A 57,671-nucleotide genomic window follows, 5' to 3' on the forward strand; every position below is an offset into this window, starting at 1 on the left:
GGAAGACACCGCGATCCAGTTCGGACTGGATGTAGGGCAGCATGGCGCGCAATACATCGTGGCGCGAGGCATGGGGCGCCGCAGTGCCAAACAGTTCCGGATCCACCTGCGCCAGGAGCCAGGGGTTCTGGTAGGCCTCACGGCCCAGCATGACGCCGTCCACGTGCTGCAGGTGCTCGTGACAGGCGTCCAGGGTCTTGATGCCGCCGTTGATGATGATCTCGAGCTGCGGATAGCGCTGTTTGAGTGCGTAGATCCAGTCGTACTTGAGCGGCGGAATGTCCCGGTTTTCCTTGGGGCTCAGGCCTTCCAGGATGGCGATGCGGGCGTGGGCGATAAACGTCTCACAACCCGCCTCGGCGACGGTCTCGACGAATTCACAGAGTTCATCGAACGATTCGCGGCCATCGATGCCAATCCGGTGTTTGACCGTGACGGGCAGGGACGTGGCTTCGCGCATCGCAGCAACGCCGTCCGCGACAACCTGGGGATGGCCCATCAGGCAGGCGCCGATCATGTTGTTCTGCACCCGGTCGCTGGGGCAGCCGACGTTCAGGTTGACTTCATCGAAGCCGTAATTTTCCGCCAGGCGGGCGCAGGTAGCCAGCTCCCCGGGGTCGCTGCCGCCCAGTTGCAGGGCCAGCGGGTATTCCGCCTCGTCGTGACGCAGGAAACGGGCCGTGTCCCCGTGAATCAGCGCACCCGTGGTCACCATCTCGGTATACAGCAGGGTGTGGCGCGAGATCAGCCGGGCAAAGTAGCGGTAAGCCGCGGTCGTCCAGTCCATCATCGGCGCCACGCTGAAGCGGCGGCTCAGCGGCGCTGGCGTCGTCAGGATGTGGCTGCTTGTGGTCTGGATGGCTGACATGAAATGGACCTGTGCCGGTTCGGTTGCTTCGGGCGCCGGATTATACCGTGTTGACGCGCCAATCTAAATTCCGCCAATCGCTGATGGGCGTTGACCCCATTCTGTACGTCAAACTGGTAAGCTCTGGATTTCAATAGGTTGGGCGCCAGGCTGCCTGGGATAGACAAGGAGCAACGTCGGTGGATGTACTGATTCAGGCCCTGGTGCCGGTGTTTGGTCTGATTCTGTTGGGCCAGTTCCTGCGCCGGATACAGTTCCCGGGCGACGGCTTCTGGCCGATGGCCGAGCGCTTTACCTATTACGTGCTGTTCCCGCCCATGCTGCTGTACAAGCTTGGCAGTGCCCATATTCCGGCGTCGGCCTACGGCGATGTGGCCCTGATCGTCGTGGGCATGGGGCTGTCGATGACGCTGGTCCTGGCGGTGATCCAGTGGTTTACCCGCTGGCCGGGACCGGTCTTCAGCTCGGTCTACCAGGGGGCGATCCGGTTCAACACGTTTGTCGGGTTGGCCTCCGCGGGCCTGTTGATGGGGGACGATGGCCTGTCGCTGTTTGCTGTCGCGGTGGCCATCAACGTGCCCATGCTGAATCTGCTCTGCATCCTGATGTTTTCGGTGGTTGTCGGGCAGGGCCGGCCAAAACTGGCTTCAGTGTTCCGCACGATCGTCACCAATCCGTTGATCATCGGGTCCGTGTCGGGGGCCTTGTGGGGTTACCTGGGGATTGGCTTCCATCCCGTGTTTGCGCGCTTCCTGGAGCCGCTGAGCAGTATGGGGTTGCCGTTGGGGCTGTTGACGGTGGGCGCTGGCCTGCAACTGAAGGGGATGCGCAGTGCGTCCATGCCGTTCCTGGTGTCGACGGCGTTGAAGCTGGTGGCGTTTCCCTTTATGGCCGCCGGTCTGGCCTGGCTGGTCGGCGTGGAAGGCCTGTTGCTGCAGGTCGTGGTGTTGTTGGCGGCGCTGCCGACGGCCTCATCCGCCTATATCCTGGCGCGCCAACTGGGCGGCGATGCCACCCTGATGGCGGGGATCATCAGTGGCCAGACGCTGCTGGCCATCTTCATCATGCCCTTAACGCTGGGCCTACTCGGGTAGACAGGAGAGCACCGAATCGGCCAGCGCCTGCTGGAAGTTCAGGTAGCCGTCCTGTGTCACGGGGACGTCAGAGCCCAGCGGATCCCAGGTGGTGATGGTGACATCCACGTTTTGGGTCAGCCCGTGCCACCAGTTCCGGTTGAATTGGGGCTCGGTAAGCAGGCAGGGGGTGTCCGCGGCCGCCAGTGTTTCCTGAACCTCGCTCAGATGCCGGGCCCCGGGCGTTTGCTCCGGGGTGATGGTCAGGGCTTCTGCGACGTGTAGCCCATAGTGCTCGGCAAAGCGTCGGAAGGCGTCGTGGTAGGTGAACAGGTCCACGCGATCCATGTCCGACAGCTGCGATTTGAGGTCGGCATCTTTCTGCTTTAACGCTTGCTCGAAAGCGCTCAGGCGTTGGTTGATGGTCTCGGCGTCGTCCGGGTCGATCGCGGTCAGACGATCGCGAATGGTTTCGGCCATCGTGGCCGCGATGGTGGGATCGAGCCAGACATGCGGATCGACGCCATCATGGTGGTGGTGGCCGTGCTCGCGGTCATGCTCATGTTCGTCGTGCTTGTCATCCTTTTCGTCGTCTTCGTGCAGGTGCTCGTGAGCGGCTTCGACGATTTTGGGAGGCGTCAGGGCCTGGACCCGGGGCGCGAGGGCCGGGTCGCTCATCAACTTTTCCAGGAAGGTTTCCATCTGCGGTCCGACCCACAGGATCAGATCGGCATTGGCCAGCGCACGACGATCAGAAGGTCGCAGTTGGTAGGTATGCGGGCTGGCGCCGGCCGGAACCAGTGTGGTGATTTCAATGTTGTCCGGAGCAACGGCCCGGGTCAGCAGGCTCAGCGGATGGATGGTGGTGACGACACGCAGCGTATCAGCGGCGTGCGCGACCATTGGCTGAATGGCCAGTCCCAGTGTCAGGGCGCTGGCAAACAGGGTTTTGGAGTGGCGCATGGTGTAGGGCCCATTCGGTGAATTTTGCGCAATGTTATAATGTAACAATTCGACTGTAAACGGCTTTGTCGGTTCGGGACGGTAAGAGCGCGACCTCGCCATGCGTCTGCCGCGACTTGGCGCTATAATGCGCGACCTGAATTCATTCAAGCCGGGCGCTGTTTCCATCAGTGCCTGGCAGGTCCACAGGAACGCCTTTCATGACAGTTCGTACCCGTATTGCTCCTTCTCCCACCGGCGATCCGCACGTCGGTACCGCTTATGTTGCGCTGTTCAACCTGTGCTTCGCCCGTCAACACGGCGGTCAGTTTATCCTGCGCATCGAGGATACCGATCAGGCGCGCAGCACGGCCGAATCCGAGCGCGATATTCTCAACGCACTGCGCTGGTTGGGGTTGGAATGGGACGAAGGGCCGGACGTGGGCGGCCCTCACGGACCTTATCGCCAATCCGAGCGCAGTCAGGATTACCGGGCCTACGCCGAGCAGCTGGTTGAGAAAGGCCATGCGTTCTACTGCTTCCGCACCCCGGAGGAGCTGGACCAGATCCGGGAGGCGCGTAAGGCGGCCGGTCAGAATCCGGGCATCAAGGGTGATCTGGAGCTGCCCGCCGACGAGGTGCGCGCGCGTCTGGACGCCGGCGAGCCCCACGTCATCCGGATGAAGGTGCCTGATGAAGGCGTGTGCGTTATCGATGACATGCTGCGCGGGCAGGTGGAAATCGACTGGGGCCAGGTGGACTGCCAGATCCTGCTCAAGTCCGACGGCATGCCCACCTATCACCTGGCCAACGTGGTGGACGATCACCTGATGGGCATCACCCACGTCCTGCGGGGCGAGGAGTGGATCAACTCGGCACCCAAGCACCAATTGCTGTACGAATACTTTGGCTGGGACATGCCGGTGCTGTGCCACCTGCCGCTGCTGCGTAACCCGGACAAGAGCAAACTGTCCAAGCGCAAGAACCCGACCAGCATCAACTTCTACGAGCGCATGGGTTTCCTGCCGGAAGCGGTGATCAACTACCTCGGCCGCATGGGCTGGTCCATGCCCGATGGCCGGGAGAAGTTCACGCTGCAGGAAATGATCGATCACTTTGACATCAACCGGGTTTCCCTGGGCGGTCCGGTGTTCGATGTGGAGAAGCTGCGCTGGCTGAATGGCCTGTGGCTGCGCGAGGACCTGGACGAAAACGCCTTTATCGAGCGCATGCAGTCATGGTGGTTTAACCGCGAAGCGCTGGAAGCCCTCGTCCCCCATATTCGCGGACGAGCCGAGGTATTCAGTGACGTGGCGCCCATGGCGGCGTTCATGTTCTCCGGCATGCTGAACCTCAAGCCGGAAGACTTTGCCCACAACAAGCTGGAAGAGGGCGATGTGAAGCGCGTCCTGCAGTTTGCGCTGTGGCGTCTCGAAGCCCAGAGGCACTGGAGCAAGGACACCATCTTCGCGGACGTGAAAGGTCTGGCTAAGGCCATGGGGCTGAAGATGGGGGATTTCATGTTCCCGATCTTCGTCGCAATTGCCGGCACCCCCAATTCCTGGTCGGTGATGGATTCCATGGCGCTGCTGGGTCCGGACATGACCCGCTCGCGACTGCGTCACGCGCTTCAGGTGCTGGGTGGTTTCTCCAAGAAAGAAACCAAACGGGTGGAAAAAGAGTACGCCGCCCTGCTGGCCGAGTAGGGGAAAACCGAAGCCGAATCACCCCCTGATCACTTTTTTCAAAGTTCCGATAAAAAAGTTTAAATCAGGGGGTTGACGGCATGAGGGGGCATCACTAGTATACGCATCCGTTGAGGGGCCATAGCTCAGCTGGGAGAGCGCAACACTGGCAGTGTTGAGGTCAGCGGTTCGATCCCGCTTGGCTCCACCAATTTTCTAGTCCCCTTCGTCTAGTGGCCTAGGACTCCGCCCTTTCACGGCGGCAACAGGGGTTCGAACCCCCTAGGGGACGCCACTTGAGAGAGCTGTTCACAAGACGGCTTTCGCCCTCGGTCCAAGCTGGCACACAGCAGCGACCGAGATAAAAAAACCGCCTTTTTGGCGGTTTTTTTATGCCTGTTATTCCGGCATCGTCGGATGGGGCAGGCGGAGCTGCGTCGCCCCGCCCATCGCCGGCTTAACGCAGTGCTATGGCGCCTTTGCCCACCCCTTCGAAGGCCTTGACCTGAATGTCGTCATTGGGAAACTGCTGCTTACAGGCGTCCGCCAGGTAGGCGGCCAGCAGTTCGACTGTGGTGTCCGTATCAATCAGGCAAACCCGGTCGGCAGGCAGGGTGAGGCTGAATTCCCCCTGGTTGGCTTCGTAGGCGAACGTCAGGTAGCTGACGTCGTCTTCCACGAAACGGGCCGTCACGTCCTCTTCGGTGCCGACATAGATGTCCTGCCAGCGTTTGGCCCAGGCCCGTTCCAGAGCCTGGTCACGGGCACCGTTGCGCTGGATCTGGATGCGGGAGCGGTGGCCATGGGCAATGCGCTGACAATTGCCCAGGTGCTTCTTGAGGCCGTGAACGTAGTGGTAGTAGGGGCCTTCGATCACCTCTTCACGCAGGTTGACCTCGATTCCGGTCACGTTTCCTGGCAGAACCGCGCGCAGTTCGTCCTGCAGCAGCTTTGAGACAGCGGAGGGAACCACCCGTTCACCGGGCAGCGGCAGGACAGCTTCGATCGGTGAGCCGTGGGTGATGACGCTGCCATCCGCGACCGGCCACTCCAGCTCGACGCGATCACCATGTTCGCGAAGCTGGGCGCCAGCGCGATCAGCCGGCACCACCAGACGGTGGTCCACGCGCTCATCGATCACCTGCTTGATGGTCCGCTTCACCGAGCCGAAATCAAACACCATGCCCTGTTCGTCCAGCTCACCGGCCAGAACGATATCGACAATCCAGCTTTCACCCACCAGCCCACGGTCGTGGTCCAGGTAGGCGAAATCAATCACGGTGAGGTTGTCGACGAAAAGGTGGTTCATGGAGCGAATAATTCCCGGTTGCGCTTGTAGGTTGGTGCGATTCTAGCAAAAATCCGCCTGTTCCAGTGAGTGTTTAGCCGGCACAGGGCAAAGGGAGAGAGGATGACCAGCGATTCCGGATACGGGGCCATTGTACTGGCTGCGGGGGCGTCCCGGCGTATGGGGCGGCCCAAGGCGGCGTTGATCTACTGCGGAAAGTCCTTACTGTCCCACGCCATTGATCACGCCCGCAGCCTGTCGGGCGGTCCGGTCTACGCGGTGGTTGGCGGCGGCTATCCCCTGGTCCGCTTTCGGTGTGCCTCCCAGCCCGATCGCTGGCTTTTCAATCACGACTGGCCGACGGGAATGGCATCCTCGTTGCGGGCGGGCCTGGATGCCATGCCCGTAATGACCCGCGGCGTTTATGTTCTGCTGGTGGATCAGCCGGAGATCACGCAAGGTTTCTGGGAGGCGTTCAGGGAGACGGTGGTGCGGTCTGCGGGCCGGCGCCCGGTTGCGGCCGATCTGGGTGGGTTTGCCGGCGCTCCGGCCTTTCTGCCGCGCACACTCTGGCCTGAGCTGATGCAGCTATCCGGCGATGCCGGCGCCGGCGCGGTGCTGCGCCGGCGCGAGACCCTGCGGGTTCCCGCTCCCGGCGCCGATCGGGATGTTGACACACCGGCAGACATGCGGCGTTTGCGAGGCGTCCAGACGTCAGAACGATCCAAACAGCCCTGACAGCCAGGCGATACCGACCGTAAAGATGCTCAGGCTCACCGCCAGGCCGATGGTGTAGACCCGCGAGGCAGACGCGCGCTGCTGGCGCACATAGAGGTCGATCGTACGTTGGGCGATATCCTCGGCGGTTTCCCGGGAGATATCGTGCGCCTGCTGGATGGCTTCGGATTGCAGCGTCTGCCAGAACTCGGTGTCGATGGTCTGCACGCTGGTGATGTGATCCTTCAGCTCGGCCATGTGGTCCGCGGTAAAGCCGCCGGACGACTGGATGGACGACTTCAGGTCGGCCAGTTCACGTGCCAGCGACAGGTTGACCTCGGCGACGATCTCCTCCTTCAGCCCTTGGGTGCGGGCGTCGAAATCTTCGCGGAACGCGGTCAACTGTTGGGTCAGGGCGTCGTTCTTGCGGCGCTCGTCATCGTCCAGTACCCGCTTGATGTGATCGTGCTGCTCGTCAAACAGGCTGCTCAGCAGTTCATGCAGGCGGTTGTTGATATGGGTCTTGACTGCAGAACGGGCAATTTGCTCAATCAGATCGCTGGTCAGGGGCACCACTTGCGAGCCGCCGTTCATCTCCCGCGGAGGTGTCTCCGTGGATCCGCTTGTGCTGTCCGTTTCGCCTTTGGGCGCGAGTTCCAGGGAGGCGTTCTCCGGCAGTTCCAATGGCTCGTCGTCGATGTCCAGTACGGTGTCGTCCAGGGCATCGGGCTCGGGCGGTTGGGGCAGGGTGTTGTTGGTGACGTCGCTGGAGAGCTGGTCGAGCAGGGCATTCAGGCCGTCGTGATGGGGTGGCTTGGTCAGGATATTGTAGACGCCGAAGTTACGGGCCTCTTCCATGAAATTGGCCGACTTCTTGGACGTGCACATGATGATGGGGATGTTGGCCGTATCGGGATTGCCCTTGATGGCCTTGGTGGCCTCCACGCCGTTCATGCCCGGCATCAGGTGGTCCATGAAAATTACGTCGGGCCGGTTGTCGCTGTTGAGGAAATCCAGGGCCTCTTCTGCGGAGCCGGCCATGTTGACCTGCATTTCCCGGTTCTCGAGCAGCTTGCTCAGTGCAAAGCGAGCGACCTTTGAGTCATCCACCAGCAGTGCATTCTTGATTGCCATGATACAACCTCAATCTCGCGTCTTGATCCCGGGCCGTGCCGGCGGTCCATGCCGGTGATGCGTAGCCCGTCCGATTACCAGCCTTCGAGCGGCGGACATTGCGTCGCCCGATAACTCTTTTCTCGATAGCAGACCCCGGGCTCGCTGGTCCGGGCGCTGAAAATCTCGCCTTCCGGGGTGGTCAGTTTGGCCTGACCATAGGGCTCTCCGTAGCGGAACGTGCCCTCGATGGCGCTGCCGTTGGGGTTCATCAGCGTGCCTTTGCCATGGAATTCACCTTCCATGTATTGACCGACGTATTTCTTGCCGTCGGCGAAGATCTCATTGCCTTCGCCGTTGAACTCCCCATTGGAGAAGCCGCCCTCGTAGTGATGTCCGTTAGGGTAGGTCAGCGTCCCTTCACCGTGGAACTGGCCGTCCTTGAAGCCGCCAACGTACAGCGTGCCATCCGCGCCGGTCAGCGAGCCATGGCCGTTGAGCTTGCCGTCGCTCCACTGGCCGGTGAGGACGTCCCCATTGGCCCGGGTCAGCGTGCCCTGGCCGTTGAACTGGTCGTCCTCGAAATGACCGGTGTAGGTGGCGCCGTCCGGTGCGCGATAGGTGCCTTCGCCGGCACGTTCGCCTGCTTTCCAGTCACCCTCATAACGGCTGCCGTCCGGATAGAGGGCGACCCCTTCGCCATCGAACTGGCCGTCGACAAAGTGGCCATGATACTGCAGGCCGTCGTTGCCCTCATAGGCCCCGTCGCCGGTGCGCACGCCGCCGACCCATTGACCGTCGTGGTAATTGACCTGGGTGTAGGCCACCAGGTTGCCGCGCAGGGTCAGGTCATCGCCGGCTGCTACCCGGATGGTTTCGGACCAGGGCTTGTAGCCGGGCTTGCTGATGACAACCCGGTAATCGCCAGGATCCAGTTCGAGATCCAGGCGCGTCGAGCCATAGGGTTTGCCGTTGATTTCAACGGCGTCACCCAGCACGTTGGAGCGGAGTGTGAGTTGGGCGGTTGTCGGCTTGGGTGTTGGCTTCGGCGCTGCCGGTTGAGGTTTCGGGTTAGCCGGTTCCGCCATCGCCAGTGGTGTATCTGCCTGGACATCGGATTCCGCGGATGGATCGGCTTCGGTTGCCGGTACCGGACCAATCGTGAACGGTGTGGCTGACGCCGTGTTCTCACCGGAGGGGTCGTCGCTGTCCGTCGGCTTCTGCTCGGCGGTGCTGTCAGCGGTCGTGGCCGCCGGATCCGTGGCGGACGACGTGTCTGCAAAGACGCTCTCGTTAGCCGAAACGGGTTTGGGCGTTTCGGTATCCCGATCCGGTGCTTTTACAGGAGACGGTGCCTGGTGTTCGGATTGCTCGCCAGTCAGTTGCGGCGGCATATGACCTGCATCCTGCTGGATGGAGGCGAAACCGGCGGTCACCAGCAGCATGAGTGCCAGCGCGTTGAGAAACAGCAGCGGCCTGTAATCGACCATGAACTACCTCGATTGGACGCATGATGGATAGTGCCGAAGGCGCACAGGCAGGACGCACCGCTCGAGATGCGACCTGAACGTCCATACTAGCGGTTCGTCAGGTCGCCATGTAACAGAAAGTGACGGGAGTTAACGAGTTTGCCGCACGTTTCACACTTTGCCCGGAATCGCGTCACCCTCTGGGGCGTCTGCGGCCGGAGCTTCAGGCTGGCGCTGCTCCCAGGCGCGCATGTAAACGTCGGCTTCGTACTCGTAGGGGGAGCGGAAGGGCGTCAGGACAAAGTCGAAGATCAGGAAGAAAAAGCCCACCGATAGCCAGGCTACGACGATCGTCTGCGTGGTGTTCGCCTGCATCTCCGGGTTGGCGGCCACAAAAGCCTGCAGATCCGGCAGGATATTGGTCACCATCACCACCGGATTGAAGCTGGCCATCACCAGCGGTACCCAGAACGCGATAAATACCGGAAAGAAGCCAAATGACCAGAGCACCCGGCGCAGGGTGTACATCAACAGGGCGCTCCAGAACCGCTGGCGCAGTTCCGGTACCTTGCGCAGCTGCTTGAGGTAGCGCTTGCGCTCGACCCAGTACGGAGCCAGTTCGGCACTGCCGGGTTCCGGCGGCGTGGCGGGCGATTCGGCGGCCCGGGGCTCTTCCGGCGTCGGTGTCGTTCCGACGGCGGTCGTCCGGGGCTTTTCCGCCTTTTCCTCGTGGATCTGGAGCTGGGTCAATGGGGCTGTCATGCGTTTGTTGATGTCCTGTGGTCACGCCTTGATAGAGAGTAACTAATTCAACCATTAACTGCACCCTGGTTCCTTTACAGGTGCTTCATGAACGATAGTGCGTGTTACCCTACAGGAGATGACTGGTGGGTGCCCGTCAGGCGCCATGGATAGATCGCAGGGTGAGACGCTATGACTGAAAGTATTCGTCGGGTGGCGCTGGTGGCGCATGATAACAAGAAGGTGGACCTGATTGACTGGGTGGGTCGCAACCGTGACCTGCTCGCCCACTGTGAGCTACTCACCACCGGCACCACCGGCAAGCTGGTCTCCGAACGCACCGGCCTGGACGTGGAGCGATTACAGAGTGGCCCGCTTGGTGGTGACCAGCAGATTGGCGCCCGTATTGCCGAGGGGAAAGTGGACTTGCTGATTTTCTTCTGGGACCCCCTGGAACCCATGTCGCACGACCCGGACATCAAGGCGTTGCTGAGGATTGCAACCCTGTGGAATATCCCGATAGCCTGCAACGAAAGTTCGGCGGATTTTATGGTGTCGTCGCCCTGTTTCAAGCAATACACGCGCCGCAAGCCTGATTTCTCGATATACCAGAGCCGGACTGTCGCCGGCACAGATGCCTGATGGCGACCGCAACACATTCTATTCAGGATACTGCAATGACCAAGAACAGAGACCAAGCCGTTCACCCTGCCTTTGAAAGGGTGAGGAAGCATCGGATCGAGACGCTGCATATCGACGTGGAGGAATATCGTCATCGCAAGACCGGGGCGACCCATCTCCACCTGGCTTCGGAGAATGACGAAAACGTCTTTTTCGTGGCGCTGCGGACTTTCCCGATGGATTCCACCGGTGTCGCGCACATCCTGGAACACACCGCCCTGTGCGGCAGTGAGCGTTACCCGGTGCGGGATCCGTTCTTCATGATGATCCGCCGGTCCCTCAACACCTTCATGAACGCGTTCACCAGCAGTGACTGGACCGCTTACCCGTTTGCGACGAAGAACCGCAAGGATTTCGACAACCTGTTGTCGGTTTACCTGGATTCGGTCTTTTTCTCCAAGCTGGACGAGATGGACTTCTCCCAGGAAGGTCACCGACTGGAATTCGAGGAGCCGGACGATCCGTCCACGCCGCTGGTTTATCGCGGCGTGGTCTACAACGAGATGAAGGGCGCCATGAGTGCGCCGACCGCCCAGCTTTGGCAGACCCTGACCAGTCATCTGTTCCCGACCACCACCTACCACTACAACAGCGGTGGTGAGCCGAGCCATATTACCGATCTGCGCTACGACGACTTGCTGCGGTTCTACAAGCATCATTACCACCCGAGCAACGCGATTTTTGCCACCTTCGGCAACATTCCGGCGATCGAACACCACGAACGTTTTGAGAGTCTGGTGCTGTCCCGTTTCGATCACCTCGACGTTGAGCTGCCGGTCCACGACGAGAAGCGCTTCTACGCGCCCAGCCGCGTCGAACAGGCCTACGCCATCAGTGAGGGTGAAGAGCTGTCCCACAAGACCCACATCGTGATGGGCTGGCTGCTGGGACACAGCTTCGAGCTGGAGAAAAATCTCGAAGCGCACCTGCTGGCGAATGTCCTGCTGGAGAACAGCGCCTCGCCGCTCATGCGGGCCCTGGAAACTACCGATATCGGCCATGCGCCGTCGCCCATGCTGGGGCTGGAGGATTCCAACCGCGAGATGACCTTCGTGTGCGGGATCGAGGGCAGTGAGCCCGGTCGCGCGGCTGACCTGGAAAAACTGGTCGAGGACACGCTGGATCAGGTGGCGCGTGAGGGTGTCAGCCAGGATCGTCTGGAGGCCATCCTGCATCAGCTGGAACTGCATCAGCGGGAAATTACCGGTGACCAGTTCCCCTACGGTCTGCAGCTGATCATGTCGTCCATCTCGCCGATGGTGCATGGCGGTGATCCGGTTGAGCTGCTCGATCTCGAACCGGTTCTGGCAAACCTGCGGGAGAAGATCAAGGATCCGGACTACGTGCCGAACCTGGTTCGCCGGCTGCTGCTGGATAACCCGCACCGGGTGACCCTGACCCTGCGTCCGGATGACAAGATGGACCAGCGTGAGCAGGCGGCCGTGGCTGAAGCGCTGGCCGAGCGCAAAGCCCGGCTGTCCGAAGACGAGGCGAAGGCCATCGTGGATCGCGCGGCGGCCCTGGAGGCACGTCAGCAGCGCAAGGATGACGATACCATTCTGCCCAAGGTCGATCTGGGGGATGTGCCGCTGCAACTGCCGGAACCCGAAGCCCGCGAGGTCGAGGACTTCCCGGCTACGCTGTATGGTCAGGGCACCAACGGGCTGGTCTACGAGCAGGTGGTGCTGCCGCTGCCGGCCCTGAGTGACGAGGATTTGCTGCTGTTGCCGTTGTACACCATGTGCCTGACCGAGGTGGGCTGTGGTGAGCTGGATTACCTGGCGATGCAGGATCGCATGTCGGCCGAATCCGGTGGCGTCACGGCGTTCTCCATCGCCAAGGGGCGCATCGATGACGTGCAGGATTTGTCGGGCTACCTGGTGATCAGCGGCAAGGCGCTGGCCCGCAACCGTGACAAGCTGACCCAGCTGCTGCGTGATATTTTTGAAAGCGCGCGCTTTGACGAGAAAGCCCGTATCCGTGAGACCGTTGCCCAGGTTCGCGCGCGCCGAGAACAGTCTGTGACCGGCAGCGGGCATGCGTTGGCCATGGGCGCAGCGGCGCAGGGGTTGAGTCCCGGTGCGCGTCTGGCCTTCCGCCTGGGCGGACTGTCCGCCATCAAGGGCATCAAGGCGCTGGACGACTCCCTGAGCGATGAAAAGGCGTTGGAGAACCTGTGCGATCAGCTGGCAGGTATCCACCAGCGTATTCAGGGGCAGGCCCGCCAGTTCCTGGTGGTGGGCGAGGACGATCAGCTGGATCCGATGCTGGAGACGCTCCGAACCACCTGGCCCAAGGCGACGACCATCGAGACGGAAGGCTGGGAAGTGCCGCCGGTGAACGAGACTGTGCGCCAGGCCTGGCTGACGTCGACGCAGGTGAACTTCTGCGCCAAGGCCTACAGCACCGTGCCCATTGATCATCCCGATGCGGCGCCACTGACGGTCCTTGGTGGTTTCCTGCGGAATGGCTTCCTGCACCGGGCTATCCGGGAGCAGGGTGGTGCCTACGGCGGCGGTGCGACTCAGGACAGCGTCAACGGCACCTTCCGCTTCTTCTCCTACCGGGATCCGCGTCTGTTGGATACGCTGGATGACTTCGACAACGCGCTGTCCTGGTTACAGGAAACTGAACACGATCCCCAGACACTGGAAGAAGCCATCCTGGGTGTCATCGGCCAGATGGACAAGCCGCGCTCACCAGCCGGCGAAGCCAAGCACGCGTTCCAGAACCGCCTGTTCGGCCGCACGCCGGAACAGCAGAAGCGATTCCGCGAACGGGTACTGGCGGTGACTATCGAGGATCTAAAACGGGTCGCGACGGACTGGCTGGTGCCGGAAAAAGCCAGTGCGGCGGTGATCGCCAGCCCGCAGCAGCGAGAGACGCTGGAAGCGGCGGGCCTGGAAATCCACGAACTGTAATTCCGGGTTGGAGAAACGAAAGAGGGTGCTGCGGCACCCTCTTTTTTTGGCAGGCGTGTTCAGGGCGGCCTGTCAGCGCTTTCGCTCGATGCCCGTGGCGACCATGATCCGGGTCGAGATTTCCTCGATCGAATAGGCCGTCGTGTTGAGGTAGGAGATGCGTTCGCGGCGATACATCAGCTCGATTTCCTCTACCTCGTAGCGGCACTGCTTGTCCGAGGAATAGCGGGAGTTGGGGCGCCGCTCATTGCGGATGGTGGCCAGGCGCTCGGGGTCGATCGTCAGTCCGAACAGCTTCTCCCGGTGCGGGCGCAGGGCCGCGGGCAGTCGCTGATCGTGAATGTCGTCCTCCGTGATGGGGTAGTTTGCCGCCTTGATGCCATAGTGCAGCGCCAGGTACAGGCACGTCGGAGTCTTACCGCTGCGGGAGGCGCCGATCAGGATCAGGTCAGCCTCGTCGTAGTAGCGGGTCCGTGCGCCGTCGTCGTTATCCAGCGCGAAGTTCACGGCGTTGATGCGACGCTCGTAGTTGGTCTCATTGGAAATGGAATGTGACCGCCCCACCGAATAGGAGGAGGACGCTTCCAGTTCCTGTTCCAGCGGCTGCAGGAACGTACCGAAAATGTCGACCATAAAGCCGTCGGCCTTGGAGACCTCGGCGCGAATGGCGCTGTCGACAATGGTGTCGAAGATCAGCGGCTTGGCGCCGTCGAGTTCCGCGGCCTTGTCGATGCGTTTAACGACGCTGGCGGCTTTCTCCAGATCGTCGATATAAGGTACTGTGATCCGCTCGAAATGAATCTTTTCGAATTGGGCCAACAGACTGTTGCCAAGGGCTTCGGCTGTAATGCCTGTACCGTCGGAAATAAAGAACGCCGTCCTTCTCATAATGACCTGCTTCGCTCCGTTATTGACTTCATCTCATAAACTTAAGGTTCTCTTAATCCTCCTTCCGACGCGCGACACAGGCGGGCAGAGGGCCGATTCGGGGACGTCTGTACGTGTTGTTCCCTAGGTAATCAAGGCAGGTTACAGTATGATACGCCCGATATTCGATAGGCTACCCGCCAAATGGGCTCACAGATTTAAGGGAGATGCGCTTTGGAAGATTACATCATCTGGTTTGAAAACCTGGGTATGTCGGATGTTGACCGGGTCGGTGGCAAGAACTCGTCTCTGGGCGAAATGATCAGCAATCTTGCCAACGCCGGCGTCACCGTCCCTGGCGGGTTTGCGACCACAGCCCACGCGTATCGTGAATTTCTCGCCAAGGACGGTCTCAAGGATCGTATCGATGAAGCGCTGGAAGCCCTGGACATCAATGATGTCAACGAACTGGCCCGGGTCGGTGCCCAGATTCGTCAATGGGTGACCGACACACCGTTCCCCAAAGCGCTGGAAGATGCGCTGGAACAGGCGTACACCTCGCTGCAGGCGGGTAACACCAACATGGCCGTAGCCGTTCGTTCCTCTGCAACGGCCGAAGACTTGCCGGACGCCTCCTTCGCCGGTCAGCAGGAAACGTTCCTGAACATCGTGGGCCTGGACCACGTCAAGCACGCCGTACGTGAAGTCTTCGCTTCGCTGTTTAACGACCGTGCCATTTCCTACCGCGTTCATCATGGCTTCGACCACAAGCTGGTCGCACTGTCTGCCGGTATCCAGAAAATGGTCCGCAGCGAAACGGCGGCCAGTGGCGTTATGTTCAGCCTGGACACCGAGTCCGGCTTCCAGGATGTGGTCTTCATTACCGCCTCCTACGGTCTGGGCGAAACCGTGGTCCAGGGTGCCGTGAACCCGGACGAGTTCTACGTTCACAAGCCGACCCTGGAAGCCGGTCGTCCCTCCGTCCTGCGCCGCAACCTGGGCAGCAAGGCGATCAAGATGGTCTACGGCAACAGCGCCGAGGCCGGCAAGTCGGTCGACACCGTCAAGGTGGACGAAGCCGACCGTAACCGCTTCTGTATTACCGACGAAGAGGTGGAGAATCTGGCTCGTCAGGCGGTGATTATCGAAAAACACTACGGACGCCCGATGGACATCGAATGGGCGAAGGATGGCGACGACGGTCGCATCTACATCGTTCAGGCGCGTCCGGAAACCGTGAAGAGCCGTGTTGCGGCCAACGTCATGGAGCGTTACCTGCTGAAAGAGCAGGGCAACGTCATCGTTGAGGGGCGCAGCATTGGCCATCGAATTGGTAAGGGGCCGGTGCGCGTCGTCACCAGTATCCAGGAGATGGATCGCGTCCAGCCGGGCGACGTCCTGGTCACCGACATGACCGACCCGGACTGGGAGCCGGTCATGAAACGCTCTTCCGCAATCGTGACCGACCGTGGCGGTCGGACCTGTCATGCGGCAATTATTGCCCGTGAGCTGGGGATTCCCGCCGTCGTTGGTTGTGGCGATGCCACCGACGTCCTCAAGGAAGGTCAGGAAGTGACCGTGTCCTGTGCCGAAGGCGACACCGGTCTGGTCTATGAAGGCAGTCTGGATTTCGAACTGCGTGAAAACACCGTCGAATCCATGCCGGACATTCCGTTCAAGATCATGATGAACGTGGGTAACCCGGATCGCGCCTTCGACTTCCAGTCCCTGCCGAACGAAGGTGTGGGTCTGGCCCGTCTGGAGTTCATCATCAACCGCATGATCGGCGTGCACCCCAAGGCGCTGCTTAACTTTGAAGGTTTGCCCCGCGACATCAAGCAGACCGTCGAGAAACGCATTTCCGGTTACACCTCGCCGGTGGATTTCTACGTGGACAAGCTGGTTGAAGGCATCTCCACGCTGGCAGCGGCGTTCGCGGACAAGAAAGTGATCGTGCGTCTGTCGGACTTCAAGTCCAACGAATACGCCAACCTGATTGGCGGTACCCTGTACGAGCCGGACGAAGAAAACCCGATGCTGGGCTTCCGGGGGGCGTCACGCTATATCTCCGAAACCTTCCGCGACTGCTTCGAGCTGGAATGCCGCGCCCTGAAGAAAGTCCGTGACGAAATGGGCTTCACCAACGTGGAAATCATGGTGCCGTTCGTGCGCACCCTGGGCGAAGCGCGTCAGGTGGTGGATCTGCTCGCTGAAAACGGCCTGAAGCGTGGCGACAACGGCCTGCGCGTCATCATGATGTGCGAGTTGCCGGCCAACGCACTACTGGCGGACGAATTCCTCGAGTACTTTGACGGTTTCTCCATCGGCTCCAACGATCTGACCCAGCTGACACTGGGCCTGGACCGCGATTCCGGCATCATTGCCCACCTGTTTGACGAGCGGAACGAGGCGGTCAAGAAACTGCTGTCCAACGCGATCCAGGCGTGCAAGAAGGCCGGCAAGTACGTCGGCATCTGCGGCCAGGGGCCGTCGGACCATCCGGATCTGGCCAAGTGGCTGATGGATCAGGGGATCGACAGCGTCTCCCTGAACCCGGATTCAGTACTGGATACCTGGTTCTTCCTGGCTGACGAGAAGCTGGACTGAGAATCACAACGACAGAAAAGCCGGTGCCAATGCGCCGGCTTTTCTTTGTCTGACACAGAACACCCATTGTCCTCAGAAGGAGAAAACCGTGAATATCGTGACGCCTGATCTGTGCGACGAATTTCCGGAAGTTAAAGTCGTTGAACCCGGTTTCAACAACTACGGTGCGATCAAGGCATTCGGCGGCGAAATGGTGACCGTGAAATGCTTTGAAGACAACTCAGTGGTGAAAGAGCAGGTCGGGCTGCCCGGCGAAGGCCGTGTGATGGTGGTCGACGGTGGCGGTTCCAAACGAGCGGCACTGCTGGGCGACATGCTGGCTGAGAAGGCGGCCGACAATGGCTGGGCCGGCATCATCATCTACGGCTGTATCCGGGATGTTGACGTGATCGGTGAGACCCAACTGGGCGTTCAGGCCCTGGACACCGTACCGCGTAAAACGGAAAAGCGGGGCATCGGTGACCTGAACGTGCCCGTGACCTTCCACGGTACGACCTTCGTGCCGGGCCAGTACGTTTATGCCGACAATAATGGCATTATCGTGTCAGAGAAACCCTTGTCTCTGCCTGAGTGATCGTAAGGCCTAGCCGGGACGCCGTTCCATCTCCGGAAGGCACGGCGACCCGATTCCGCAACAGGGCAGTCCCGCTGGCTATCGTTTGACCTGCTTGATCGACGCGCCCATTAAATAGCCATCGCCATCCGGCTCGCAGCGTAATATCTCGATGACCGTCTCAAAAGGTGGAAACTTCTCATTGGTGGATGGCAGCAGGGTCTGCAGCTCGGTCCCTACAGGCATGTCGGTGTCCATATAGAGTTGCATGCCGGTACCGCTGAGATCCTTGCACACGCCTTTGTACTGCTTGCCATCGGTGTCGGTGAGCATCACTTCCGAATTCACCTGCATCCGATGGAAATCGCGTTTTTCCGAATAATCGCGCATCGTCGTTGCCATGCCTCTACCTCTTCGGCCGTGTTTTACCTTATATAAGATGACAAAAGCCGCACGTCAAAGAACGATCCGTCATAAGGCGGCATTCTGACCTGATATTTAGTGTATGGAATGAATGTTTGGCACAAGATGTGGGGTGGTGCACGCCTCGGGAGGGCGTGCACCGGAAAGCGGGTGTGTCACGCCCAGTTGTCGGTTTTGCGGGTGGGTTTGAGCCATGGCAGGACGATGGCGATCAGTACACCCAGGCCAACCAGGCCGGCGCCCAACAGCATGAAATCCGACTCCTTCTTGGCTTCCAGGCGCTCATTTTCGGCGGTAAGGACTTCCACTTCCTTCTTGAGCTGCTGGTTGCTCTCCTGCAATTCGCGATTGCGGCGGTCCAGGTTCAGGGCATTCGAGGACACCTCTTTCACCCGGTCCAGTTCGGCGCTGAGTTTACTCGCGCGGCTCTGCAGGGAATCTTCCGAAGAAGCCAGCTGATTGCGTTCGGACTGGAGGGCTTCCAGCTTTTTCTGGGCTTCGCTGAGCGCTGCTTCCGTGCGTTCAAGCTTGTTCTGCGCGGCCGCCAGGCGATCGCGGGCGATCGGCTGGGAGGACAGGTAACGGGTGAGTACCCAACCTTCCTGGCCATCCTGGGTGCGGACCTTGCTGTAGCCCGACTCGTCTCCCTCCTGGAGGACTTCCAGGCGCGTCCCGGACTTGAGGCTGTCGAGTATGCGGAATTGATTGCCCTCGCCGCTGCGGAGCATGATCAGCAACTCGTCGTCCACGTATTTGGTCTGGGCGAAGGCGGGGAGGCACAGCGCTGTCAGTAGGGCAGCGGCCAATAGTTTCGTCAATGTGAAGGGCTTGTGAATCACAATGAATCGTTCCTGCTTGTTTTTTCTGGGGCGTTCCGGGTACGGGAGGTCCTGAGTGAGACCTTCTTGTCTTCGACCGGTGGGCGGGTCATGGCGTCCCCGACGCTGTATAAGGCGACTTTTCAGAGGCCGTTCAAACCGGGAATTCTGTCATAGTTCCCGCCGCGATCAAGCGCCCGGTTATTACGATCTGTCAATGAGCGCGCCTACGGCAATACGGGCTTGAACGGTTTCACCGTCACGTTGGCGTAGACGCCCGCTGCCACATAGGGATCGGCATCTGCCCAGGTTTTAGCCGCCTCAAGCGAGTCGAATTCGGCGATGACGACGCTGCCGGTAAAGCCGGCTTCACCCGGGTCCGGGCTGTCGATCGCGGGGCAAGGGCCGGCCAGCAGCAGGCGGCCTTCGGATTTCAGCTGTTCCAGGCGTTCCAGATGAGCGCCGCGCGCCGGGGTGCGCAGCGGCAGGCTGTTCTCGACATCCTGGCTGATAATAGCGTAGTACATGAAGTCTCTCCGTCAGTCGGCTGGCCGCTGGAGGGCCGTGAGCGTATCCTGTGACGTACATTAAAGGGTTCCGCCACATATGACCATATCCGCAACACAATCTGCCCGCATTGACCTGCATTGTCACAGCAACGTGTCCGATGGCGCTCTGTCGCCAACCGATCTGGTGCAACGGGCGTCTGCCAACGGCGTGACGCACCTGGCGCTGACCGATCATGATACGACGGGCGGCCTTGCCGAGGCGGCGCGGGCGGCCGAAGCGTGCGGCATGACCCTGATTAACGGCATTGAACTTTCCTGTCAGTGGCGCTCCCTGACGATTCACATCGTGGGGCTCGGGTTCGATAACGACGATCCGCGATGGCAGGCGGCGCTGGCGGAGCAGGCCGATAATCGATGGCGGCGTGCGCGTCAGATTACCGAGCGTCTGCGGCGCCTGAACGTCGATCAGCTTCTGGAGAAGGCCACGGAGGCTGCCGGCGGTGACGTGCCCGGGCGGCCGCATTTTGCCCGGGTCCTGGTTGACGAGTCGGTGGTGCGCGACAGCGGGCAGGCGTTCAAGCGCTATCTGGGCGCCGGCAAGCCGGGCGACGTGAAAGCCTGTTGGCCGTCACTGGAGACGGTCACCCGATGGATCACCGATGCGGGCGGCGTGGCGGTCGTGGCGCATCCCCGCAAGTACAAGATGACGGCCACCCGTTTGCGGGAGCTGATGAAGGATTTTACCGCCTGTGGCGGGCTGGGAATGGAGGTGCTGACCTCTGGCCAGTCCAGTGGCGATCTGGGTTTTCTGGTCGAGCTGTGCCGGCGTGAAGGCTACCTGGCATCCCAAGGCAGTGATTTTCACTTTCCGGGAGCGCCGTGGTGTGAGCTGGGGCGATTGCCTGGTGCGCTGCCTGACGGGCTGGAGCCCATCTGGCAGCGTCTCGGCGTCAGTGTGGGCTGACGCCGATCTGCAGGTCTGAGTGCCTGCAGGAGCGTTTCAGGCCGGAACGTGAAACAGTAGGTATAGATCCGTAAGGGAGTCGGGGATGGCGTCCGCCATGTCCTGGCTCAGCTTGTCGCTGCTGCGCACCCGCTCGAAATCCTCGTCTTCAAACAGGCCGGAAAGTGCCAGCATCGGCACCAGCAGGTCGGCCGTCTCTTTCTCATTGGCTTCCAGCCATTCATCCTCATGCTGCAGGAAGGTGTCGACGAAGCCGGCGCACCAGTTCTCGAGCGCGTTCATCGGGTCGCCGTCTTCCGGTTCCGGCAGTTCCAGGGCTTCGCCACGGTCGAGGGAAGCGGCCATGCTGGCGCTCAGTTTGTCGACCGCATGGGAAAATGCCTGGGGAACGCCGGCGGAGGGCAGTTCATCCAGCCCGGTTGCAATCAGGAACATGGCCTTGGCATCCAGTTCGTGCGGGCCAACAACACTGGCACTGACCACACCGTGCAGTCCGAAAAAGTCCAGGGCATCGTCACCCCAGGGATCGGCAAACAGGATGTCTTCAACCGCTTCGATTTCTTGGGGAGACAGCATAAGGAAATACTCCTGTTGGAACACCCGCCAGTATAGCGGCTCTCGCCGAAAGACTGTATGTCATTGTGTTAACGGGTGATGATAGCGCGTCGTTGATGACAAAAAAGCGGGCCCCGATGATCGGGGCCCGCTTTGGTATCGGCGTTATCGGCGCTTCATGGGGAAGCGCCTGGCCATGTGGCTGCCGTTTCAGCCTTCTTGAGACGGCTTGTCGTCTGAGGCTGCGGTTTCGGCGGCCGGCTTGTCGTCATTGTTTTTGTTGGCGGCCTCTTTCTTGGCGGCCAACTGACGCTTACGGACTTCGCGCGGATCGTTGTACGCACGGCCGGACGGGGCTAACGCGGGTTCTCCCTTGTCGCCGGACGCGGCTGGCGCTGCTTTTTCCGGTTCGGGCTGGGCCTTCTGAGTTGCCTTTTCGGCAGACTCGGGCGAAGCCTTCGCGGAGTCAGAGCGATCAGCGCCGGACGGTTTCTCCTGCGCCGGTTCAGCCTTTTCCGCGGCTTCCTTCTTCGGCGCGGTCTTCTCGGCCGGTTCCGGTTTTGCTTCGGCCTTTTCAGCCGGGGCGTCTGCCTTCGGCTTTTCCGGCGCCTTTTGGGGCTCAGTCTTCAGGGCTACCGATTCGGCTGGCTTGTTGCCGTCTTTAGCGGGCCGTTCGGCCGGCTCAGTCTTGGCTTCCGGTGCCTTCTCGGCGGCCGGCTTGGCCGGTGCGTTTGGCTTGTCACCCTGGGCGGCTTCCGGTTTTGCGGCCGGCTTGGGCTTATCAGTCTTGTCTTCAGCCTTTTCGCCCTTGGTCTCAGCCGGTTTGGTTTCGGCTTTATTGTCGGCCGCAGGCTGGCTCTGATCCTTTTTCGCTTCAGGCCGTTCGGACTTCTTGTCCTGAGCTGCCTCAGGCTTGCTGGCGTCCGCCGGGGCAGGGCTGCTCTTTTCGTCCTGCTTGGCCGGCTTGCTTTCAGCCTTCGGCGCACTCTCAGTCGGTTTACCGGCTGTCTCGGCGCTCGATGGGGCATCGGCCTTAGGCTGCTCTGCCGCTTGCGGTTGGGCGTCCGGTTTACGTTGCTCCGGTGCCTTACCCTGATCGGTGGCTTTGGGCTGTTCGGCGCCCTTGTCGTTGCCCTGTTGGGCTTGAGTCGGTTTGTCGGCAGCTGGCTTGTCCGCGGCCTGCGGTTTATTGGCTTTGCGCTCTTCGCTCTGGCGCTTGTCCTGCTCTACCGGTGAGCCGTCGCGGTTGCGTGGACGGCGTGGCCGACGGCGTTTCTCGTCACCACTCCGTGACGATTGCTGCTGCTTACCGCCCTGGGCGCTGCGATCCTGTTCCTTCTGGTCTTTCTGATCCTTTTGCTCCTTCTGGGGAGCCTGATCCTTCTGACCACGCTTATCGTCCTGACGATTGTCCTTGCGCTTGTTGTTTCCGCCGGACTTGTTGCCACCCTGGTTTTGCTGCTGTCCTTTGTTGGACGGCTGCTGATCGGAGTTGCGACGGCCCTTGCTGCGGCGATTGCCGCCGCCGTCGTCCTGATTCTGGCGACGGTTGGATTCGCCCTGACGACGATTACCGGCATTGCGGTTGTCATCGCGATTGCCATTGTCGTCACGAGCCACGCGCGCCTTACGACGGTCCTGGCGACCACCGCCGTCACGACGCTGCGACGGGGTGCGCTGCTCGTTCTTGTCGCGACTTTCGGTCTGCTCAACCGGCTCGTCGCTGAAGAACGCGGACAGCTTGCGGGACAGGCGCTTGAACAGACCTTCGTCCTGCTCGCTGGTCGGTTGTGCCTCGGCGGCTTTCGGGGCCGGGGCGGCGGCCGGACGGATACCCTTGACGGCGGCTTCTTCGCGCGCCGGCTGCTCGCGGGCAACCTGGGTTTCCTGAGTTTCGTCTTCTTTATACTCTTCAGCAATCTGGTAGCTGGTGCCACGCTCGACCGCGCTGATTTCGTCTTCGCGGACACGCAGGATTTCGAAGTGCGGCGTATCCAGGTGCGGGTTGGGGACGACCAGGACGTTCACGTCCTCCCGTGCCTCGATATCGGCCAGCTGCTTGCGCTTTTCGTTCAGCAGGAAGGTGGCCACCGGTACCGGCACAATGGCGCGTACTTCGCCGGTCTTGTCCTTGGCCGCCTCTTCAAAGATCAGGCGCATGATGCTCAGTGCGAGGGACTCGATACCGCGGATCGTGCCCTGACCGTCACAGCGCGGGCAGACCTCGCTGCGGGTCTCGCCCAGGGACGGACGCAGACGCTGACGGGACATTTCCAGCAGGCCGAAGCGCGAGATCTTGCCCACCTGGACGCGGGCGCGATCGAGTTCCAGCGCCTCGCGGACTTTCTGTTCCACTTCACGCTGGTGCTTGGCCGGCGTCATGTCGATGAAGTCGATGACGATCAGGCCGCCGATGTCGCGCAGGCGCAACTGGCGAGCGATCTCTTCGGCCGCTTCCAGGTTGGTCTGCAGGGCCGTCTCTTCGATGTCGTGGCCCTTGGTGGCGCGAGAGGAGTTGATGTCGATGGACACCAGGGCCTCAGTCGGATCGATAACGATGGAGCCGCCGGAGGGCAGTTTCACTTCGCGCTGGAACGCGGTTTCGATCTGGCCTTCGATCTGATAGCGGCTGAACAGCGGAATCTCGTCCTTGTACAGCTTGATCTTGTTCTCGAACGACGGCATGACCGCCTGCACGAAACTCAGGACGTCTTCGTAAACCACCTCGGAATCGATCAGCACCTCGCCGATGTCCTGGCGGAGGTAGTCGCGAACCGCGCGAATGATGACGTTGCTTTCCTGGTGAATCAGGAACGGGGCCTGACGGCTGGAGGACGCATCGGTGATCGCCTGCCAGATCTGGGTCAGGTAGTTGAGGTCCCACTGCAGTTCTTCGCTGGAACGCCCGATGCCGGCCGTACGAACGATCACGCCCATGTTGCGTGGCACTTCGACGCCGTTCATGGCTTCTTTGAGCTGCGAGCGCTCTTCGCCTTCAATGCGGCGGGAAATGCCGCCTGCACGGGGGTTGTTCGGCATCAGGACGAGGTAGCGGCCGGCGAGGGAGATAAAGGTGGTGAGGGCGGCGCCCTTGTTGCCACGCTCTTCCTTGTCGACCTGGATGATGACTTCCTGGCCTTCGTTCAGGACGTCCTTGATGTTGATCTTGCCCTCGATGTCCTTGGGCGACTTCTTGAAGTATTCCTTGGAGATTTCCTTGAGGGGCAGGAAGCCGTGGCGCTCGGCGCCGAAGTCGACAAAGGCGGCTTCAAGGCTGGGCTCGATGCGGGTGATCTTGCCCTTGTAGATGTTGGATTTTTTCTGTTCCCGGTTACTGGCTTCGATGTCGAGATCAAAAAGCCGCTGTCCATCTACCAATGCAACGCGCAACTCTTCCGGGTGAGTTGCATTTATCAGCATTCTTTTCATGAAGAACGAGTTTCCTGTCGGTTAACGACGGAAACCGGCCATTCTGGCGCTCATCGGCGAGGCAGGATGCAGCAGGCGGCTGACGTTAGGCAGCCGGACACAATCAGGCGGTAGCGGCAGGCCGCTCCACGCTTGCGAGAAGGCTAACGGTCTGTAAATCCGACGATTGCGGGAATAAACCGTAACGATTCAGTGTCAGTTGACGCATGCTATCCAGTTCAAGTTCACACCGGCTCCAAGGTCTCACGTCATATTCGTAAGCTGGACGGCCCGGCCCGGCGTGATTGCAATGATTCTTCGCGATGTCACCCGCCGGTTTTCCGTGCGGATTGAACATGTCTCCCCCTCCAACCCGGACCCTGTAGGATCAACAGGTGATGAAAGGGTGCCTTTTTGCTCTGCCCGATGACCAGCAGCACTGTGTCTGGCCGCCGGCTTTCAAAGTCTTGAGTAGTGTCGGTATACTTCCGGCTCGCTTGTATCGATTACCTTACTATTATAGGGCTCGATTTTGAGCATAAAAGCAGGCCGGAACATAACAGCATTGCGCCGGCTCGTCAATCCTGCGTCACACTCCCCGGAATACCGTCAGACCATGCCCAGGCAGAAACCCGACAGAAAAGGCCCGGCCCGATCGCGGCCCGGCAGCCGAGCCACGACACCAAAGCGCAAACCGGCGCCGAACCGGGAAAAGCCCGCCGTAAAGACGGAGGCTGAGCCTTCGCGTAAGACCGGTGTCCGTTGGGTCGCCATCGATGAGGATGGGGCCGGGCAGCGCCTGGACAATTTTCTGCTGACCCAGCTCAAGGGTGTCCCCAAGAGCGCCATCTACCGGATCGTTCGCAAAGGCGAAGTGCGCATCAACAAAAAGCGCGCGAAGCCTGACTCCCGGCTTGCAGCCGGCGATACGGTCCGGATCCCGCCGGTGGTTGCCAAAGAGAAGCCGGCAACGCCAGTGCCGGGGGCGCGAGTCCGTCGTGTGGTTGAGGACGCCATTATCTACGAAGACGAGCAGATGCTGGTGGTGAACAAGCCCCAGGGAATGGCGGTGCATGGCGGCAGTGGTCTGAGTTTTGGGTTGATCGAGGCGCTGCGGGCGGCCCGGCCGGAGGCCCGCTTTCTGGAGTTGGTTCACCGGCTCGATCGGGATACGTCCGGGGTGATCATGGTGGCCAAAAAGCGGGCGGCGCTGCGTCACCTGCAGGACGAGATCCGCGCCAAGCGGGTCACCAAGCTTTATCATACGCTGGTGGCCGGGCACTGGTCGGCGAGCCGGACTGAAGTGGATGCGCCGCTGGAGCGGTTCGAGCTGCGTTCAGGAGAGCGCATGGTGCGGGTGTCTGAAGCGGGTAAGGCCGCGCTGACACGGTTTCGCGTATTGGAGCTGTTTGATGGCTACAGTCTGGTCGAAGCGTTTCCGGTTACCGGTCGGACACACCAGATTCGCGTTCACTGCGCCTTTGGTGGTCATCCGATCGCGGGCGATGACAAGTATATGGATGATGTCAGTCTCAAGGCGTTCCGGGCGGTGGGTGGTCAGCGGCTGATGCTCCATGCCCATGCGTTGGAACTGGAAGTGCCCGGCGGCCGCCAGATGCGTTTCGAGGCGCCTTATGAGGACGTATTCGCGCAAACGCTGGAGCGGCTTCGGGAGCGCCGGGCGCACCGTTGAACAGTATTTGAGACGGAGTAGTAAGAACGTGACCCCAAAAGTGGTGATTTTTGATTGGGATGGGACGGTGGTCGACTCGGTGGAGCATATCGCCAGCAGTCTGCATGGTGCCGCCACCGAACTGGGATTTCCGGCGCGGGAAATGGAGGCCTATCGGGATATTATCGGGCTGGGCATCATTGAAGCGTTGCAGAAGCTTTATCCCGGCCTCGATAGGGACGACATCAATGCCATTCGGGAAGGCTATGCGCGGTACTTTTTCAGTCAGCAAACCACGCCGCAGAATATTTTTCCCGGTATTGAGACGCTGTTGACGGACCTGGGTGTGGCGGCGGAAGGTTTGGCGGTCGCGACAGGCAAGAGCCGCCGGGGGATGAATCGGGCCCTGGAATCGACCGGGCTGGGACCGCGTTTCGCGATTACCCGTTGTGCAGATGAAACGCGTTCCAAACCCGATCCGACGATGCTGCGGGAAATTATCGCGCACTTTGGCATCGCCGCAGAGGACGCGGTGATGATCGGCGATACCGTGTACGACATGGAGATGGCGCAGCGAATCGGGATGCCGGCTATTGGTGTGGAATGGGGGGTGCATCAGCGCGACCGTCTGGCGGCTTTCTCGCCGGCAGCCATTGTCAGTGATGTCGATGGCCTCAGGCAGGCGCTGAAGCTGACCTGAGAACTGAAATGATCCAGCAGCAGTAAGGAAGCAAGCGATGTCAGATTGGGATAATGACGGCAAGGCAGGGTGGGGATCGGAGTCCGCGCCACCTTCGCGGGGGGAGTCGGCTTCGGGTCATGCGCAGGCCCCGGAAGAGAAGCGTGACTGGAAGCTCATTGAGAAGCTCGTGCTGTCGATGCAGTCGGAGCAGCGTAAGAGTCGGCGCTGGGGGGTTTTCTTCAAGTCGCTGACGTTCATCTACCTGTTCGCCCTGCTGTTCCTGCTGAAGGCGCCAGTGGAGTCCGGTCTCAAGGCGGCGGCCGGGCCGCATACGGCGGTGGTGGAAATCAATGGCCCCATCGCTGCGGATGAAGAGGCCAATGCGGATGATGTCATCGCCGCGCTGCGGGATGCCTTCGACGCGCCGGATGCCAAAGCGGTCCTGCTGCGTATCAACAGTCCCGGCGGGAGTCCGGTGCAGGCGGGTTACATCAATGATGAAATCGAACGTCTGAAAGGCGAGCATCCGGACAAGAAGGTCTACGCCGTGATCTCCGATATTGGCGCGTCCGGTGCCTACTATATTGCGGTTGCCGCGGATGAGATCTACGCCGACAAAGCGAGTCTGGTGGGGTCGATCGGTGTGGTGGCCGGTGGATTCGGCTTTACCGGGCTGATGGACAAGCTGGGTGTGGAGCGGCGGCTCTATACCGCCGGCAAGAACAAGGCGTTTCTTGATCCGTTCTCACCGGAAAAGCCGGGGGAAGTGGCTTTCTGGCAGAACGTGCTGGAAACCACGCATCAGCAGTTTATCGAACAGGTTCGGGAAGGACGCGGCGATCGTCTGAAAGAGAGCGACGAGTTGTTCAGCGGTCTGGTCTGGACCGGCGAGCAGGCGCTGAAGCTGGGCCTGATCGATGGCCTGGGCAGTGCCAGCTACGTGGCGCGCGACGTGGTTGGTGAAAAGGAGCTGGTCGATTACAGCCATAAGCCGTCGCCATTCAAGCAGTTGGTCGACGACCTGGGCGTCTCCGTGGGCAGCGGGCTGGCCCAGGCGCTGGTTCAGTCGCGCCTGGAATTGCGGTAGGCCGCGGCAATCGGGTCGATGCCCTGGGTTTTCAGCAGATCGACCAGGGCGATGAGCGGCAGGCCGATCAGGCTGTTCGGGTCGCGTCCCTCGAAGGCGCGGAACAGGGCGATGCCGAGGCCCTCCATGCGAAAGCTGCCAGCGCAGTCGTAAGGCTGTTCCACACTGAGGTACTGGTCGATGGTTTCGTGGTCCAGGTCGCGAAAGTGGACGCGGAACGGCTCGCAAAGACTCCAGGTGCTGCCGGAGTCGGCGTCCGTCAGAGCCAGGCCGGTGTGGAAAAGTACGGATTGGCTGCTGCAGGCCGCGAGTTGCTGCTGGGCAATGGCATGGTCGCCGGGTTTGTTGAGTAAGGTGCCATCGGCCAACTCGGCAACCTGGTCCGAGCCAATGATCAGGTGGCCCGGATAGCGCCCGACCAGGGCTTCCGCCTTGCCTTCCGCCAGGCGTACCGCCAGGTCTTCCGCGGTTTCTCCGGCGAACGGGGTCTCGTCAATGTCCGGGGAGGCGCATATGAACGGCAGTTGCAGGCGTTCCAGCAAGGCTTTGCGGTAAGGTGATGACGAGGCGAGAAGCAGTGGTTTGACGGTCATGATGGTCTCTGGCGGCCGTGATTTCGGCAAGGATACCGGACCCGATCGATCATCGAAATCCTCCGTACGGCTTCTGCCGACACGGCAAAGCTTGTGTAATTGCCGAAATAACGCGCAGAAGGCTTTGACAGCCGCAGGGCGGGGCCCTAAAATTGCGCGCCTATGTCGAATGCCGAGCTGCCCCGGACCGTTGAACCCAACAAGCTTGCTGAAAAAGAAGCGAGTCTTGACGGTGTCATTGCATTGCGTTCGCTCCCCCGATTCGCAGCCTTGCTGCTTGATCAGGAGGGCGACGTCAGTGTCCATTTGCAGTTTGGAATGGATGCGGAAAAGCGCCGGATCGTCGAGGGGCGTCTGGACGCGCCGGTTGTTCTCGAATGTCAGCGTTGTATGTCGGCGATGAATGCGTCTCTGGCGTCGTCGTTCCAGTTGGGGTTGGTGGTCAGTGACGAGCAGGCACGCCAGTTGCCGCGGGATCTGGAGCCTTTCCTAATGGACGACTTCGAGGCGGATCTCTGGCAGATGGTCGAGGATGAGCTGTTACTGGTCATCCCGCCGTATCCGCTGCATGAGCTTGAGGATTGTCCGGCTGCCGGCACCCTCGAGGCGCTCGACGCCGAGCAGGATGAACAGCCGGATGACGAACCGGAGCAGCGCGAGAATCCGTTCAGTGTTCTGGCGGAGCTCAAGAAAAAAGACGATCACTGATTCGCAGTGCGTCGCGGAACAGGACGCCGGTCGCTGAACAGCGCACGGCGCTTTAATATTTTTTAGCTCAGGAGTAATACCATGGCTGTACAACAGAACCGTAAGACCCGCTCCAAGCGCGGCATGCGTCGTTCTCACGATGCACTGGGCACTGCGGCCCTGTCAGTTGATTCCACCACTGGCGAAGTGCATCGTCGTCACCACGTTTCCCCGGACGGTTTCTACCGTGGGAAGCAGGTCGTCGAGACTCGCGACGAGTAATTGAGCCGGTGCGGCCCGCCATTGTCCGTGTTCGACAGGACACAACCGGCCGCATCCGCCTGCAAGGTGAACGATGACTTCGATCACCATTGCCGTTGATGCGATGAGCGGTGACCGCGGTCCCGCCATCGCCGTCTCGGCAGCGCTTGACGCTGTTCGGGAAAACGAATCCCTGAGCATCATTCTTGTGGGGCAGCAAAGTGAGCTCGAGACCTCTCTGACCGAATCCCATCCCCGCATCCGTATCGTCGAAGCGATCGACGTGGTCCGGATGAATGAACGACCCTCCCACGCTTTACGTCACAGACAGCATTCTTCGATGGCCGTTGCCTTGCGCCTGGTGCGCGATGGTGAAGCCCAGGGCTGTGTCAGCGCCGGCAATACCGGTGCGTTGATGGCCTTTGGACGCTCCCTGCTGCGCATGTATCCGGGCATTGAGCGGCCGGCCATCGTCAAGCTGATCCCCTCGCTGCGCGGGCGATGCCATGTGCTGGACCTGGGTGCCAACGTCGATGCCTCGGCGGAAAACCTGTACCAGTATGCCCTGATGGGATCCCTGATGGCCTCTGCCGTGAACAGCCTGCAGGAGCCTCGCGTGGCCCTGCTCAATGTCGGTGAAGAGGAAATCAAGGGGAACGAACAGGTCCGTTTGGCGTCCCACATGCTGGCCCAATGCGAGACCCTCAACTATATCGGGTATGTGGAAGGCAGCGATCTGTTCCGGGACGTGGCCGATGTGGTGGTTTGTGACGGGTTCGTCGGCAACATCGCCCTGAAAACCGGTGAAGGCGTCGCCGCCATGCTGATGGAGTTGCTGGATCAGACGTTCACCCGGACGCTGTATGGCCGGATGATTGGCTGGCTCGCGCGCCCGACACTGACGCGACTGCTCAAGACCATTGATCCCTCGCGCCACAACGGCGCCAGTCTGCTGGGTCTGCAGGGCGTGGTGATCAAGAGCCACGGTAATGCCAATGAGCGGGCCATGCTGGCTGCGATCCGGCAGGCTTATCGTGAGGTGCGTCTCGAGGTACCCCGTCGCATCAATGAGCAACTGGACGAATTGATGATCTGAAGCCCCGTGTTTTGTGGTCTCAAGGCTTGTACCATTGGCTAATCTTCTCAGGCACAAAACAGGGGTAGACTGAGCGCCATGAAATCAGCATTTCTTTTCCCGGGACAGGGATCACAATCGATAGGCATGCTTGGTGAGGCGGCAGAAGCCTGGCCGATCATTGCTCAGACATTCTCCGAAGCGTCCCAGGTGCTGGGCTTTGATCTCTGGTCGATTTGCAAGGATGGTCCGGAAGACGAGCTCAATTCCACCGCCATCACCCAGCCGGCGTTGCTCACAGCCAGTGTAGCTCTTTGGCGACAGTGGTTTGTTGCGGACGGCCCGCGTCCTGACTTCCTGGCAGGTCACAGCCTCGGCGAGTACAGTGCGCTGGTTGCGGCGGAAAGCCTGAACTTCTTCGACGCGGTCAAGCTGGTTCGCCTTCGTGGCGAGCTGATGCAGGATGCGGTTCCGGCAGGTCAGGGCCGTATGGCAGCCATTCTGGGCCTTGAAGACGATGTGGTCATCGCGGCGTGTGAAGAGGCGGCCGAAGGCGATGTTGTCGCGGCGGTCAACTTCAATGCGCCGGGCCAGGTTGTTGTTGCGGGCAGCACCGCAGCGGTCGATCGGGCCATCGAAATCTGTAAGGGTAAGGGCGCGAAGCGCGCACTGCCGCTTCCGGTCAGCGTACCTTCCCACTGCGCCCTGATGAAGCCGGCCGCCGACGAGCTGGCCAAGGCGCTGGATGACGTTAATTTCAACGATGCTGTCATACCGGTCGTGCAGAATGTGAATGCGGCACCGGAGCAGGATCGCAACAGCCTCAAGGAAAACCTCCTGCGTCAGCTGTATTCGCCGGTGCAGTGGACGGATTCCGTCCGCTACCTGAGCGAGGAAGGCGTCGAGGCTGCCGTCGAGTGTGGTCCCGGCAAAGTGTTGGCCGGCCTGGCCAAACGCATTGACCGCAACCTCAGCGTGTTCCCGATCGAAAGTCCGGACGCGTTGCAGAAGGCCCTTGACGGGGTTAAAGGATAAGACAGGAGAGACACGGTATATGTCACTGGAAGGCAAGGTTGCCCTGGTTACCGGCGCCAGCCGGGGAATTGGCCGGGAAATTGCGAAAGTGCTCGCCGATCGTGGCGCGGTGGTGATCGGCACGGCCACGTCCGAAGCGGGCGCTGAGGGTATCACCGAAGCCCTGTCCTCCAAGGGCGGGTATGGGATCGTGATGAACGTGTCCGATGCGGAGAGCATCGACGCGGGACTGAAAGCCGTCACTGAAAAGTCCGGTGCGCCGGTGATTCTCGTGAACAACGCGGGTATTACCCGTGACAACCTGCTGATGCGGATGAAGGAAGACGACTGGGATGCGGTGATCAACACCAACCTCAGCTCGATCTATCGCACCAGCAAGGCGGTGCTGCGAGGGATGGCCAAGGCGCGCTGGGGCCGGATCATCAACATCAGTTCCGTGGTCGCCGGTATGGGCAACCCGGGACAGGTGAACTACTGTGCGGCCAAAGCCGGCGTCGAGGGTATGACCCGCAGTCTGGCAAAAGAGATGGCCAATCGCGGTATCACGGTAAACAGCGTGGCACCGGGCTTTATTGATACGGATATGACGAAGAAACTGGACGACAGCCAGCGGGACGCTATGATGAGTGTCATTCCCGCCGGTCGTCTGGGCGAGCCGGAAGAGGTTGCTGCGGTGGTGGCGTTCCTGGCTTCACAGGAAGCGGCCTACGTCACCGGGGAAACCATTAACGTGAACGGTGGTATGTTCATGGGATAATGGGTTTGTTGTAACCCTTTGAACAACAAGCCTTTAGCTTCAAACCCTGCTTGTTTGCGGGTGGGGATTACACTAAACTGCACACAAATTCAGTGCTTGGTTGCGAATTAAGTGAGGAAACTATGAGTACAGTCGAAGAGCGCGTGAAGAAGATTGTTTGTGAACAGCTGGGCGTCAAGGAGTCTGAAGTTCAGAACACGTCTTCTTTCGTAGAGGATCTGGGCGCGGATTCACTGGACACCGTTGAGCTGGTCATGGCTCTCGAAGAGGAATTCGAGACCGAGATTCCTGACGAAGAAGCTGAGAAGCTCGCCAGTGTTCAGGACGCGATCGACTACATCGTCGCGCATACCTGATACTCAGTTTTATTGAAAGCCAAGCAGAAGCCGTCCTTAGTCGGGTCATTAAGGGCGGCTTTTTTATTGGCGTCAGGGTGTCAGGCGATGGCGAACTGCATCGAATTGTGCAGTGAGTCGGATGCCATGACAGCCGATATGTGACATTGTCACAATAACGTCACCGGGGTTTGCGATAAACCGCGAGGTCCGGTGTCTCTTTCCGGGTGACGGCCGGAAGCGGGCGAATAACGAGTCGCCCTGTGAACAACAATGACCCAATGATGATGGTGAGCCGGCTGCATATCCGGCGACCGACGGGAAACAATAGGTGATTCAATGATGTCTGGACGACGTGTCGTAATCACGGGTCTCGGTACTGTCTCTCCGCTGGGTAACGACGTGGCCTCCACCTGGGAGGGCATTCGTACCGGCCGCAGCGGTATCGGGCCGATTGACCGGTTTGATTCGACGGATTTCAACACGCGGATTGGCGGAGCGGTCAAGGATCTCGATCTGGAGCAATACCTGAGCGCGAAAGACGCTCGCAAGATGGATGCCTTCATCCATTATGGCATTGCAGCGGCGACGCAGGCCGTGCAGGACAGTGGTCTGGATGCCGAGGGATCCTGTGACCTCGACCGCGTTGGGATTGCCATCGGCTCCGGTATCGGCGGCCTGGAATTCATTGAAAAGAACGTCCTGATCCTGGAAGAGAAGGGCCCGCGTAAGGTGTCTCCTTTCTTCGTCCCGGCATCTGTCATCAACATGGTGGCCGGTAACGTGGCCATCCGATTCGGCTTTAAAGGGCCGAACATCGCTATCACTACGGCGTGCACTACGGGTACTCACAATATCGGTTACGCCGCTCGAACCATCCAGTACGGGGATGCGGATGTGATGCTGGCCGGCGGTTCCGAAATGGCGACCACGCCGACCGGTATTGCCGCTTTTGGCTCTGCCCGTGCCCTGTCCACCCGCAACGATGAGCCGGAAAAGGCCAGTCGCCCGTGGGATAAGGACCGTGACGGGTTTGTACTGAGTGACGGCGCCGGTGTCCTGGTGCTTGAAGAGCTGGAGCACGCCAAGCGCCGTGGTGCGACCATCTATGGCGAAGTCGTCGGTTTCGGCATGAGCGACGACGCCCATCACATCACCGCCCCGTCGGGTGAGGGCGCCCAGCGTTCCATGCAGAACGCCCTGCGTGATGCCGGTATCGAGCCGTCTGACATTGGCTACATCAATGCTCACGGCACCTCGACGTCCGTTGGCGACGTGGCGGAGGTCGATGCCGTCAAGGCGGTGTTTGGCGATCACGCTTACAAGCTGGCGATGTCCAGCACCAAGTCCATGACCGGCCATCTGCTGGGTGCCGCCGGCGCGGTGGAAGCAATCTTCTCGCTGCTGGCCCTGCGCGACGGCATTCTGCCGCCAACGATCAATCTGGATAACCCGGAGGACGGGTGCGATCTGGATTTCGTCCCGCATAAAGCCCGCGAAGCGGAGCTCAATGCCGTACTGTCCAATTCCTTCGGTTTTGGCGGCACCAACGGCACCCTGATCTTCCGTCGCTACGAGGACTGATCCGGTCCGTGCTGGAACGCATCTGGGCCGATGAGGCCACGCTCCCGGCCAGTGATCGGGGGCTGGCCTACGGCGACGGTTTGTTTGAGACAATCCGTATCAACGGCCGAGAGCCCCGTTTCCGGGGTCGGCACCTCCGGCGTCTTGTCGACGACGCCGCCCGGCTGGGCATTCCGGTCGACATGGACGAGCTGGCCATTGCCCTGGACGACGCGGTTGATCGATACGCCACGCCCGGGAACTGGGTTCTGAAATTGATCCTGACCCGGGGGAGCGGCGGCCGAGGCTATCGCCCGCCGGCGTCTGTCCAGCCCCGGCTTTGTCTCAGCCGTCATGACTGTCCGCCGTCTCCGTCGCAGCCCGTCGCGGTATCCCGCTGTCCCCATCCGCTGGTCGTCGACCCCCGATTGGCTGGCATCAAAAGCCTCAATCGTCTGCCTCAGGTCCTGGCCAGCCAGGGCATGCCAGAGTGGGCGTACGAGGCGTTGATGGGAAGCCCGGACGGTGATCTTCTGGAAGGAACCCGCACCAATATCATGGCCCGGATCGGCGATCACTGGGTGACGCCGGCAGTGGAATCGCTGGCCGTGGCCGGCGTGGCGCGGCAGGCGGCACTTGATGAACTGGGCCGTTTAGGAGAATCTGTGCAGCTGCGCGCCATTACCCGGGCGGATATCCACGATCCGGCGTTTGGCGGCCTGATGCTGATGAACAGCGTCGTGGGCGGCATTGTGGTCGGCCGGATCGACCAGTTCGAGTTGCCTCAGAGCGAGGCGCTTGCCAGAATCCGGTCCTTTCTTTCGGATGCAGTTGGATCCTGATCTTGTTTAAACGTTTGCTTATTCTCTGTCTGCTGGTGGTGGTTCTGGCGGTTGCCGGTACCGGTCTCTGGGTCTGGCAGGGTCTCAATACGCTGAAAACGCCCGTCGCCCTGTCCGAGCCGGTTCTGTTCAATGTCGAGCACGGCAGTACTTTCAGTGGCGTGGCGCGTCAACTGGAGCGCAACGGGCTGGTCAAGGATTCGCTGTGGCTCCGCCTGTGGGGGCGGCTGCACCCGGATCGCAACCTGATCCAGGCCGGCACCTACGAATTTGCTTCCGGCGACACAGCGCTGGCCATGGTCAACAAGATGGTCAACGGGGAGACCAAGACCTGGTCCGTCCAGTTTATTGAAGGCTGGCGATTTGCGGATCTGCGCGCGGCCCTGGAGCGACAGGATCACCTCGATCTCATGTCCGCCGGACTGACCGATGCCGAGTTGATGACGCGTCTGGGCCACCCGGATGAGCATCCAGAAGGGCGCTTTTTCCCGGATACCTACGTGTTCACCGGGCAGGAAAGCGACCTGGATATCCTGCGTCGGGCCTACGACCGGATGCAGTCCATCCTGCAGGAGGAATGGCAGGGAAAGGCCGACGACTTGCCTTACGAGAGTCCCTACGAAGCGTTGATCATGGCGTCGATCGTCGAGAAGGAGACCGGCGTGCCCGATGAGCGCAGCCAGATCGCCGGCGTGTTTGTCCGCCGCCTGGAAAAAGGCATGCGACTGCAAACCGACCCGACCGTGATCTACGGCCTCGGAGACAGCTACGACGGCAATATCACCCGCAAGAATCTGCGGACCGTCACGCCCTATAACACCTATCGCATCAGCGGATTGCCGCCAACGCCGATCGCGTTGCCCGGGCGCGAGGCCATCCACGCTGCATTGCATCCGGATGAGGGCGAGAGCCTGTATTTCGTCGCGCGCGGTGACGGCTCCCATGTGTTTTCACGGACGTTGCAGGAGCATCAGCGGGCGGTGCGCGAGTTCCAGCTGCGGCGTCGCTCTGATTATCGCTCCTCGCCCCAGACGCAGTAGGCAGACACACGATGAATCCCGGTTACTTTATTACGTTCGAAGGCTCTGAAGGTGTCGGCAAGTCCACCCAACTGGGCGTGGCTGAAAGCTGGTTGCGGGAGCAGGGCATTGATGTGGTGGTTACCCGGGAGCCCGGCGGAACGCCGCTGGCGGAAAGTATCCGCGAGGTCCTGCTGACGCCGCGCGATGAGGTGATGGACGACCTGACCGAGCTGTTGCTGGTGTTCGCGGCCCGGTCACAGCATCTGAATCGGTTTATCCTGCCGCATCTGGAAGCCGGACGCTGGGTCCTGTGTGATCGCTTTACCGATGCCACCTACGCCTATCAGGGTGGTGGACGGGGGCTGTCCCGGGAACAGATTGCCCAGTTGGAAACCCTGGTTCAGGGCGAGCGCCGCCCGGATCACGTGATCCTGCTGGACGCGCCGGTGGATGTCGGTATGGCGCGCGCCCGCAAGCGGGGTGAACTGGATCGTTTCGAGCAGGAAACCGTGGCTTTCTTCGAACGCATCCGCCAGACCTACCTGGAGCGGGCTGCACAATGGCCGGCTCGCTACCATGTGCTGGATGCCTCGCAGTCTCTGGCATCCGTCAGCCAGTCCCTGATTTCCACCCTGCACTCCATTCTCTCAACTTCGCCCTGAGTCATCGTGTTAGCGGGTGACAGACTCGCAGCGTCGATTTCGACCTGCCTTTGATTTGTCTGCTACGCTTCTGGAGTGATCAAATAATAGTCAGTCTGACGTGTCGCAACGGCAGGTCGGACGCTGGTTCATCAGGTGGAGCGCGAATCGGAATCCTGCCGTACCGATCGTCCCTGTTTGCATTCGGTGACGCCTGCCGCAAGCATGGAGGGGATGGTGATGTCCAAGGCAATCATTGTGTGCTGTGACGGTACCTGGAACTGGCCTGACAGCGAGGCCCATCCAGCCGAGCCGTCCAATATCCTCAAATGTGTCCGGGCCCTGAAGGCCCACTCCGGTCGCCGCGATCAAGTGGTCTATTACGACGACGGAGCGGGTACCGGCGGCAAAGTGGACCGATGGCTTGGCGGCATGTTGGGAATGGGATTGTCGGCCAGCCTTTTGCAGGCCTATCGTTTTATCGCCAACAACTGGGCGCCGAGTGACGATATCTACCTGCTTGGGTTCAGCCGGGGAGCCTACGCGGTGCGCAGCCTCGCGGGCTTCATCCATGCCATGGGGCTAATCGGTAAATCCGAAATGCGTTTTTTGCCCCATGCCTATCGCTGGTACCGGGCCCAACCGGGGAGCGAGCGGGACAGCGTCCCCCACGCCGCGCTGGTGGAGGAGTTGCGGCAGTCCAGCCGGCGCATTCCGATCCGGTTCCTCGGCGTGTTCGACACGGTCGGGGGGCAGGGCGTTCCGATGCCGGGCCTGGGAAAACTGTCCCGTTCCTGGGTCGGATTCCACGATACCCACCTGTCGGATTCCGTGTCCTATGCCGTGCAGGCGCTGGCCATCGACGAATGCCGTGCGTCCTTCAAGCCGGATCTGTGGACTCACGCGCCGGAGGCCGAACCCCATGAAGACGAGTCCGTGGCCCGTCGCACCCTGCAGGTCTGGATGCCCGGGGTACACAGTGATGTGGGTGGGGGCTATGCGGCCACCGGACTGTCGGACCTCGCGCTCCAGTTCATGATCGGGCAGGCCAACCAGCACGGTCTGGAGTGGAAGCTCGGGGATGTCTTCCAGACACCGCCGGAAGACCGCTATCTGACAACGCTCAACGACAGCTTTACATGGCCATACCGCCTGTTCGGTGCCTATGACCGCCCCATTGGCGACACCCAGCGTGATGCGATGGGGCTCGGGCAAGCCGTTACGGAGAAAGTTCATGTGGCGGCCGCGGATCGGTTGGAGGAGGGCGGAGCCATCCGCAATCGTGCCAATCTGGAACAGGCCCTGGCGGACGGCGTGCCGGTATTTCACGAACGCCGCCATTTGCGCCTGATGGTTCCGGAGACCCTGTCCGTGGCCGATATGCCCGATGTTGGGGAGGTCTGCACACTTATGGACATGTCTGAATCCGGTGCGCGCCTGTATTACAGCGGAAATGGGGCGGTGAGTGAAGGTGGATCGGTGCGGCTGAGACATCCCAGGATTGGTGACCGGACAGCCCGGGTGCGCTGGTGTACCGGCAGTGAGGCGGGTGTCGAGTTTGCCGCTTGACGTCCAGAAGAGGAATCCGGCTGGCGTATCGTGAATCATGGAGCGGAATATGCTTAAATAGGTCACCATCCATGTGACGGTCCCACGCACGTTATGCTGAATGCCCGAGTTCTGAAACTCCCCGAGAATGCAGCGCAGCACGAGCATATCCATCATCAGGTGGTGATCGGTCTGCAGGGGGCTTCAGGATTGGCCGGCCAGGGTTGGGGGGTCGACCTCGACAGCCGCCGCGCCTGCCTGGTACCCACCGAAACCCGTCACGACTATTTCGGCAATGACGTCAACCACGTGCTCGTCATTGATCTCGACACCACCGCGCCCGCGCTGTCCAACCCCCGGCACGGTGACTACGACCGGCTCGCGCCGCTGTTCGATCGACCGTCGCATCTGGATATGGACAACCGGCTCCAGAGCCTGATTCAGCTGTGCGCCTCGGAATTGAATCAGGCACCGGATAACCGCTCCCTCCACGAGCACTTCGCAACGGGTATCATCCATTGCCTGTCCCAGCGACTGAGTAACGGCAACGCCCCGCGTCGCAAGCGCCAGACCTTCAATGCCGAAGCCATTCGCCACTACGTGCGCAACCATCTTCACCAGAAAATCACCGTGCAGGATCTGGCCAGCGAGGCTTGCCTGAGTGTCAGCCGTTTCCACGAGACCTTCCGCGAAATGACGGGCATGAGTCCGCACCAGTACCTGATCCAGGCACGTCTGGAAAGGGCCATCGAACTCCTCAAACAGCCCCGTTTATCGCTGGCGGAAATCAGTCTGCGAACCGGCTTTTCCAGCCAGGGGGCCCTCACCAACGCCATGAAAAAGTACCGGGGCGTTACACCGTCCGTCTTACGGTAAGGTGAAAGAACCGCCGTCGTCGGTGCAAAACCGTACGTTTTCATAAAAAGTCCGTAGTTTTTTGCAAGCCGCAGCCGGCCCGGCTCACTACATTAGAGACAGGCTTCGTAAAGGTTACATTCAGTTCATCCGGAAGTGTCAGGACCGATGCTGCCGGATTGGACTGCGTGCCCCCGTCATGATCGGCCCCTGGCTGACCGAGACGGTATGCCTGGACTTTGGAGGCCGATGTCAGTCCGGGACCGGCCTCCAGGGCATGTGGTCAGCGCCATTGCGGCGGGCCACCGAACAATGAACCGGACAATCAACAATGCAAACAGTCGTCAGGAATGCATCGCTGTAGTCGCCGGAGTTCCCATACGCCGGCAGAGTGAATGCAACACTGGGATGGCCCGGGTCATCCCGAGTTGTATCCGCCGCAGTGATTGCAGCGCGCCACCTTCGGGCCGGCGCGAAGGGACCATAAAAAGAAACACACTTCTACTAGCGGACGGGAGTAACACCAGATGGTGGGAAATAACCTGGGGGTCACGCTGACCTTTATCGTGTATATCCTGTTGATGCTGGCCATTGGCTACATCGCCTGGAAACGCACATCCAATCTTTCTGACTATGTTCTTGGCGGCCGGAGTCTTGGCCCGCTGCCTTCAGCACTGAGTGCGGGTGCTTCGGATATGAGTGGCTGGTTGCTGCTGGGTCTGCCCGGCTATGCCTACGCCGCGGGTTACGAAGCGATCTGGATCGCTGTCGGCCTGCTGGTCGGTACCTGGCTGAACTGGCTGATCGTCGCACGGCGTCTGCGGACGTACTCCATGGCGGCCGGCGACTCATTGACACTGCCTTCCTACTTCGAGAACCGGTTCGAAGACACGAGCCGTCTCCTGCGGATCATCTCCGCCTTCTTCATCCTGCTGTTCTTCCTGTTCTACACCAGCTCCGGTCTGGTCGCAGGCGGCAAGCTGTTCGAGACCGTGTTCGGCATCAACTACACCACCGCCGTCATTATCGGCACCGTGGCCGTGGTGTCCTACACCTTCTTCGGGGGCTTCCTGGCGGTGGTCTGGACCGACGTGATCCAGGGGCTGCTGATGTTTGCAGCGCTGCTGATCGTGCCCATCATGGCCATCAACGCCGACGGTGGCTGGTCCGCGACCGAGGCGGCCATGACGGCCAAAAACCCGGAATTCCTGAGCGCGTTCACCAGCGCTGACGGCGGGGCCATGACGACCCTGGCGATCCTGTCGCTGCTGGGGTGGGGCCTGGGCTACTTTGGCCAGCCGCACATCCTGGCGCGTTTCAAGGCGATTCGCAGCGAGAGCGACATTCCGGCGGCCCGCCGCATCGCGGTCATCTGGAGTGGCCTGGGGCTGTTCGGTGCACTGCTGGTTGGTTTCGCTGCCATCGGCTATTTCGAAACCCCGCTGGAAGACGGCGAGAAGGCCTTCATGCTGCTGGTGAACGCGCTGTTCAACCCGTTCGTGGCCGGTATTCTGCTGGCAGCGATCCTGGCGGCCATCATGAGTACGGCGGATTCCCAGCTGCTGGTGTCGTCTTCTGCCCTGGCCGAGGACTTCTACAAGGCGCTGTTCCGTCGTGAAGCCACCCAGAACGAACTGGTGTGGGTCGGACGCTTCGCCGTCTTCGGTATTGCGGTCGTGGCCTGCCTGCTGGCGTTCGATCCGGACAGCAAGGTCCTGGAACTGGTGTCCTACGCCTGGGCCGGCTTCGGTGCGGCCTTTGGTCCGGCGCTGATCCTGTCCCTGTTCTGGAAGCGCATGACCCGTCTTGGCGCGTTGGCTGGCATCATTGTCGGCGGTGTGACCGTGGTGGTCTGGGGCAATCTGTCCGGCGGTATTCTCGACCTGTACGAGATCATCCCGGGCTTCCTGTTCGCCACCATCGCCATTGTGGTGGTGTCCCTGGCGACACCGGAACCGTCCAAGTCCATCCAGGACGGTTTCGATGCCGCCATGGGAACGAAGTAACCGTCTGAACGACGCCTGACGTCGACAGCGGTAAAGACAAGGGGCGCCTGAGGGCGCCCCTTTTTTGTGCGCAAAACCTGAGTGTCGACACCGACTTATGTCGTAGCGCGGGGAATGGCAAGGCCCCGGGTTCGAGGCTATTCTCAATGCCACATGTGCGTTTTAGACAACACCAATAAAAGGGAGAGCACGACATGGTTAAGCGTCAGTTTCTGAAAACCATTGCAGGGGCCGTCGCGGCACTGTCCCTGGGCTTTACCGCCACTGCCCAGGCTGAAGGCGGCCACTACGTCATGGGCACCGCGACCACCGGCGGCACCTACTATCCGGTCGGCGTGGCCCTGTCCACCCTGGTCAAGGTCAAGCTGGAGCCCAAGACGGGGATTTCACTGTCCGCCATCAGCTCGGCCGGCTCCGGTGAGAACCTCAAGCTGATGGACGAGAACCAGGCGCAGTTCGGTATCCTGCAGGGGCTCTATGGCGCCTGGGCCTGGAAGGGAACCGGCCCGGTCCCCAAGGCCTATAAGAACCTGCGCTCGGTCTCCATGCTGTGGCAGAACGTGGAGCACTTCGTGGTTCGCAGCGAGCTGGCCAAGACCGGCACGATCGATGACATGAAAAATCTCTACGGCGAAACCTTTTCCATCGGCGCCCGCAATTCCGGTACGGAAGGTTCCGGCCGGTACATTCTCGGCGCCCTGGGCATCGATGTGAAGAAAATGGACTTGGCCTACCTCGGTTACGGTCCGAGTGCCGACGCTCTGCAAAACGGTAACATCGATGGCATGAACATTCCGGCTGGCGTGCCGGCCTCCGCGGTGACCCGGGCTTACGCCAACATCGGCAACGACATCACCACGCTGGACGTCAACGAAGACCAGCTGGCGCGGATCAACAAGGAATTCGAGCTGTGGTCGCCGTACGTGATCAAGGCGGACACCTATCCCAATCAGTCCAGGCCGATCCACACCATCGCCCAGCCCAATATCCTGGCGGTGCGGGCGGATGTGTCGGAAGAGGACGTCTACCAGATCACCAAAACGATCTACGCCAACCTGCCGTTCCTGAATAATATCCACCCGGCCACCAAGGCGATGGCGCTGCAAAAAGCCATTGCGGGACTGCCGATGCCACTGCATCCGGGTGCTGCGCGCTTTTACAAGGAGCAGGGACTGGAAATTCCGGATCGTCTGATCGCCAAGTAAGGGACGCTTCCAGAAGCGGTTTTGAACTCGGGGGCGAATCTCGCCCCCGTCGTTGCTGTTGGGAGTCCATGTGAGTAACGATGACAAGCAGCCAGAGACAGGCTCTCTGGACCACATTCGCGACGAAGAGGCCGCGGAGGCCAGCGAACGGCTGAACAACCCGCTGATTGGCCGTACCGTGTTTGTGCTGGCGATCGTGATCGCCGTTTCCCACCTGTATTTCAATACCTTCTCGACCCTGTCGGAACTCTGGACCTCGGCGCTGCATTTCGGCATGTTCGGTCTGCTGTGCGCCCTGACCATTCCCATGGTGAAGGCCAGCAACCCCGGTACCCAGCGACTGGTCTTTGCCGTGGACATCGTGCTGGGGCTGGCGGCCATGGGCTGTGCGCTCTACCTGATTGGCTTTGAAGATGCCCTGTATGCCCGGGGCGTGACCTTTTCGACAGCCGACTGGATCGTGTCGATCGCCGCCGTGCTGTTGATCCTGGAGTTTGCCCGGCGTACCACCGGCTGGTTCATCCCCACGCTCTGCGTGATCGCGCTGTCCTACGTGGCCTGGTGGGGCCAATACGTGGGCGGGATCTTCAACTTTCCGGGCCTGAGTTGGGAGACGGTGCTGTTCCGCTCCTACATGGGCGGGCAGGGCATGCTGGGCTCCATTGCCCGGATTTCCTGGACCTACGTGTTCATGTTCATCCTGTTCGGCGCCTTTCTGGTGAAGTCCGGCGCCGGCGATTTCATTGTCGAGCTGGCCCGCTGTGCCGCCGGGCGCTTTATTGGTGGGCCGGGCTTTGTGGCGGTCTTTGCCTCCGGCCTGATGGGCTCGGTATCCGGTTCCAGCGTGGCCAACACCGTCTCCACCGGCGTGATTACCATTCCGCTGATGCGCAAGGCCGGCTTCCCGGCGCGGTTTGCCGCCGGCGTCGAAGCCGCGGCCTCCACCGGCGGGCAGTTGATGCCACCGGTGATGGGGGCGGGCGCGTTTATCATGGCCTCCTACACGCAGGTGTCCTACCTGACGATTGTGGCGGTCGCGGCCCTGCCGGCCTTCATGTACTTCCTGTCTGTCGCCATGTTCGTGCGGGTGGAAGCGAAGCGCAGTCACGCGGTCAAGCTGGAACAGGACGATGACCTGCCGACGCTCAAGGAAGTCATGAAGGACGGCTGGCACTATCTGCTGCCGCTGGTGGTCCTGGTGGCGGCGCTGGTTTATGGCTTTACCCCCACCTATGCGGCCGGCATCGCGATCCTGTCGGTGATTGCGGCCTCCTGGTTGTCGAAGAAGCCGATGATGCCCCGGGATATCCTCGACGCCATGGCCCAGGGCTCGAGGAACATCGTGACCACCGCCATCCTGCTGATTACCGTCGGCCTGATCGTGAACGTGGTCTCCACCACGGGCATCGGCAATACGTTCTCGCTGATGATCACCAATTGGGCCGGTGGCAGCCTGCTGATCACCCTGATCCTGGTGGCACTGGCCTCGCTGATCCTGGGGATGGGACTGCCGGTGACCGCGGCTTACATCGTGCTCGCAACCCTCTCGGCGCCGGCGATATACGGCTTGATTGCCCAGAGCCAGCTGCTGGATCTCATGGTCAGCGGCAATCTGCCCGAGCAGGCCCGGTCGATCTTCATGCTGGCCACGCCCGACCAGTTCAACCTGCTCAACGCGCCGATGGATATGGCGACCGCGAAGAGCATGCTCGAAGCCGTGCCGGACACCTTCAGCTCCCAGCTGATGGAGCAGGCGCTGTCCCCGCATGCGACGACCATGGCGCTGGTTTCGGCCCACATGATCATCTTCTGGCTGTCGCAGGATTCCAACGTCACACCGCCGGTCTGCCTGACCGCGTTTGCGGCGGCCGCCATTGCCGGCACTTCCCAGATGCGCACCGGTTTTACTGCCTGGAAGATTGCCAAGGGGCTGTACATCGTGCCGCTGCTATTCGCCTACTCGCCGCTGATTTCCGGCGATATCTGGGAGATGCTGCGGGTGTTCCTGTTCGGTCTGTTCGGGATATACGCCATTATCGCCGGCCTGGAAGGCTTCCTGGAGCACCGGCTCAGTTGGTGGTTGCGGCTGTTGATGTTTCCCATTGGCGGCCTGATGCTCTGGCCCCACGACAGCCTGGTGCTCGACACTGCTGGCCTGGTGATCTTCCTGGCGTTGCTGGTGTGGAGTGGCCGCAAGGGGCGCGGCACCCCGGCTGTGGCCGTTGGGGCCTGATGGCGCCATGACTCTGCCTGACATTATGGCCCTGGTGCTGCTGGGCGGCGTCGCCGGATTTATCAACGTCCTCTCGGCCGGCGGCTCGATGCTGACCCTGCCACTGCTGATGTTCCTGGGGCTGCCGCCGCAGGTGGCCAATGGCACCAACCGGGTGGCCATTACCCTGCAGAGTGTTTCGGCGGTGCGGGGATTCCGGCGCAGCGGGCAGGGCAACTGGGCGGTGAGTCTGCGGCTGGCGGTGCCGGCCATCATCGGTTCACTACTGGGCGCCTGGTTGGCGACCGGTGTGTCCGATGCCGTGTTCGAGGCGGTCTTGGTGGCGGCGATGATCGGGGCATCCGTGTTCATGCTGTTGCCACAACCCAAGCTGGATACCCGTCCATTGACTCCGAGCCGGCTGACGCCGGTGGTCTATGCCGCCATGTTTCTGATCGGCCTGTACGGCGGCTTCATCCAGGTGGGCGTGGGCGCGCTGTTCATCGTCGTGCTCTACCGGATGCTCAAAATCGATTTGCGGCAGGTCAACGTCATCAAGGTGGCGATCGTGCTGCTGTATACGCTGCCGGCCCTGCTGGTGTTCGCCTGGAGTGGCCAGGTGCGCTGGGGAACCGGGCTCCTGCTGGCTCTGGGGAACGTGACCGGCGCGCAGATTGCGGTGCGGGTCAACATGGGGCCGCGCGGCGCCCAGTGGGTCAAGTGGTTGACGTTGCTGATGGTGGCGGCGATTCTGGTTCGGCTGATTGTGTATTGATGGATTGAGGAGGTCTGAACGTGAAAGCGATGGTGATTGAAGAGTTTGGCGGCCCGGACGTCTTTGTCGAGCGTGATGTCGACACCCCGGAACCGGGGCCCAATCAGGTCCGTATCCGCGTGGTGGCCTCCAGCCTCAATCCCATCGAAACCAAGATCCGCTCCGGCTTCGTGAAGTCGGGGCCCGCCATGCCGGCGATCCTCAATGGCGATGTGGCCGGGGTGGTGGACAAGGTGGGCTCCGGTGTTACCCGATTTGCACCGGGAGATGAGGTCTTCGGCTGCGCGGGCGGCGTCAAGGGCTGGCAGGGCGCGTTGGCGGACTACATGGTTGCCGACGAGCGGGTGCTGGCCAAGCGGACGCCGGACATGGCGCTGCCGCTGGAGGAATGTGCCGCCTTACCGCTGGTGTTCCTCACCGCCTGGAGCGCGCTGTCCGATCGCTCCGGTCTGCAATCCGGCGAGCATGTGCTGATCCACGCCGGCACCGGCGGCGTCGGTCACGTGGCCATCCAGATCGCCAAGCATCTCGGGGCGCGGGTAGCGACGACGGTTTCCACTCAGGAAAAGGCGGACCTGGCGCGGAAGCTGGGGGCGGACGACATCATCTTCTATCGGGATGAGCCCGTGGCCGATTACGTCCAGCGGCTGACTGGCGGCCAGGGCTTCGACCTGGTGTTCGATACCGTCGGTGGCGAGAACCTGGATCGCTCCATTGAGGCGACCGGCATCGCCAGGCGGCTGACGTCCATCAATACCCGGTCGACCCACGATCTGTCGCAGTTACACGCCAAGAGCCTGAGCCTGCATGTGGTGTTCCGGTCGATTCCGTTGCTGCACGGTATCGGAATGGACGACCAGCCTCGCATGGCGGCGGCCATGAGCGATCTGATCCGGAAGAATGCGGTGCGGCCACTGCTCGATCCGCAGCGCTTTACCTTCAGCGAGGTTGGTGAGGCTCACCGCAAGCTGGAAGCGGGGGAGGCGACCGGAAAGATCCTGCTGCTGCGCACAGCCTGAGGGCACTGACCAGAATCTTTCGCGAATCCGGTCCGTTCCGCCGGGGGAGGGGCGCATCCCCCGGATCAAGTCGCTTTGCTCGTATCACTTTTCTGGATTCGCAAGGCGGCAGACAGACTGCTAGTCTGAGTACATAACAGCCGCAAATTCAGTCGGCTATCCACGTCGTGCTTCACCCTTTGAACGTTCTGCCGCTTTCATTGAGCGCTGAGGGGTGGTGTATGAATCCAGACTGACCGGTGGAGATTATGGAGCAGAGTACGCCTGCAATAATCGCCGAATACTGGGGCATTGGTCTTTTCATCCTGGCTGTGTTCGGCCTGTGTGCCTTCATGATGATCGCTTCAGCGTTGCTGGGCGGCCGCAGTCGTGGACGCAGTAAATCCCTTCCATTCGAGTCTGGCATCATCGGTGCCGGATCGGCGCGCCAGCGGTTTTCCGTCAAGTTCTACCTGGTGGCCATGCTTTTCGTGATCTTTGATATCGAAGCCGTTTTCCTGTTTGCATGGGCGGTCTCCATCCGGGAAGTCGGCTGGGTCGGTTTCTGGGGCGCGGCCATCTTCATCTTCGTACTGCTGGCGGGCCTGTTGTACGACAGCCGCGTCGGCGCACTGGACTGGGCGCCCCGGCGCCGGGTTCCCAAAGAACACTGAACGATCCGGATTTCTGAACTTCCGAAGCCATCGGAAAGGAGAGAGCGGGCATGACCTATACGCTGACACGGGCTGACGACGAAGCCGCGGCCGCAACGGACCGCTATCCCCTTGGGGATCGTCGCCAGGTGGATGACCCGGTCAAACAGCAACTCGAGCGCAACGTCTTTACCGGCAAGCTGGATGAAGTGCTCAACTCGGTCGTCAACTGGGGCCGCAAGAATTCCCTCTGGCCCTACAACTTCGGGCTATCCTGCTGCTACGTGGAAATGACCACGGCCTTCACATCACCTCATGACATTGCCCGTTTCGGGTCCGAAGTGATCCGGGCATCCCCGCGCCAGGCGGATTTCATGGTGATCGCGGGGACCTGCTTCATCAAGATGGCGCCGGTGATCCAGCAGCTCTACGATCAGATGCTGGAGCCCAAGTGGGTGATCTCCATGGGGTCCTGTGCCAACTCCGGCGGCATGTACGATATTTATTCGGTGGTTCAGGGCGTCGACAAGTTCCTGCCGGTGGACGTCTATGTGCCGGGCTGTCCGCCACGGCCCGAAGCCTTCCTGCAGGGGTTGCAGTTGCTGCAGGACTCGATTCAGGAGGAGCGCCGGCCCCTGTCCTGGGTGGTCGGTGACCAGGGTGTCTATCGGGCGAAGATGCCATCCCAGCGGGAGAAGCATCGCGATCGCCGGATCCAGGCGACCGAATTGCGCAGTCCCGGCAGCCTGTAGGGCCCGGAAATCCAACTTCCTCCCCAAGGAGGCGTATGTCGATGAGCGTGGCCAGCCCAACGCAGGGCGAAGCGCACAACCGTTCGGTACAGGACCCGGTCCTGGAAGCCCTGGGCAAACATCTGGGGGCACAGGTGATGGTCGAACAGGCGACCCTCACCGGTATGCCCGTGGTGTGGTTGCCCCGGGAACGGTTGCTGGATGCCCTGGCGTTTCTCAAGGGTCTGCCGGAAGGCTTCACCATGCTGTTCGACCTCTCGGCCATCGACGAGCGCCTGCGCAGCCAGCGGGTGGGGTTGCCGCCGGCCGACTTCACGGTGTTCTATCATCTGGTGTCGATCGACCGGAATCGGGATCTGATGCTCAAGGTCGCCATCGACGAGGGTGATCTGTCATTGCCCAGCTGCGTGTCCGTATTCCGCAACGCCAACTGGTATGAGCGCGAAGTCTGGGACATGTTCGGGATCGACTTCGACGGCCACCCGCGGCTGGTCCGCATCCTGATGCCGCCGACCTGGACCGGCCACCCGCTGCGCAAGGACTATCCCGCCCGGGCCACCGAATTCGATCCGTATACACTCACCGTCGAAGGGCAGGACACGGAGCAGAAGGCCCTGCAGTTTGACCCGGAAGCCTGGGGCATGCAGCGGGAGCGGTCCGGTAGCGAGTTCATGTTCCTCAACCTGGGGCCGAACCATCCGTCGGCTCATGGCGCGTTCCGTATCGTCCTGCAACTGGACGGCGAGGAAATCGTCGATTGCGTGCCGGACATCGGCTACCACCACCGCGGTGCCGAGAAAATGGCCGAGCGCCAGTCCTGGCACAGCTTCATTCCCTACACCGACCGGATCGATTACACCGGTGGCGTCATGAATAACCTGCCCTACGTGCTGGCGGTGGAGAAGCTGGCCGGCATTGAGGTGCCGGACCGGGTGAAGGTGATCCGGGTGATGATGGCGGAAATGTTCCGCATCACCAGCCACCTGTTGTTCCTGGGCACTTACCTGCAGGACCTGGGCGCCATGACGCCGGTCTTCTTCACGTTCAGTGATCGGCAGCGGGCTTACAAGGTGATTGAGGGCATTACCGGTTTCCGTATGCATCCGGCCTGGTATCGCATCGGCGGCGTCTCACAGGACCTGCCCAAAGGCTGGCCGACGCTGGTGCAGGAATTCCTGGACTGGATGCCCAAGCGCCTGCGGGAATACCAGCGGGCCATGATGGAGAACGCCATTGTCCGCGAGCGCACCCGGGATATTGCGGCCTTCAGTACCGGAGAAGCCCTGGAGTGGGGCGTGACCGGTCCCAACCTGCGGGCAACGGGCTGCAACTTCGACCTGCGCAAGCAGCGGCCGTATTCCGGCTATGACCAGTTTGATTTCGAGGTGCCGCTGGGCACCCGCGGCGATGTGTTCGACCGGGGCCAGTTGCGCATCGAAGAGATGCGCCAGAGCGTGCGCATCATCCAACAGTGCGTCGACAACATGCCGCCGGGCGACTACAAGGCGGACCATCCGCTGACCACACCGCCGCCCCGGGAGAAAATGCTGCAGCACATCGAAACGCTGATCACCCATTTCCTGCAGGTGTCCTGGGGGCCGGTGCTCAAGCCCAACGAGTCTTGCCAGATGGTGGAGGCGACCAAGGGCATCAACAGCTACTACCTGACCAGCGACGGCAACACCACCAGCTATCGCACGCGTATCCGCACACCGAGCTTCCCGCACCTGCAACAGATTCCGGCCCTCATGCGCCAGGGTTTTGTGCCGGACCTGATTGCCCACTTGGGCAGCATCGACTTTGTCATGGCGGACGTGGATCGATGAGAGAAGCGGAGAACCGGCCCATGGAGACAGCGCAAACCATTGCCAGCGACGGCTTTGTCATCGAAGCGGCAGATCGCGAGGCCATCCTGCATGAGCGGGATCACTACGAGCAGCCCCAGGCGGCCTGCATCGAGGCCCTGAAGATCGTGCAGCGTCGCCATGGCTGGGTGCCGGACGGCGCCATTGCCGTGATCGCCGATCTGCTGGGCATCAGTCCCGCCAGTGTCGAAGGGGTGGCCACCTTCTACAGTCTGATCTTCCGGCAACCGGTGGGGCGCCATGTGATCCTGGTGTGCGACAGCAGCTCCTGCTTTCTCACGGACTACGAGGCGCTGCGCGATGCCTTTACCGACAAGCTCGGCATTGGTTTTGGCCAGACCACCTCGGACGGCCGGTTCACGCTGCTGCCCGTGTGCTGTCTGGGCGCCTGTGATCGGGGGCCGGCGGTGATGATCGACGACGACACCTTCGGGCCGGTTCATCCGGACGATCTGGACACCTTGTTGGAGGGCTACGCATGACGGATGCCTTGTCACGCCTGCGCTACCGCTGCCAGCTTCGCCAGGACGCCGACGAGCGTCGCGAAGAGACCCATCCGCTGACCTGGCGACTGCACGACGATGGCACGCCCGTTTTCCTGAAGGAATACGAAGACAAGGATGGTTACGCCGCCGTGCGTCACACGCTCAATGAGCAGACGGGCGCGCAGGTCATCGATGCCATGAAGACGGCCAACGTGCGCGGTCGGGGCGGCGCGGGGTTCTCCGCCGGCGTGAAATGGAGCCTGACCCTGCAGGGCGACGGGATGCCACGGGGGTACATCGTCTGCAACGCCGACGAGATGGAACCGGGCACCTTCAAGGATCGCCTGCTGATGGAGCAGACGCCGCACCTGCTGATCGAGGGCATGATCCTCGCCGCCTACGCCAACAATGCCCGTTACGGCTACATCTTCCTGCGTGGGGAATACATCGAGGCGGCGAATCACATCACCCGTGCGCTAAAAGAGGCTCGCGACGCCGGTTGGCTGGGTGCCGATATTGCCGGCAGCGGCTTTGATTTCGACATTGCGCTGCACACCGGTGCCGGGCGTTACATCTGCGGCGAGGAAACCGCGCTGATCAACTCGCTGGAGGGCCAACGCGCCAATCCTCGTGCCAAGCCTCCGTTCCCGGGTCAGTCCGGCGCCTGGGGCAAGCCCACGGTGGTGAACAACGTCGAGACGCTGTGCAACGTGCCTGCCGTGTTGCGCCACGGTGCGGAGTGGTACCAGGGGCTGTCCGGCCAGCTCAGCAATGACGGGGGCACCAAGCTCTACGGTGTCTCAGGTCGAGCCAAACGAACCGGTCTCTGGGAACTGCCCATCGGGACATCCGGCACCGAGTTACTCGACCGGGCCGGCGGAATCCGGGACGGTGAGCAGCTCAAGGCCTGGCTGCCCGGAGGGGGCAGTACCGGCTTCCTGCTGCCGGAACACCTGGAGCTGCCGCTGGATTTCGATTCCATCGGCAAGGCGGGCAGTCGCATGGGTACGGGCCTGCTGACGGTGGTCACCGACCAGCAAAGCATCGTCTCCCTGATGCGCAACCTGGAGGCGTTTTTCGCGCGGGAATCCTGCGGCTGGTGTACGCCATGCCGGGATGGCCTGCCGTGGACGGTGAAGATACTGCAGGCACTGGAGCGGGGCGAAGGCGAGCAGGGGGATATCGAGATGCTGGACAAGCTCGCCACCGACTTGGGCCCCGGTCGAACCTTCTGCGCCCACGCACCGGGCGCCGCCATGCCGCTGTCCAGCGCGTTGCAGTATTTCCGCGACGAGTTCGAGCGGGGCGTGCGTCACGAGACCGGGCCGGCCCATGCCGATCCGATTCCGGTCGGGGAGGTGTAGCGCCATGGCAACGATCCACGTGGATGGCCGCTCCTACAGCGTCGATGGGGCCGACAACCTGTTGCACGCCTGCCTGTCGCTGGGCCTCGATATTCCGTATTTCTGCTGGCACCCGGCTATGGGCAGTGTCGGGGCCTGCCGCCAGTGTGCGGTCAAGCAGTTCAAGGACGCGGATGACGACAAGGGCATGCTGGTGATGTCTTGCATGGCGCCGGTGCAGAATGACGCGCGTATCTCGATCGATGACGAGGAAGCTCGCGAATTCCGGGCCAGTGTCGTCGAGTGGCTGATGATCAATCACCCCCACGATTGCCCGGTCTGCGAAGAGGGGGGCCATTGCCACCTGCAGGACATGACGGTGATGACCGGCCACGACCGGCGTCGCTATCGCTTCCGCAAGCGAACCCACCGCAACCAGTACCTGGGTCCGTTCATCGCCCACGAGATGAACCGCTGCATCACCTGTTACCGCTGCGTGCGCTTCTACAACGACTACGCGGGCGGGACCGACCTGGGCGCGTTTGGCGCCAACAACAACGTCTACTTCGGCCGCTACGAGGAAGGCACGCTGGAGAGTGAGTTCTCCGGCAACCTCACCGAAGTGTGTCCCACCGGCGTGTTCACCGACCAGGCCCACAGCGACCGTTACACGCGCAAGTGGGATCTGCAGTTTGCGCCGGGTATCTGCCACCAGTGCGCGGTGGGCTGCAACATCAGTCCGGGCGAGCGCTACGGCGAGATCCGCCGGATCGAAAATCGCTACCACGGCGAGGTGAACCGCTTCTTCCTGTGCGATCGCGGTCGCTTTGGCTACGGCTATGTCAATCGCAAGGACCGCCCGACCCAGCCCGAGTGGCGGGCAGAGCCGGAAGCTGAACCGGTCACCCTGGATGTGAACGCAGCGCTCGACCGGGGCAGCGATGCGCTCAGGGACGCGTATCGGGTTATTGGCATCGGCTCACCCCGCGCCAGCCTGGAGAGCAACCACCAACTGCGGGATCTGGTGGGCGAGGGTAATTTCTCCACCGGGATTGCCGCCGATGAACTGGCCTGCCTCGAGCTGATGGCGGACCTGAACCGCACCTGCGGCCTGCCGACACCAAATCTGCGGGACATCGAAGAACACGATGCCGTCCTGGTGCTGGGGGAAGACCTGATCCAGAGTGCGGCGCGCCTGGGGTTATCGGTGCGCCAGGCCGTCCTGGGGCGTCGCGAGGCGCTGGCGGAAGATCGTGGCATCCCCACCTGGAACGCCGAAGCGGTGAAAACGCTGGGGCAGGACAGCCGCTATCCGCTTTTCGTCGCTTATCCCGTGGCCACCGGGCTGGATGGCATTGCGGAGAACCGTCTGCGACTGGCTCCAGACGACATTGCGCGTTTGGGGCACGCGGTCGCGCACCGGATCGACGCCTCGGCACCGGAGGTTCCCGGGCTGGAGGCACCGCTCGCTGAAGCGGCGAATCGCATGGCCGAAGCCCTGCTGGCGGCAACCCGGCCGCTGGTGGTCAGCGGCGGGTCCCTGAATTCCACCGCCATTCTGGACGCCGCTGGCAATATCGCCCGGGCGCTGTCGCGTCGGGCTCGTATGGGCGGCTTGGCACTGGTCCGGCGTGAGGCCAACAGCACCGGCCTTCAGATGATGGGCGGGCAGACCCTGGAATGGGCGCTTGAGCAGTTGGAGGCGGAGCAGGCCGACGCATTGGTGATCCTTGAGAATGACCTGTACGAACGGCTGCCGGCCAGGCGGGTCGATCACGCGCTGTCCCGGGCCAGAACCGTGGTGGTGCTGGACCATCAGCGAACCCCGACATTGGAGCGCGCTACGTTGGCGTTGCCGGCGGCCAGTTTTGCCGAAGCCGACGGGACCTTGGTGAGTCTGGAAGGTCGGGCGCAGCGCTTCTTCCAGGTCTACGACCCGGGCTATATCCGCCCGGAGACCCGCATCCGAGAGAGCTGGCGCTGGTTGCACGCACTGGCTGCCGGTCGGCGTCGTGAGTCGATTTCGGACATCACCCTGGATCAAGTGACCCGGGACTGCGCGTGGCGACATCCGGCCCTGGCCGGCATGGTGGGGGCTGCACCGGGTGCCGATTACCGGGTGCAGGGTGTGAAGCTGGCCCGCGAGCCTCATCGTTACAGCGGCCGCACGGCGATGCGCGCCAACATTAACGTGTCCGAGCCGCGCACGCCGCAGGACCCGGATACACCGTTTGCCTTTTCCATGGAGGGCTATAACGGCTTTGACCGTCCGCGCCAATCCGTCGCCTTCGCCTGGGCGCCCGGCTGGAATTCGCCCCAGGCCTGGAACAAGTTCACCGATGAAGTGGGCGGTCACCTGCGGGCCGGGGATCCCGGCATACGCCTGCTGGAACCGGTACCCGGCCGCTACGTCTATTCCAGCAATATCCCGCAGGCCTATCGGCGTTCGGACGATGAATGGCGATTGGTGATCCTGCCGCGGTTGTTTGGTGGCGAGGAAACCTCGGCGCGCGCCGAACCTATCCAGGCGCGCGCCGGTCAGGCCTTGGCGGTGCTGTCGCCGGAGGATGCCGGTGCACTGAATATTGCCGATGGCGGCGGTGTCCGGGTGATCACCGATGACGGGCAGTGGGTGTTTCCGGTGCGCACGGAGGCGGGCTGTCCGTCCGGCCTGTTGTTCATCCCGGCCGGTGCGTATGCGGCCCTGCGAAGCGGTATGCCGGTGAGTCTCGCGGCCAGCGGTGATACGCCCCGGGATGATAAGGGTCTGACCGGGGAGGTGCGCCCATGAGCTGGCTGACACCCCAGGTCATCGACATTCTCTATGCCATGTTCCAGGCGATCGTCATCCTGCTGGCCGCCGTCCTGCTCGGTGCGGTGATGACGGTGGTGGAGCGCCGCTTGCTGGGGCTCTGGCAGGATCGCTACGGGCCCAATCGGGTCGGACCCTTCGGCTCGCTGCAGTTGATCGCGGACATGATCAAGATCTTTTTCAAGGAGGACTGGATCCCGCCGTTTGCCGACCGCAAGCTGTTCATGCTCGCACCGGCGATTGCCATGGCGTCACTGCTGCTGTCGTTCATGATCATCCCGATCACACCGGGCTGGGGCATTGCCGATCTGAACATCGGGCTGCTGTTCTTCTTCGCCATGGCCGGTATCAACGTCTACGCGGTGCTGTTCGGCGGCTGGGCGAGTGGCAACAAGTACGCCTTACTGGGCGCCATGCGGGCATCGGCCCAGACCCTGTCCTATGAAGTGTTCATGGGGCTGGCGCTGATGGGCGTGGTGGGCATCACCGGGTCGTTCAACATGCGGGAGATCGTCCAGGCCCAGGAAGGGCTGTGGTTCATCGTGCCGCAGTTCTTCGGCTTCTGTACGTTCCTGATCGCGGGTATTGCGGTGACGCACCGTCATCCCTTCGACCAGCCGGAAGCCGAGCAGGAGCTGGCGGACGGTTACCACATCGAATTCTCCAGCATGAAGTTCGGTATGTTCTTCATCGGCGAATACGTCGGCATGGTGCTGGTATCGGCGTTGATCGTGACGCTGTTCTTTGGCGGATGGCAGGGCCCCTGGCTGCCGCCGATCGTCTGGTTTGCGCTCAAGACCGCGTTTTTCCTGATGCTGTTCGTGCTATTGCGGGCCTCTCTGCCACGGCCCCGGTATGACCGGGTCATGAGCTTCGGCTGGAAGGTCTGCCTGCCGCTGACACTGATCAATCTCTTGGTCACCAGTGCGGTGATCCTGTTGGACGCACCGGGCTGAGAAGGAGGTTCGACATGCTGAAATGGCTGTTCACCGGTACCTGGTCCCAACTGCGGACCATCGGCATTGTCTTCATGCATTCGTTTCGTAAGCGCGAAACCCTGAACTATCCGGAGGAGCCGGTGCCGCTGCCACCGCGGTACCGGGGGCGTATCGTACTGACCCGGGACCCGGACGGTGAGGAACGTTGCGTGGCCTGCAACCTGTGCGCTGTGGCCTGCCCGGTAGACTGCATCTCGCTGCAGAAAGGCGAGAAGGATGACGGTCGCTGGTACCCTGAATTTTTCCGCATCAACTTTTCCCGCTGCATTTTCTGCGGCATGTGTGAGGAGGCTTGTCCGACGTCGGCGATCCAGCTCACACCGGATTTCGAGATGGCCGAGTACGAGCGCCAGGAGCTGGTCTACGAGAAGGAAGACCTGCTGATCAGCGGGCCCGGCAAGGACCACGACTACCACTTCTACAAGGTGGCGGGTCTGTCGATTGCCGGCAAGGACAAGGGCAAGGCCCAGAACGAAGACGAACCGATCGACGTGAAGACGCTGCTGCCCTGAATTTCCGGGCAGCGCGCCAGCCAGAGGACGGACCTATGGAGTTGGCCTTTTACCTCGGTGGACTGGTGGCGGTGATTGCCACGCTGGGGGTGATTACCGGCACCAATGCCGTGCATTCGCTGCTGAACCTGATTGTCTCGCTGATTGCCGTCGCCATCGTGTTCTTTGCGCTGGGCGCGCCCTTTGCCGGGGCTTTGGAAATCATCGTCTATGCCGGGGCGATCATGGTGCTGTTCGTGTTCGTGGTGATGATCCTGAACCTGGGGCAGGGCGCGGTGGAACAGGAGCGCCTGTGGCTGCAGGCGCGGACCTGGATCCTGCCGGCGATTTTGTCGCTGGTCCTGCTGGGCACGTTGCTGGTCACCCTGTCGGCCGGCGATGGCGGGCGGATGATCAGCGGCGACATGCTGACCGCCAAAGCCGTGGGCCGCACCCTGTTCGGGCCGTGGCTGCTGGTGGTGGAGCTGGCAGCGATGTTGCTGTTGGCCGGTCTGGTGACCGCATCGCACGTGGGCCGACTGCCGCGCGACCGCCGGGACGACAAAAAGGGAGGGAATTGATGAACGGCATTCCCATGGAACACGGGCTGGCCCTGGCGGCGGTGCTGTTTGCGCTGGGCCTCGCGGGGTTGATGTTCCGCCGCAATATGGTCTTCGTGTTGATGAGTCTGGAGGTGATGCTCAACGCCGCCGGTTTGGCGTTCATCGTGGCGGGCACCGCCTGGGGGCAGCCGGAAGGGCAGGCCATGTTCCTGCTGGTGATCACCCTGGCCGCGGCGGAAGCCAGTGTGGCGCTGGCGTTATTGATCCAGCTCTACCATCGCTTCAAGACGCTCGACACCGATAAAGCCAGCGGGATGCGAGGATGACGATGGCCCTGACCCTGTTGCCCCTGACATTCCTGTTTCCCCTGGCCGGCTGCCTGATCCTGGCGCTGGGCTATCGCCATCTGGGCGAGCGGGCCAGCGCGGCGGTGGGTTACACCAGTGTTGGCCTCGCGGCCCTGGTGACCGTGTTCATCGTCATCGATTTCATGTTCGGCGACCAGACGCCCCAGCGGCTGACACTGTGGACCTGGGTCGCGGTGGACCATTTCCGACCCACGATCGGCCTGATGCTGGACGGCCTCGCGATCACCATGCTGGGTGTGATCACCGGCGTCGGCTTCCTGATCCACCTGTTCGCAGCCTGGTATATGCGTGGCGAGGAGGGCATCACCCGCTTCTTCGCCTACATGAACCTGTTTGTCTTCAGCATGGTGCTGCTGGTGCTGGGGGACAACCTGTTGCTGCTGTTCCTGGGCTGGGAAGGCGTGGGCCTGTGCAGCTACCTGCTGATTGGTTACTACTACGAGCACACCGAGAACGGCATGGCGGCGTTCAAGGCTTTCGTTGTGACCCGGATCGGGGACATCTTCCTCGCCATCGGCCTGTTCCTGCTGTTCACCGAGCTGGGCACGCTGGACATCGCCACGATTCTCGATAAAGCGCCGGCACTCTGGCAGAAGGGCAATCCGGTCGTCGAAGCCGCCGCCTTGCTGCTGCTGGGTGGGGCGCTCGGCAAATCCGCCCAGCTGCCGCTCCACACCTGGCTGGCCGACGCCATGGCCGGTCCCACACCGGTCTCGGCGTTGATCCACGCCGCCACCATGGTCACCGCCGGGGTGTACCTGATCGCCCGCATGCACGGGCTCTACGACCTGGCCCCCACGGCGCAGTACATCGTCGGGCTGATCGGCGCGCTGACGTTGCTGATCGCGGGTTTTGCGGCGCTGGCCCAAACCGACATCAAGCGCATTCTGGCCTATTCCACCATGAGCCAAATCGGCTACATGTTCCTGGCGCTGGGCGTGGGCGCCTACAGTGCCGCCATTTTCCACCTGATGATCCATGCCTTCTTCAAGGCGCTGCTGTTCCTGTCGGCCGGCGCAGTCATCATCAGCTGCCACCACGAGCAGGAGATGGCCCGACTGGGTGGGTTGTGGCGCAAGCTGCCATTGGCCTATGCCGGGTTCGTGATCGGCGGGGCGGCCCTGGCCGCGCTGCCCCTGGTGACCGCCGGTTTCTACAGCAAGGACGAGATCCTCTGGGAGGCCTTTGCGGCGAAGCAAAGCGGTTTGTTGGCAGCCGGGCTCGTGGGCGCGTTGCTGACCTCGTTCTACACCCTGCGCCTGATCGTTGGGACCTTCCACGGCGAACC

At 61.5% G+C, this 57,671-nt stretch carries 52 protein-coding genes and 2 tRNA genes (2 of these 54 only partly in view); 41 read left to right on the plus strand and 13 right to left on the minus strand.

Annotated elements, in window-relative coordinates:
* Positions 1 to 868, minus strand: the 5' portion of a protein-coding gene (gene dusA, locus JL474_RS01555; RefSeq protein ID WP_203140684.1) for a tRNA dihydrouridine(20/20a) synthase DusA. Its footprint begins 176 nt before the window's first position; the window shows 868 of its 1,044 coding nt (coding positions 1-868); it begins with the start codon at positions 866 to 868; the stop codon falls past the left edge of the window.
* A 179-nt stretch (positions 869 to 1,047) separates the two neighbouring features.
* Between dusA and JL474_RS01560 the strand changes: the two genes are divergently transcribed.
* Positions 1,048 to 1,962: an AEC family transporter gene (locus JL474_RS01560; protein WP_203140685.1), complete on the plus strand. Its 915-nt coding sequence runs from the start codon at positions 1,048 to 1,050 to the stop codon at positions 1,960 to 1,962.
* On the opposite strand, the gene JL474_RS01565 is transcribed toward JL474_RS01560, so the two are convergent.
* Positions 1,951 to 2,904, minus strand: coding sequence for a zinc ABC transporter substrate-binding protein (locus JL474_RS01565; RefSeq protein WP_203140686.1), 954 nt, complete (start codon positions 2,902 to 2,904; stop codon positions 1,951 to 1,953). The genes JL474_RS01560 and JL474_RS01565 overlap by 12 nt on opposite strands.
* Positions 2,905 to 3,104: 200 nt before the next feature.
* On the opposite strand from JL474_RS01565, the gene gltX reads away from it, so the two are divergent.
* From gltX to JL474_RS01580, 3 genes are all read left to right on the plus strand, one after another.
* On the plus strand, positions 3,105 to 4,589 hold the full coding sequence (gene gltX, locus JL474_RS01570; protein ID WP_203140687.1) for a glutamate--tRNA ligase: 1,485 nt from the start codon (positions 3,105 to 3,107) through the stop codon (positions 4,587 to 4,589).
* A 114-nt stretch (positions 4,590 to 4,703) separates the two neighbouring features.
* Positions 4,704 to 4,779, plus strand: a tRNA-Ala gene (locus tag JL474_RS01575).
* 8 nt (positions 4,780 to 4,787) lie between these two features.
* A tRNA-Glu gene (locus JL474_RS01580) sits at positions 4,788 to 4,863 on the plus strand.
* Between the two features lie 162 nt (positions 4,864 to 5,025).
* Here the strand turns inward: JL474_RS01580 and JL474_RS01585 are convergent.
* Positions 5,026 to 5,877 carry a 6-pyruvoyl trahydropterin synthase family protein gene (locus JL474_RS01585; protein WP_123633300.1) on the minus strand — a complete coding sequence of 284 codons (852 nt, stop codon included), beginning with the start codon at positions 5,875 to 5,877 and terminating at the stop codon, positions 5,026 to 5,028.
* A 102-nt stretch (positions 5,878 to 5,979) separates the two neighbouring features.
* On the opposite strand from JL474_RS01585, the gene JL474_RS01590 reads away from it, so the two are divergent.
* Positions 5,980 to 6,594, plus strand: coding sequence for a nucleotidyltransferase family protein (locus JL474_RS01590; RefSeq protein WP_203140688.1), 615 nt, complete (start codon positions 5,980 to 5,982; stop codon positions 6,592 to 6,594).
* Here JL474_RS01590 and JL474_RS01595 read toward each other — a convergent pair.
* The 3 genes from JL474_RS01595 to JL474_RS01605 form a co-directional block, all read right to left on the minus strand.
* On the minus strand, positions 6,571 to 7,707 hold the full coding sequence (locus tag JL474_RS01595; RefSeq protein ID WP_123633302.1) for a response regulator: 1,137 nt from the start codon (positions 7,705 to 7,707) through the stop codon (positions 6,571 to 6,573). The genes JL474_RS01590 and JL474_RS01595 overlap by 24 nt on opposite strands.
* Before the next feature lie 74 nt (positions 7,708 to 7,781).
* On the minus strand, positions 7,782 to 9,176 hold the full coding sequence (locus JL474_RS21595) for an MORN repeat-containing protein (protein ID WP_203140689.1): 1,395 nt from the start codon (positions 9,174 to 9,176) through the stop codon (positions 7,782 to 7,784).
* A gap of 150 nt (positions 9,177 to 9,326) precedes the next feature.
* Positions 9,327 to 9,917, minus strand: coding sequence for a hypothetical protein (locus tag JL474_RS01605; protein WP_203140690.1), 591 nt, complete (start codon positions 9,915 to 9,917; stop codon positions 9,327 to 9,329).
* A 171-nt stretch (positions 9,918 to 10,088) separates the two neighbouring features.
* Between JL474_RS01605 and JL474_RS01610 the strand changes: the two genes are divergently transcribed.
* The gene (locus JL474_RS01610; protein ID WP_123633305.1) at positions 10,089 to 10,538 is read left to right on the plus strand and encodes a methylglyoxal synthase; all 450 of its coding nucleotides are present in this window, start codon (positions 10,089 to 10,091) and stop codon (positions 10,536 to 10,538) included.
* A gap of 35 nt (positions 10,539 to 10,573) precedes the next feature.
* Positions 10,574 to 13,498 carry an insulinase family protein gene (locus JL474_RS01615; RefSeq protein ID WP_203140691.1) on the plus strand — a complete coding sequence of 975 codons (2,925 nt, stop codon included), beginning with the start codon at positions 10,574 to 10,576 and terminating at the stop codon, positions 13,496 to 13,498.
* Positions 13,499 to 13,570: 72 nt separating this feature from the next.
* Here JL474_RS01615 and ppsR read toward each other — a convergent pair whose 3' ends face one another.
* Positions 13,571 to 14,386 (minus strand): posphoenolpyruvate synthetase regulatory kinase/phosphorylase PpsR, encoded by an 816-nt coding sequence (gene ppsR, locus JL474_RS01620; protein WP_123633307.1) that lies wholly within the window; start codon positions 14,384 to 14,386, stop codon positions 13,571 to 13,573.
* Positions 14,387 to 14,599: 213 nt separating this feature from the next.
* Between ppsR and ppsA the strand changes: the two genes are divergently transcribed.
* Together ppsA and rraA are read left to right on the plus strand one after the other, a co-directional pair.
* A complete protein-coding gene (gene ppsA / locus JL474_RS01625; protein WP_203140692.1) occupies positions 14,600 to 16,972 on the plus strand; it encodes a phosphoenolpyruvate synthase in 2,373 nt (790 codons plus the stop codon).
* A gap of 88 nt (positions 16,973 to 17,060) precedes the next feature.
* A complete protein-coding gene (rraA, locus tag JL474_RS01630) occupies positions 17,061 to 17,546 on the plus strand; it encodes a ribonuclease E activity regulator RraA (protein ID WP_203140693.1) in 486 nt (161 codons plus the stop codon).
* Positions 17,547 to 17,624: 78 nt separating this feature from the next.
* Here rraA and JL474_RS01635 read toward each other — a convergent pair whose 3' ends face one another.
* From JL474_RS01635 to JL474_RS01645, 3 genes are all read right to left on the minus strand, one after another.
* Positions 17,625 to 17,927, minus strand: coding sequence for a PilZ domain-containing protein (locus tag JL474_RS01635; protein WP_236011960.1), 303 nt, complete (start codon positions 17,925 to 17,927; stop codon positions 17,625 to 17,627).
* 176 nt (positions 17,928 to 18,103) lie between these two features.
* On the minus strand, positions 18,104 to 18,787 hold the full coding sequence (locus tag JL474_RS01640) for a TIGR04211 family SH3 domain-containing protein (RefSeq protein ID WP_328797758.1): 684 nt from the start codon (positions 18,785 to 18,787) through the stop codon (positions 18,104 to 18,106).
* 206 nt (positions 18,788 to 18,993) lie between these two features.
* Positions 18,994 to 19,293: a YciI family protein gene (locus JL474_RS01645; RefSeq protein WP_123633311.1), complete on the minus strand. Its 300-nt coding sequence runs from the start codon at positions 19,291 to 19,293 to the stop codon at positions 18,994 to 18,996.
* A gap of 79 nt (positions 19,294 to 19,372) precedes the next feature.
* Here JL474_RS01645 and JL474_RS01650 point away from each other — a divergent pair, with 79 nt between their 5' ends.
* Positions 19,373 to 20,239, plus strand: a complete 867-nt coding sequence (locus tag JL474_RS01650) for a PHP domain-containing protein (RefSeq protein ID WP_203140694.1) — start codon at positions 19,373 to 19,375, stop codon at positions 20,237 to 20,239.
* A 36-nt stretch (positions 20,240 to 20,275) separates the two neighbouring features.
* Here JL474_RS01650 and JL474_RS01655 read toward each other — a convergent pair whose 3' ends face one another.
* Together JL474_RS01655 and rne are read right to left on the minus strand one after the other, a co-directional pair.
* Entirely contained in the window at positions 20,276 to 20,815 is a 540-nt protein-coding gene (locus JL474_RS01655; RefSeq protein ID WP_123633313.1) for a YecA/YgfB family protein, read from the minus strand.
* Positions 20,816 to 21,004: 189 nt separating this feature from the next.
* Positions 21,005 to 24,223 carry a ribonuclease E gene (gene rne, locus JL474_RS01660; protein ID WP_203140695.1) on the minus strand — a complete coding sequence of 1,073 codons (3,219 nt, stop codon included), beginning with the start codon at positions 24,221 to 24,223 and terminating at the stop codon, positions 21,005 to 21,007.
* A 595-nt stretch (positions 24,224 to 24,818) separates the two neighbouring features.
* Here rne and rluC point away from each other — a divergent pair.
* Genes rluC through JL474_RS01675 form a run of 3 tightly spaced genes read left to right on the plus strand, consistent with a single transcriptional unit; the run spans position 24,819 to position 27,643 of the window.
* The gene (gene rluC, locus JL474_RS01665; RefSeq protein ID WP_203140696.1) at positions 24,819 to 25,895 is read left to right on the plus strand and encodes a 23S rRNA pseudouridine(955/2504/2580) synthase RluC; all 1,077 of its coding nucleotides are present in this window, start codon (positions 24,819 to 24,821) and stop codon (positions 25,893 to 25,895) included.
* A 28-nt stretch (positions 25,896 to 25,923) separates the two neighbouring features.
* Positions 25,924 to 26,574 carry an HAD-IA family hydrolase gene (locus JL474_RS01670; RefSeq protein WP_203140697.1) on the plus strand — a complete coding sequence of 217 codons (651 nt, stop codon included), beginning with the start codon at positions 25,924 to 25,926 and terminating at the stop codon, positions 26,572 to 26,574.
* 37 nt (positions 26,575 to 26,611) lie between these two features.
* Positions 26,612 to 27,643 carry a S49 family peptidase gene (locus JL474_RS01675; protein WP_203140698.1) on the plus strand — a complete coding sequence of 344 codons (1,032 nt, stop codon included), beginning with the start codon at positions 26,612 to 26,614 and terminating at the stop codon, positions 27,641 to 27,643.
* Here JL474_RS01675 and JL474_RS01680 read toward each other — a convergent pair.
* Positions 27,619 to 28,236, minus strand: a complete 618-nt coding sequence (locus JL474_RS01680) for a Maf family protein (protein WP_203140699.1) — start codon at positions 28,234 to 28,236, stop codon at positions 27,619 to 27,621. The two genes, JL474_RS01675 and JL474_RS01680, sit on opposite strands and share 25 nt — an antisense overlap.
* Positions 28,237 to 28,506: 270 nt before the next feature.
* On the opposite strand from JL474_RS01680, the gene JL474_RS01685 reads away from it, so the two are divergent.
* The 28 genes from JL474_RS01685 to nuoL all read left to right on the plus strand — a co-directional run.
* The gene (locus JL474_RS01685; protein ID WP_223807789.1) at positions 28,507 to 28,944 is read left to right on the plus strand and encodes a YceD family protein; all 438 of its coding nucleotides are present in this window, start codon (positions 28,507 to 28,509) and stop codon (positions 28,942 to 28,944) included.
* Between the two features lie 81 nt (positions 28,945 to 29,025).
* On the plus strand, positions 29,026 to 29,205 hold the full coding sequence (gene rpmF / locus JL474_RS01690; RefSeq protein ID WP_123633320.1) for a 50S ribosomal protein L32: 180 nt from the start codon (positions 29,026 to 29,028) through the stop codon (positions 29,203 to 29,205).
* A 73-nt stretch (positions 29,206 to 29,278) separates the two neighbouring features.
* The gene (plsX, locus tag JL474_RS01695; protein WP_123633321.1) at positions 29,279 to 30,280 is read left to right on the plus strand and encodes a phosphate acyltransferase PlsX; all 1,002 of its coding nucleotides are present in this window, start codon (positions 29,279 to 29,281) and stop codon (positions 30,278 to 30,280) included.
* A 78-nt stretch (positions 30,281 to 30,358) separates the two neighbouring features.
* Positions 30,359 to 31,294: an ACP S-malonyltransferase gene (fabD, locus tag JL474_RS01700; RefSeq protein ID WP_123633322.1), complete on the plus strand. Its 936-nt coding sequence runs from the start codon at positions 30,359 to 30,361 to the stop codon at positions 31,292 to 31,294.
* 19 nt (positions 31,295 to 31,313) lie between these two features.
* Positions 31,314 to 32,051, plus strand: coding sequence for a 3-oxoacyl-ACP reductase FabG (gene fabG, locus JL474_RS01705; protein ID WP_203140701.1), 738 nt, complete (start codon positions 31,314 to 31,316; stop codon positions 32,049 to 32,051).
* Positions 32,052 to 32,173: 122 nt separating this feature from the next.
* Entirely contained in the window at positions 32,174 to 32,407 is a 234-nt protein-coding gene (gene acpP / locus JL474_RS01710; RefSeq protein ID WP_007154069.1) for an acyl carrier protein, read from the plus strand.
* Between the two features lie 321 nt (positions 32,408 to 32,728).
* The gene (gene fabF, locus JL474_RS01715; protein WP_203141277.1) at positions 32,729 to 33,970 is read left to right on the plus strand and encodes a beta-ketoacyl-ACP synthase II; all 1,242 of its coding nucleotides are present in this window, start codon (positions 32,729 to 32,731) and stop codon (positions 33,968 to 33,970) included.
* Between the two features lie 8 nt (positions 33,971 to 33,978).
* Positions 33,979 to 34,791, plus strand: a complete 813-nt coding sequence (locus JL474_RS01720; protein WP_203140702.1) for an aminotransferase class IV — start codon at positions 33,979 to 33,981, stop codon at positions 34,789 to 34,791.
* A 2-nt stretch (positions 34,792 to 34,793) separates the two neighbouring features.
* Positions 34,794 to 35,831, plus strand: a complete 1,038-nt coding sequence (gene mltG, locus JL474_RS01725) for an endolytic transglycosylase MltG (protein WP_203140703.1) — start codon at positions 34,794 to 34,796, stop codon at positions 35,829 to 35,831.
* An 11-nt stretch (positions 35,832 to 35,842) separates the two neighbouring features.
* Positions 35,843 to 36,475: a dTMP kinase gene (gene tmk, locus JL474_RS01730; RefSeq protein WP_203140704.1), complete on the plus strand. Its 633-nt coding sequence runs from the start codon at positions 35,843 to 35,845 to the stop codon at positions 36,473 to 36,475.
* Positions 36,476 to 36,694: 219 nt separating this feature from the next.
* Complete coding sequence (locus JL474_RS01735; RefSeq protein ID WP_203140705.1) at positions 36,695 to 38,023, plus strand: phospholipase effector Tle1 domain-containing protein; 1,329 nt, start codon at positions 36,695 to 36,697, stop codon at positions 38,021 to 38,023.
* 93 nt (positions 38,024 to 38,116) lie between these two features.
* Positions 38,117 to 38,878, plus strand: a complete 762-nt coding sequence (locus tag JL474_RS01740; RefSeq protein ID WP_123633328.1) for a helix-turn-helix transcriptional regulator — start codon at positions 38,117 to 38,119, stop codon at positions 38,876 to 38,878.
* Between the two features lie 506 nt (positions 38,879 to 39,384).
* Positions 39,385 to 40,863: a sodium/proline symporter PutP gene (gene putP, locus JL474_RS01745; protein ID WP_123633329.1), complete on the plus strand. Its 1,479-nt coding sequence runs from the start codon at positions 39,385 to 39,387 to the stop codon at positions 40,861 to 40,863.
* A 194-nt stretch (positions 40,864 to 41,057) separates the two neighbouring features.
* A complete protein-coding gene (locus JL474_RS01750) occupies positions 41,058 to 42,068 on the plus strand; it encodes a TAXI family TRAP transporter solute-binding subunit (RefSeq protein WP_203140706.1) in 1,011 nt (336 codons plus the stop codon).
* A gap of 70 nt (positions 42,069 to 42,138) precedes the next feature.
* Positions 42,139 to 44,301 (plus strand): TRAP transporter permease, encoded by a 2,163-nt coding sequence (locus JL474_RS01755; RefSeq protein WP_328797759.1) that lies wholly within the window; start codon positions 42,139 to 42,141, stop codon positions 44,299 to 44,301.
* A 7-nt stretch (positions 44,302 to 44,308) separates the two neighbouring features.
* Complete coding sequence (locus JL474_RS01760) at positions 44,309 to 45,055, plus strand: sulfite exporter TauE/SafE family protein (RefSeq protein WP_123633332.1); 747 nt, start codon at positions 44,309 to 44,311, stop codon at positions 45,053 to 45,055.
* A gap of 29 nt (positions 45,056 to 45,084) precedes the next feature.
* Entirely contained in the window at positions 45,085 to 46,074 is a 990-nt protein-coding gene (locus JL474_RS01765; protein ID WP_203141279.1) for a zinc-dependent alcohol dehydrogenase family protein, read from the plus strand.
* Positions 46,075 to 46,322: 248 nt separating this feature from the next.
* Complete coding sequence (locus JL474_RS01770) at positions 46,323 to 46,727, plus strand: NADH-quinone oxidoreductase subunit A (protein ID WP_203140707.1); 405 nt, start codon at positions 46,323 to 46,325, stop codon at positions 46,725 to 46,727.
* Between the two features lie 50 nt (positions 46,728 to 46,777).
* Positions 46,778 to 47,458 (plus strand): NuoB/complex I 20 kDa subunit family protein, encoded by a 681-nt coding sequence (locus tag JL474_RS01775; protein WP_123633335.1) that lies wholly within the window; start codon positions 46,778 to 46,780, stop codon positions 47,456 to 47,458.
* Between the two features lie 41 nt (positions 47,459 to 47,499).
* Positions 47,500 to 49,284, plus strand: coding sequence for an NADH-quinone oxidoreductase subunit C/D (nuoC, locus tag JL474_RS01780; protein ID WP_203141280.1), 1,785 nt, complete (start codon positions 47,500 to 47,502; stop codon positions 49,282 to 49,284).
* 20 nt (positions 49,285 to 49,304) lie between these two features.
* Positions 49,305 to 49,805: an NADH-quinone oxidoreductase subunit NuoE gene (gene nuoE, locus JL474_RS01785; protein ID WP_203140708.1), complete on the plus strand. Its 501-nt coding sequence runs from the start codon at positions 49,305 to 49,307 to the stop codon at positions 49,803 to 49,805.
* On the plus strand, positions 49,802 to 51,172 hold the full coding sequence (gene nuoF, locus JL474_RS01790) for an NADH-quinone oxidoreductase subunit NuoF (RefSeq protein WP_203140709.1): 1,371 nt from the start codon (positions 49,802 to 49,804) through the stop codon (positions 51,170 to 51,172). Before nuoE ends, nuoF begins: the two co-directional genes overlap by 4 nt.
* A gap of 4 nt (positions 51,173 to 51,176) precedes the next feature.
* Entirely contained in the window at positions 51,177 to 53,942 is a 2,766-nt protein-coding gene (gene nuoG, locus JL474_RS01795; protein WP_203140710.1) for an NADH-quinone oxidoreductase subunit NuoG, read from the plus strand.
* Positions 53,939 to 54,919 (plus strand): NADH-quinone oxidoreductase subunit NuoH, encoded by a 981-nt coding sequence (nuoH, locus tag JL474_RS01800; RefSeq protein WP_203140711.1) that lies wholly within the window; start codon positions 53,939 to 53,941, stop codon positions 54,917 to 54,919. The genes nuoG and nuoH overlap by 4 nt, the downstream gene beginning before the upstream one ends.
* A 14-nt stretch (positions 54,920 to 54,933) precedes the next feature.
* Positions 54,934 to 55,473 (plus strand): NADH-quinone oxidoreductase subunit NuoI, encoded by a 540-nt coding sequence (gene nuoI, locus JL474_RS01805; protein ID WP_123633341.1) that lies wholly within the window; start codon positions 54,934 to 54,936, stop codon positions 55,471 to 55,473.
* A 35-nt stretch (positions 55,474 to 55,508) separates the two neighbouring features.
* The gene (gene nuoJ / locus JL474_RS01810) at positions 55,509 to 56,033 is read left to right on the plus strand and encodes an NADH-quinone oxidoreductase subunit J (RefSeq protein WP_203140712.1); all 525 of its coding nucleotides are present in this window, start codon (positions 55,509 to 55,511) and stop codon (positions 56,031 to 56,033) included.
* Positions 56,033 to 56,341 (plus strand): NADH-quinone oxidoreductase subunit NuoK, encoded by a 309-nt coding sequence (gene nuoK, locus JL474_RS01815; protein ID WP_123633343.1) that lies wholly within the window; start codon positions 56,033 to 56,035, stop codon positions 56,339 to 56,341. The genes nuoJ and nuoK overlap by 1 nt, the downstream gene beginning before the upstream one ends.
* Before the next feature lie 8 nt (positions 56,342 to 56,349).
* Positions 56,350 to 57,671, plus strand: partial view of an NADH-quinone oxidoreductase subunit L gene (gene nuoL / locus JL474_RS01820; protein WP_203141281.1) — the 5' portion only. Its footprint extends 535 nt past the window's final position; only the first 1,322 of its 1,857 coding nucleotides appear in the window; its start codon is at positions 56,350 to 56,352; the stop codon falls past the right edge of the window.

This window comes from Marinobacter mangrovi (assembly GCF_016798325.1).
GTDB classification, from domain to species: domain Bacteria; phylum Pseudomonadota; class Gammaproteobacteria; order Pseudomonadales; family Oleiphilaceae; genus Marinobacter_A; species Marinobacter_A mangrovi.

Coding starts and splice junctions, on each gene's coding strand:
- JL474_RS01565 (WP_203140686.1), bottom strand. CDS start 2,904: ATGCGCCACTCCAAAACCCTGTTTGCCAGCGCCCTGACACTGGGACTG.
- gltX (WP_203140687.1), top strand. CDS start 3,105: ATGACAGTTCGTACCCGTATTGCTCCTTCTCCCACCGGCGATCCGCAC.
- JL474_RS01585 (WP_123633300.1), bottom strand. CDS start 5,877: ATGAACCACCTTTTCGTCGACAACCTCACCGTGATTGATTTCGCCTAC.
- JL474_RS01590 (WP_203140688.1), top strand. CDS start 5,980: ATGACCAGCGATTCCGGATACGGGGCCATTGTACTGGCTGCGGGGGCG.
- JL474_RS01595 (WP_123633302.1), bottom strand. CDS start 7,707: ATGGCAATCAAGAATGCACTGCTGGTGGATGACTCAAAGGTCGCTCGC.
- JL474_RS21595 (WP_203140689.1), bottom strand. CDS start 9,176: ATGGTCGATTACAGGCCGCTGCTGTTTCTCAACGCGCTGGCACTCATG.
- JL474_RS01605 (WP_203140690.1), bottom strand. CDS start 9,917: ATGACAGCCCCATTGACCCAGCTCCAGATCCACGAGGAAAAGGCGGAA.
- JL474_RS01610 (WP_123633305.1), top strand. CDS start 10,089: ATGACTGAAAGTATTCGTCGGGTGGCGCTGGTGGCGCATGATAACAAG.
- JL474_RS01615 (WP_203140691.1), top strand. CDS start 10,574: ATGACCAAGAACAGAGACCAAGCCGTTCACCCTGCCTTTGAAAGGGTG.
- ppsR (WP_123633307.1), bottom strand. CDS start 14,386: ATGAGAAGGACGGCGTTCTTTATTTCCGACGGTACAGGCATTACAGCC.
- JL474_RS01635 (WP_236011960.1), bottom strand. CDS start 17,927: ATGGCAACGACGATGCGCGATTATTCGGAAAAACGCGATTTCCATCGG.
- JL474_RS01645 (WP_123633311.1), bottom strand. CDS start 19,293: ATGTACTACGCTATTATCAGCCAGGATGTCGAGAACAGCCTGCCGCTG.
- JL474_RS01650 (WP_203140694.1), top strand. CDS start 19,373: ATGACCATATCCGCAACACAATCTGCCCGCATTGACCTGCATTGTCAC.
- JL474_RS01655 (WP_123633313.1), bottom strand. CDS start 20,815: ATGCTGTCTCCCCAAGAAATCGAAGCGGTTGAAGACATCCTGTTTGCC.
- rne (WP_203140695.1), bottom strand. CDS start 24,223: ATGAAAAGAATGCTGATAAATGCAACTCACCCGGAAGAGTTGCGCGTT.
- rluC (WP_203140696.1), top strand. CDS start 24,819: ATGCCCAGGCAGAAACCCGACAGAAAAGGCCCGGCCCGATCGCGGCCC.
- JL474_RS01675 (WP_203140698.1), top strand. CDS start 26,612: ATGTCAGATTGGGATAATGACGGCAAGGCAGGGTGGGGATCGGAGTCC.
- JL474_RS01680 (WP_203140699.1), bottom strand. CDS start 28,236: ATGACCGTCAAACCACTGCTTCTCGCCTCGTCATCACCTTACCGCAAA.
- rpmF (WP_123633320.1), top strand. CDS start 29,026: ATGGCTGTACAACAGAACCGTAAGACCCGCTCCAAGCGCGGCATGCGT.
- plsX (WP_123633321.1), top strand. CDS start 29,279: ATGACTTCGATCACCATTGCCGTTGATGCGATGAGCGGTGACCGCGGT.
- fabD (WP_123633322.1), top strand. CDS start 30,359: ATGAAATCAGCATTTCTTTTCCCGGGACAGGGATCACAATCGATAGGC.
- fabG (WP_203140701.1), top strand. CDS start 31,314: ATGTCACTGGAAGGCAAGGTTGCCCTGGTTACCGGCGCCAGCCGGGGA.
- acpP (WP_007154069.1), top strand. CDS start 32,174: ATGAGTACAGTCGAAGAGCGCGTGAAGAAGATTGTTTGTGAACAGCTG.
- fabF (WP_203141277.1), top strand. CDS start 32,729: ATGTCTGGACGACGTGTCGTAATCACGGGTCTCGGTACTGTCTCTCCG.
- tmk (WP_203140704.1), top strand. CDS start 35,843: ATGAATCCCGGTTACTTTATTACGTTCGAAGGCTCTGAAGGTGTCGGC.
- JL474_RS01735 (WP_203140705.1), top strand. CDS start 36,695: ATGTCCAAGGCAATCATTGTGTGCTGTGACGGTACCTGGAACTGGCCT.
- JL474_RS01740 (WP_123633328.1), top strand. CDS start 38,117: ATGCTGAATGCCCGAGTTCTGAAACTCCCCGAGAATGCAGCGCAGCAC.
- putP (WP_123633329.1), top strand. CDS start 39,385: ATGGTGGGAAATAACCTGGGGGTCACGCTGACCTTTATCGTGTATATC.
- JL474_RS01750 (WP_203140706.1), top strand. CDS start 41,058: ATGGTTAAGCGTCAGTTTCTGAAAACCATTGCAGGGGCCGTCGCGGCA.
- JL474_RS01760 (WP_123633332.1), top strand. CDS start 44,309: ATGACTCTGCCTGACATTATGGCCCTGGTGCTGCTGGGCGGCGTCGCC.
- JL474_RS01765 (WP_203141279.1), top strand. CDS start 45,085: ATGGTGATTGAAGAGTTTGGCGGCCCGGACGTCTTTGTCGAGCGTGAT.
- JL474_RS01770 (WP_203140707.1), top strand. CDS start 46,323: ATGGAGCAGAGTACGCCTGCAATAATCGCCGAATACTGGGGCATTGGT.
- JL474_RS01775 (WP_123633335.1), top strand. CDS start 46,778: ATGACCTATACGCTGACACGGGCTGACGACGAAGCCGCGGCCGCAACG.
- nuoC (WP_203141280.1), top strand. CDS start 47,500: ATGAGCGTGGCCAGCCCAACGCAGGGCGAAGCGCACAACCGTTCGGTA.
- nuoE (WP_203140708.1), top strand. CDS start 49,305: ATGGAGACAGCGCAAACCATTGCCAGCGACGGCTTTGTCATCGAAGCG.
- nuoF (WP_203140709.1), top strand. CDS start 49,802: ATGACGGATGCCTTGTCACGCCTGCGCTACCGCTGCCAGCTTCGCCAG.
- nuoG (WP_203140710.1), top strand. CDS start 51,177: ATGGCAACGATCCACGTGGATGGCCGCTCCTACAGCGTCGATGGGGCC.
- nuoH (WP_203140711.1), top strand. CDS start 53,939: ATGAGCTGGCTGACACCCCAGGTCATCGACATTCTCTATGCCATGTTC.
- nuoI (WP_123633341.1), top strand. CDS start 54,934: ATGCTGAAATGGCTGTTCACCGGTACCTGGTCCCAACTGCGGACCATC.
- nuoJ (WP_203140712.1), top strand. CDS start 55,509: ATGGAGTTGGCCTTTTACCTCGGTGGACTGGTGGCGGTGATTGCCACG.
- nuoK (WP_123633343.1), top strand. CDS start 56,033: ATGAACGGCATTCCCATGGAACACGGGCTGGCCCTGGCGGCGGTGCTG.